Source organism: Taibaiella sp. KBW10 (assembly GCF_003852495.1).
GTDB lineage: Bacteria > Bacteroidota > Bacteroidia > Chitinophagales > Chitinophagaceae > Edaphocola.
Map to the genome: position 1 here is coordinate 385671 of NZ_QAJI01000003.1, position 57671 is coordinate 443341.

46 protein-coding genes and 1 tRNA gene (1 of these 47 only partly in view) are annotated in these 57671 nt (G+C 42.0%); 17 read left to right on the top strand and 30 right to left on the bottom strand.

Features of this window, described 5'->3' with window-relative positions; translation table 11 throughout:
- Positions 1-44 precede the first annotated feature (44 nt).
- From DBR32_RS06010 to DBR32_RS06030, 5 genes are all read right to left on the bottom strand, one after another.
- A complete protein-coding gene (locus DBR32_RS06010) occupies positions 45-1358 on the bottom strand; it encodes a phenylacetate--CoA ligase family protein (protein WP_124635394.1) in 1314 nt (437 codons plus the stop codon).
- Positions 1359-1466: 108 nt separating this feature from the next.
- Positions 1467-2381, bottom strand: coding sequence for a beta-ketoacyl synthase chain length factor (locus DBR32_RS06015; RefSeq protein ID WP_158605922.1), 915 nt, complete (start codon positions 2379-2381; stop codon positions 1467-1469).
- A gap of 100 nt (positions 2382-2481) precedes the next feature.
- On the bottom strand, positions 2482-3141 hold the full coding sequence (gene rnc / locus DBR32_RS06020; protein WP_233559675.1) for a ribonuclease III: 660 nt from the start codon (positions 3139-3141) through the stop codon (positions 2482-2484).
- A 69-nt stretch (positions 3142-3210) separates the two neighbouring features.
- Positions 3211-4470 (bottom strand): beta-ketoacyl-ACP synthase II, encoded by a 1260-nt coding sequence (gene fabF, locus DBR32_RS06025; RefSeq protein ID WP_124635396.1) that lies wholly within the window; start codon positions 4468-4470, stop codon positions 3211-3213.
- 55 nt (positions 4471-4525) lie between these two features.
- On the bottom strand, positions 4526-4762 hold the full coding sequence (locus tag DBR32_RS06030; protein WP_124635397.1) for an acyl carrier protein: 237 nt from the start codon (positions 4760-4762) through the stop codon (positions 4526-4528).
- Between the two features lie 391 nt (positions 4763-5153).
- Between DBR32_RS06030 and DBR32_RS06035 the strand changes: the two genes are divergently transcribed.
- Positions 5154-5666: a hypothetical protein gene (locus DBR32_RS06035; RefSeq protein ID WP_124635398.1), complete on the top strand. Its 513-nt coding sequence runs from the start codon at positions 5154-5156 to the stop codon at positions 5664-5666.
- Positions 5667-5720: 54 nt separating this feature from the next.
- Here the strand turns inward: DBR32_RS06035 and fumC are convergent, their stop codons facing one another.
- The 9 genes from fumC to DBR32_RS06080 all read right to left on the bottom strand — a co-directional run bounded on the left by fumC (position 5721) and on the right by DBR32_RS06080 (position 13538).
- Positions 5721-7142 (bottom strand): class II fumarate hydratase, encoded by a 1422-nt coding sequence (gene fumC, locus DBR32_RS06040; protein WP_124635399.1) that lies wholly within the window; start codon positions 7140-7142, stop codon positions 5721-5723.
- 39 nt (positions 7143-7181) lie between these two features.
- Positions 7182-7256: transfer RNA gene (locus DBR32_RS06045), tRNA-Arg, on the bottom strand.
- Positions 7257-7303: 47 nt separating this feature from the next.
- Positions 7304-7903, bottom strand: a complete 600-nt coding sequence (locus DBR32_RS06050; protein WP_124635400.1) for a hypothetical protein — start codon at positions 7901-7903, stop codon at positions 7304-7306.
- Entirely contained in the window at positions 7904-8557 is a 654-nt protein-coding gene (locus DBR32_RS06055) for a DUF4296 domain-containing protein (RefSeq protein WP_124635401.1), read from the bottom strand. It abuts the gene before it with no gap.
- Complete coding sequence (locus DBR32_RS06060) at positions 8529-9446, bottom strand: DUF4835 family protein (protein WP_124635402.1); 918 nt, start codon at positions 9444-9446, stop codon at positions 8529-8531. The genes DBR32_RS06055 and DBR32_RS06060 overlap by 29 nt, the downstream gene beginning before the upstream one ends.
- Positions 9443-10645: a bifunctional phosphopantothenoylcysteine decarboxylase/phosphopantothenate--cysteine ligase CoaBC gene (coaBC, locus tag DBR32_RS06065; protein ID WP_124635403.1), complete on the bottom strand. Its 1203-nt coding sequence runs from the start codon at positions 10643-10645 to the stop codon at positions 9443-9445. Before coaBC ends, DBR32_RS06060 begins: the two co-directional genes overlap by 4 nt.
- Before the next feature lie 9 nt (positions 10646-10654).
- Positions 10655-11977 (bottom strand): DUF58 domain-containing protein, encoded by a 1323-nt coding sequence (locus DBR32_RS06070; protein WP_124635404.1) that lies wholly within the window; start codon positions 11975-11977, stop codon positions 10655-10657.
- A gap of 171 nt (positions 11978-12148) precedes the next feature.
- Entirely contained in the window at positions 12149-12691 is a 543-nt protein-coding gene (locus tag DBR32_RS06075; RefSeq protein WP_124635405.1) for a calcium-binding EGF-like domain-containing protein, read from the bottom strand.
- Positions 12692-12788: 97 nt separating this feature from the next.
- On the bottom strand, positions 12789-13538 hold the full coding sequence (locus DBR32_RS06080) for a DUF4290 domain-containing protein (protein ID WP_124635406.1): 750 nt from the start codon (positions 13536-13538) through the stop codon (positions 12789-12791).
- Between the two features lie 214 nt (positions 13539-13752).
- Between DBR32_RS06080 and DBR32_RS06085 the strand changes: the two genes are divergently transcribed.
- The 4 genes from DBR32_RS06085 (at position 13753) to DBR32_RS06100 (ending at position 19495) form a co-directional block, all read left to right on the top strand.
- Positions 13753-14592, top strand: a complete 840-nt coding sequence (locus DBR32_RS06085) for an alpha/beta fold hydrolase (RefSeq protein ID WP_124635407.1) — start codon at positions 13753-13755, stop codon at positions 14590-14592.
- Positions 14593-14599: 7 nt separating this feature from the next.
- Positions 14600-17056 (top strand): BamA/TamA family outer membrane protein, encoded by a 2457-nt coding sequence (locus tag DBR32_RS06090; RefSeq protein WP_124635408.1) that lies wholly within the window; start codon positions 14600-14602, stop codon positions 17054-17056.
- 120 nt (positions 17057-17176) lie between these two features.
- Positions 17177-18802, top strand: a complete 1626-nt coding sequence (locus tag DBR32_RS06095) for a sensor histidine kinase KdpD (RefSeq protein ID WP_124635409.1) — start codon at positions 17177-17179, stop codon at positions 18800-18802.
- 3 nt (positions 18803-18805) lie between these two features.
- Positions 18806-19495 carry a response regulator transcription factor gene (locus DBR32_RS06100; RefSeq protein ID WP_124635410.1) on the top strand — a complete coding sequence of 230 codons (690 nt, stop codon included), beginning with the start codon at positions 18806-18808 and terminating at the stop codon, positions 19493-19495.
- 74 nt (positions 19496-19569) lie between these two features.
- Here the strand turns inward: DBR32_RS06100 and rpsH are convergent, their stop codons facing one another.
- The 16 genes from rpsH to rpsJ all read right to left on the bottom strand — a co-directional run bounded on the left by rpsH (position 19570) and on the right by rpsJ (position 27627).
- Positions 19570-19968 carry a 30S ribosomal protein S8 gene (gene rpsH / locus DBR32_RS06105; RefSeq protein ID WP_124635411.1) on the bottom strand — a complete coding sequence of 133 codons (399 nt, stop codon included), beginning with the start codon at positions 19966-19968 and terminating at the stop codon, positions 19570-19572.
- 120 nt (positions 19969-20088) lie between these two features.
- Entirely contained in the window at positions 20089-20358 is a 270-nt protein-coding gene (gene rpsN, locus DBR32_RS06110; RefSeq protein ID WP_124635412.1) for a 30S ribosomal protein S14, read from the bottom strand.
- A gap of 2 nt (positions 20359-20360) precedes the next feature.
- Positions 20361-20933 (bottom strand): 50S ribosomal protein L5, encoded by a 573-nt coding sequence (gene rplE / locus DBR32_RS06115; protein WP_124635413.1) that lies wholly within the window; start codon positions 20931-20933, stop codon positions 20361-20363.
- Between the two features lie 2 nt (positions 20934-20935).
- On the bottom strand, positions 20936-21271 hold the full coding sequence (gene rplX / locus DBR32_RS06120) for a 50S ribosomal protein L24 (protein ID WP_124635414.1): 336 nt from the start codon (positions 21269-21271) through the stop codon (positions 20936-20938).
- A gap of 59 nt (positions 21272-21330) precedes the next feature.
- Positions 21331-21699: a 50S ribosomal protein L14 gene (rplN, locus tag DBR32_RS06125; RefSeq protein ID WP_124635415.1), complete on the bottom strand. Its 369-nt coding sequence runs from the start codon at positions 21697-21699 to the stop codon at positions 21331-21333.
- A gap of 136 nt (positions 21700-21835) precedes the next feature.
- The gene (gene rpsQ / locus DBR32_RS06130) at positions 21836-22096 is read right to left on the bottom strand and encodes a 30S ribosomal protein S17 (protein ID WP_124635416.1); all 261 of its coding nucleotides are present in this window, start codon (positions 22094-22096) and stop codon (positions 21836-21838) included.
- A gap of 15 nt (positions 22097-22111) precedes the next feature.
- Positions 22112-22318, bottom strand: coding sequence for a 50S ribosomal protein L29 (rpmC, locus tag DBR32_RS06135; RefSeq protein WP_124635417.1), 207 nt, complete (start codon positions 22316-22318; stop codon positions 22112-22114).
- A gap of 58 nt (positions 22319-22376) precedes the next feature.
- Entirely contained in the window at positions 22377-22799 is a 423-nt protein-coding gene (gene rplP / locus DBR32_RS06140; RefSeq protein WP_124635418.1) for a 50S ribosomal protein L16, read from the bottom strand.
- A gap of 122 nt (positions 22800-22921) precedes the next feature.
- Entirely contained in the window at positions 22922-23734 is an 813-nt protein-coding gene (gene rpsC / locus DBR32_RS06145) for a 30S ribosomal protein S3 (protein ID WP_124635419.1), read from the bottom strand.
- 33 nt (positions 23735-23767) lie between these two features.
- The gene (gene rplV / locus DBR32_RS06150; protein WP_124635420.1) at positions 23768-24115 is read right to left on the bottom strand and encodes a 50S ribosomal protein L22; all 348 of its coding nucleotides are present in this window, start codon (positions 24113-24115) and stop codon (positions 23768-23770) included.
- Positions 24116-24188: 73 nt separating this feature from the next.
- The gene (gene rpsS, locus DBR32_RS06155) at positions 24189-24461 is read right to left on the bottom strand and encodes a 30S ribosomal protein S19 (protein WP_124635421.1); all 273 of its coding nucleotides are present in this window, start codon (positions 24459-24461) and stop codon (positions 24189-24191) included.
- 79 nt (positions 24462-24540) lie between these two features.
- Positions 24541-25368, bottom strand: a complete 828-nt coding sequence (gene rplB, locus DBR32_RS06160; protein WP_124635422.1) for a 50S ribosomal protein L2 — start codon at positions 25366-25368, stop codon at positions 24541-24543.
- A gap of 83 nt (positions 25369-25451) precedes the next feature.
- Positions 25452-25748 (bottom strand): 50S ribosomal protein L23, encoded by a 297-nt coding sequence (rplW, locus tag DBR32_RS06165; RefSeq protein WP_124635423.1) that lies wholly within the window; start codon positions 25746-25748, stop codon positions 25452-25454.
- 68 nt (positions 25749-25816) lie between these two features.
- Positions 25817-26455, bottom strand: coding sequence for a 50S ribosomal protein L4 (gene rplD / locus DBR32_RS06170; RefSeq protein ID WP_124635424.1), 639 nt, complete (start codon positions 26453-26455; stop codon positions 25817-25819).
- Positions 26456-26457: 2 nt separating this feature from the next.
- Positions 26458-27075, bottom strand: a complete 618-nt coding sequence (gene rplC, locus DBR32_RS06175) for a 50S ribosomal protein L3 (protein ID WP_124635425.1) — start codon at positions 27073-27075, stop codon at positions 26458-26460.
- A gap of 246 nt (positions 27076-27321) precedes the next feature.
- Positions 27322-27627 (bottom strand): 30S ribosomal protein S10, encoded by a 306-nt coding sequence (rpsJ, locus tag DBR32_RS06180; RefSeq protein WP_124635426.1) that lies wholly within the window; start codon positions 27625-27627, stop codon positions 27322-27324.
- Positions 27628-27917: 290 nt separating this feature from the next.
- Between rpsJ and DBR32_RS06185 the strand changes: the two genes are divergently transcribed.
- The 12 genes from DBR32_RS06185 to DBR32_RS06240 form a co-directional block, all read left to right on the top strand.
- Positions 27918-32501 carry a T9SS type A sorting domain-containing protein gene (locus DBR32_RS06185; RefSeq protein WP_124635427.1) on the top strand — a complete coding sequence of 1528 codons (4584 nt, stop codon included), beginning with the start codon at positions 27918-27920 and terminating at the stop codon, positions 32499-32501.
- A gap of 299 nt (positions 32502-32800) precedes the next feature.
- Positions 32801-38698, top strand: coding sequence for a T9SS type A sorting domain-containing protein (locus tag DBR32_RS06190; RefSeq protein WP_124635428.1), 5898 nt, complete (start codon positions 32801-32803; stop codon positions 38696-38698).
- Between the two features lie 182 nt (positions 38699-38880).
- Positions 38881-42396, top strand: a complete 3516-nt coding sequence (locus tag DBR32_RS06195; RefSeq protein WP_124635429.1) for a PKD domain-containing protein — start codon at positions 38881-38883, stop codon at positions 42394-42396.
- A 274-nt stretch (positions 42397-42670) separates the two neighbouring features.
- Entirely contained in the window at positions 42671-45325 is a 2655-nt protein-coding gene (locus DBR32_RS06200; RefSeq protein ID WP_124635430.1) for a hypothetical protein, read from the top strand.
- A 37-nt stretch (positions 45326-45362) separates the two neighbouring features.
- Positions 45363-46394, top strand: a complete 1032-nt coding sequence (locus DBR32_RS06205; protein ID WP_124635431.1) for a hypothetical protein — start codon at positions 45363-45365, stop codon at positions 46392-46394.
- Positions 46395-51872: a hypothetical protein gene (locus DBR32_RS06210; RefSeq protein WP_124635432.1), complete on the top strand. Its 5478-nt coding sequence runs from the start codon at positions 46395-46397 to the stop codon at positions 51870-51872.
- 6 nt (positions 51873-51878) lie between these two features.
- Positions 51879-52328, top strand: coding sequence for a hypothetical protein (locus DBR32_RS06215; RefSeq protein ID WP_124635433.1), 450 nt, complete (start codon positions 51879-51881; stop codon positions 52326-52328).
- A 10-nt stretch (positions 52329-52338) separates the two neighbouring features.
- Complete coding sequence (locus DBR32_RS06220; RefSeq protein ID WP_124635434.1) at positions 52339-53481, top strand: hypothetical protein; 1143 nt, start codon at positions 52339-52341, stop codon at positions 53479-53481.
- Between the two features lie 15 nt (positions 53482-53496).
- Positions 53497-54378 carry a hypothetical protein gene (locus DBR32_RS06225; RefSeq protein ID WP_124635435.1) on the top strand — a complete coding sequence of 294 codons (882 nt, stop codon included), beginning with the start codon at positions 53497-53499 and terminating at the stop codon, positions 54376-54378.
- A gap of 104 nt (positions 54379-54482) precedes the next feature.
- On the top strand, positions 54483-56762 hold the full coding sequence (locus DBR32_RS06230; protein ID WP_124635436.1) for an NADP-dependent malic enzyme: 2280 nt from the start codon (positions 54483-54485) through the stop codon (positions 56760-56762).
- Positions 56763-56768: 6 nt separating this feature from the next.
- Entirely contained in the window at positions 56769-57563 is a 795-nt protein-coding gene (locus DBR32_RS06235; RefSeq protein ID WP_124635437.1) for an RDD family protein, read from the top strand.
- A gap of 3 nt (positions 57564-57566) precedes the next feature.
- On the top strand, positions 57567-57671 hold the 5' end (the start) of the coding sequence (locus tag DBR32_RS06240) for an ACP phosphodiesterase (RefSeq protein ID WP_124635438.1). It continues 495 nt past the right edge of the window; the window shows 105 of its 600 coding nt (coding positions 1-105); it begins with the start codon at positions 57567-57569; the stop codon falls past the right edge of the window.

Sequence of the window (57671 nt, forward strand, 5' to 3'; positions counted from 1 at the left end):
GCAGCGCGCCTTCTCTTTTAAACCTATTACAATAGCGCTTAGACTTATTTTATAATCCGGTTAATTTTTCCGGCTTCACACTTTGGCAGGCTGTCCTGCTCATGAATCACGACACTGGTTGTGATCCCTACCCTTTTCTTCACTTCTGCAGCTACCTGCTGCATATACTGCTCCTTTAAAGCCGTATGCGCAGCACTTCCTTTAGCAATCTGCTGTTGCACCAGTACCTCATCAGCAAGCTCCACATCAATCCCCAAAGCAACAACCATTTGCTCTTTGATCAGTGGCTTTAGATAGTAATTGGGCAGTAAGCCGGGAATAGCACTAAATACTTCCTCAATCTGGCTGGGATATACATTTACGCCCCTCACGATTAGCATATCATCAGTACGGCCCACAATAGGTGCCATCTTGATCATATTCCGTTTCCCTTTTTCGTCATAATATAAGCGCGTAATATCATTGGTCCAATACCTTAATAAAGGCATCCCTTTTTTAGTAAGGGTTGTCAATACCAATACACCTTCCGACCCCAGCGGTAAAGGTTCTTTCGTAAGCGGATCTAGTATCTCGGGATAAAAGTGATCTTCCCAAATATAGCTACCACCTTGCTCTTCAAAATCTTCTATTGCCACACCCGGTCCGATGATTTCACTTAAGCCATAAATATTTGTCGCCACCACACCCAGGCGGTCTTCAATATGTTTCCGCACGATTTCCGTCCAGGGCTCAGAGCCCAGCACCGCATATTTTAAACTGATGTCCTCGGGTGTAATCCCTCTCTTTGCAAATTCATCGGCAATGGTCAGGGCATAGGAAGGAGAACAGCAAATGACTTCGGGTTTAAAATCCATGATCAGGTCTACCTGCCTTGTGGTCATACCGCCCGAAATGGGCAATACGGTCATGCCCAAGCCTTCTGCGCCATAATGCAATCCAAGTCCCCCGGTAAAGATTCCGTAGCCATATGCATTATGCAGGAGCATTCCTTTTTCGGCACCGGCAGCCTTTAAGGAGCGGGCAACAACCTCTGTGAAAAGGTCGATATCTTCCTGAGTATAGCCAACCACAGTCGGCCTGCCCGTGGTACCACTGGAGCAGTGTATCCTGGCGAGTGCTGACCGAGGCACGGTTAATAATCCAAAAGGATAATGATCCCGCAGATCTTGTTTATAAGTAATGGGAAGTTTGTGAATGTCTTCGATGCCTTTAATATCTTCAAAACGAATGCCAGATTCCTGCATGCGCTTTTGATAAAAAGGAGATTTTTCTTTTAGTAAATCAAGTAAGGTGATTAATCGCTCAGACTGTATTTTGCGGAGTGCTGATAAAGGCAGGGTCTCTATCTCGGTATTCATTATTTTGTGTTGATGATTATTGTACCTAAAACTACAACTCATTCCTTGCAAAAAATAATAAAAGCACTGCCTTTAATGTTAAAAATTTGCAGTAACCGACCTTCTTATTCAGACTGCAGCCAATTCGAATATAGACCAGTAAGCTCTGCAGGAGTTGATCACAATCACCGGCTTGCGGTGCTCCTGAATCAATTTTATACCATAAACCATAGCCATAGCCGATCCGGTAGGATTATAGCCGATTACAGGGCTCATATCAACAATGGTATAAGATTCCAGTACCGGAAGCGATGAGGTATAATTTTTCACCAAAATCACTTCTGTACCTGCATAACGATCAAGTATGGCAGCACATTTCGCACTGATTGCTTTCGGATCGTTGGACTTGAAGTAGGAATATTCCGTTAACTGCGCAATGGCTTGTTCTTTCGTATTCCCCATAACCATAAAAGAAGCACCTTCTCCTATTTCAATTCCCTGACGCAATCCTTTTAGAAGCCATTCTAAGGTGTCATTTTTCTCGTCTACTGCACCTAAGACTACTTTCTTAGCCGGATGCTCTTTCAGCTTCATATCTGCATCTAAAAGCGCGCTTTCGAAGGATTGTGCTTTATGTACAAACGTCATGTTGTGTACATTGCATTGTATCGATAAGGCAATGGCGCCCGCAATGGTGTTATGGGTACTTTGGATAAAGGCTGTAGGGTTCAGCATGGTTTCATTTTGCCGCACCATATTGCCCAAGAAGGTTTCGGAATCCCGAAGCATGCCGTATGCAGTACCTACAGTGATGGCAGATAGGTCTTCAGCAGCCACACCGGCATCGTTAATAGCCGATTTAGCTGCGGTCAGGCCCATACGTAACCCTTTGCTCATTCTTCTCAGCTGCATGGGTGGAATCCATGGTGCATAACTGGGTTCCACGGCATCAAGGTGCTCGGAAACAAGGGTCAACTCGGGCAAGGGCGTATGCGTATTAATCGTTCCTAAAGTATTAATACTGCATATACTGTGTATATACATAGTGTAAAGGCAAAAATAAAATTTTATAACATCGCACTCCGTCATCCTGTATAAGGGATGATCAGGAAGGTGAACAGCAAATATAATTAAAGATTTTAGCTTAGTCTACAAATGCGTCTAATTGTTCGAGGGCTTTCTGAGCCGCCGTTTGTCCGGCCTGTTTCTTGTTGTATCCGGTAGCCTGAATAAAGATGTCTCCATCTATTTCAATACCGACCGTAAACACACGCCTTCCCGCTTCATTAGATTCTCCTAAGGTGACAAAGTCCACGACCTTATTATTGATCTGTGCCCAGTTGTACAACTTATTTTTGAAGTTAAAGTCGGTCGATTCGAGATCATCGATATCGACATAATTATAGAGTAAATTCTTAAGGATGAATTTTTCTGTTTTGTCAAACCCTTTATCTAAATAAATGGCCCCGACTAAAGCCTCCAGGGAGTTTCCGAAGATATTGCTTCGTCTCAGCATTTTATCATGCTTATTAAAACGGATGAGCTTCTGAATACCCATCTTTAAGGCGATCTCATTAAGGGACTGCCGGCTCACAATTTTGGAGCGCATTTCGGTCAGGAATCCTTCGTCTCTGTTGGGGTATTTCTTAAACAGGTAAGCACCAATAATACTGCCGATAAAAGCATCGCCCAGAAATTCCAGTCGCTCGTTATTGGCATCAAGATGATCGTTACAGGAACGATGCGTAAAAGCAGTGACGTAAAAAGGCAAATACTTAGGCGAAAAGCCCAGAATATTTTTCAATGCTTTTTTTAACTGTTTATCTTCCGATGACGTGTTACTGAAAATATGAGTGCCTATGGACAATAAGATCTAGTCTTTGTACTTGGTGAATACTACAGAAGCATTATGACCGCCAAATCCAAACGTATTGCTTACCGCTGTTCTGATCTCTCTTTTCTGAGATTTGTTGAGGGTAAGGTTAATTTTCGGATCAATAGCAGGATCTGCTGTAGAGTGATTGATTGTTGGGGGAACTTCTCCGTTCACCATAGCCAGTATGGTTGCTACGGCTTCTACGGCTCCGGCAGCACCTAATAAGTGACCGGTCATAGATTTGGTAGAACTGATATTTAAATTGTAAGTATGCTCTCCGAATACTTTTTTGATGGCAGTAAGTTCAGCGATATCACCTAAAGGTGTAGACGTACCGTGTACGTTGATATAATCAACATCTTCTGCCTTGATATTCGCATCATTTAAGACTTCATTCATCACATTGATGACCCCTAATCCTTCCGGATGTGGTGCTGTCAGGTGATAAGCATCTGCAGACATACCGCCTCCGATCATTTCGCAAATGATGTTGGCGCCTCTTGCTTTAGCATGCTCCAGTTCTTCTAAAATGATACCGGCTCCGCCTTCGCCCAATACAAAACCATCACGGTTAAGATCAAAGGGACGGCTCGCTGTTTTCGGATCATCATTTCTTTCGGAAAGGGCTTTCATGGCATTAAAACCGCCGATACCCGATTGCGTTACGACTGCTTCGGAACCACCTACCACAAAGGCATTTGCTTTGCCTAAGCGAATATAGTTAAACCCGTCGATCAAGGCATTTGTAGAGGAGGCGCAAGCACTTACCGTAGCATAGTTAGGGCCACGGAAGCCATATTTCATAGAAATATGTCCGGCTGCAATATCCAGGATCAGTTTGGGAATAAAGAAAGGATTGAAACGAGGTGTACCATCGCCAGAGTTAAAGTTGGTCATCTCTTCGATAAAGGTAATCATACCACCAATACCGGAAGTCCAGATTACACCTACTCTATCTTTGTTAATGGTATCTGCATTTAAACCGGCGTGTTTTACCGCCTGGTCAGCTGCTACCATCGCAATTTGAGAGAAGCGATCCAGTTTACGGGCTTCTTTACGATCCATAAAGTCTTCGGGATTGAAGCCTTTAAGTTCGCATGCAAATTTAGTTTTAAATTTTTCAGCATTAAACTGCTTAATGAAATCAGCGCCCGATACACCATTAACTAATGCATTCCAATATTCGGTTACATTATTGCCAATTGGGGTTAGGGCGCCGAGCCCCGTTACTACTACGCGTTTTAACGGATAATTCATTAAATGTGTTTTTGTCTAAAAAATAATTAAACTCTGATTAGATCTTTGTTGAAGATTATTTAGCGTGCTCTTCTAAGTAAGAAATCGCTTGACCTACTGAAGTGATGTTCTCAGCTTGATCATCAGGAATAGAGATATTAAATTCCTTTTCGAATTCCATCATTAACTCTACTGTATCTAAAGAATCGGCACCTAAGTCGTTAGTAAAACTAGCTTCTGGGGTTACTTCTGATTCGTCAACGCCTAATTTGTCGACAATAATTTTTTTAACGCGGTTTGCAACTTCTGACATGTTAGTTGAAATTTAAGATTTTGTGCAAAAATACTTTTTTATTTAAAATTACCAATTTAATACTTGTTTTTTTTATCCTTGGCTTGTTTGCAAAATTAGGCTTTAAAAAACAATATCCTGTTGAATAGGGCAATTTAATTCAGGGGCAATGCTTGCCGCAATAATGCGCGTTTCAAGGGCCAAAGGATATGCCCCACATAAAATCGCCTTAAATATGCTCCCAGATAGCAAAAAACGGGAAAGAGCATTATAACGCAACTATTGCGCATCCAATACAAAGAAAAAGCTCCGATAATAACCTAGATAATAAATTGTTTATAAATGCTATATTTATTAATTATGATACAATTAAGCCCTACATTTGTTATAGAAATCCTAAAAACAATTATTTATGAAACTTAAAATTTTACTTTTTGTCTTTGTCTTATCGTGGGCACCCGGATTGCTTCATGCCCAGAAAGGCACAACAGCTATAGCACTCAATGACTATTACGTCTCTATTACAGACAGTATGTATAATTATGGCGTCAAATGGGGTGAAAAATTTAATGTAATATACCAGGGCTCTAAAGATTTTACGGCGCTGGGTGCGGAGCGTAAAGTCCTCCATCAATTTATAGTGCGCAAGCAAAAAGAACTCTTATTACATAAGGATGCTTACGGATCAGAGGACCTTCGTCTTGCAGTACTTAATTTTCTATTTTATGAAAAGAAGATGCTGGAAGAGGGATTTATACCTGTAGAAAAACTCACTAAATCCTCTACGGAAGCAGAGATAAATAAAGTTATCGGTAACCTGACGGTACTTGCAGAAGAAGAATCTGTGGAAATAAAAAAGGTCAATGAAGCACAAGAAGCCTTTGCCAAAAAGAATGGCTTTGCGATTGAAGCCGCAGCAGAATAAAAAACAGGGATCATAAATTATGATCCCTGTTTTTTTAAAATATTGTTCTACTGATTATCCTATAGTACCACACATACTGGCAGGCACTACCCATTCGTCGAATTGTGCTTCGGTCATGTGTTCAAAATCCAGGTCTTTCAGTTTATATTCCAAAGCAGCCTGCTTTAAGGTAATGCCGCGCTTATGCGCATCTTGTGCAATACCGGCAGCGTTATAGTAGCCGATTTTTGTGTTTAAAGCGGTAACCAGCATCAAAGAATTATTTACGTGTGCATCAATGTTTTTCTGAATCGGCTCAATACCCTGAGCACATTTCACATCGAAACTCACACATCCTTCTCCGATCAGTCTTGCAGAATGCAGGAAGTTATAGATCATCATTGGTTTGAATACATTCAACTCAAAGTGGCCACTTGCGCCTCCGATATTGATGGCCACATCATTGCCCAATACCTGTGCAGCGATCATGGTCAGGGCTTCACATTGCGTCGGGTTTACTTTACCCGGCATGATGGAAGAACCCGGTTCATTATCAGGAATATGCAGCTCCCCAATCCCGGCACGTGGACCGGAACTCAATAAACGTACATCATTGGCAATTTTCATCAGGCTTACTGCAACCGTTTTCAAGGCACCATGGGCTTCTACAATCGCATCATGTGCCGCCAAGCTTTCAAATTTATTCGGTGCCGTTACAAAAGGCAAACCCGTTAATTCGGCAATCTTTTTAGCCACGGCTACATCATAACCTTTAGGGGTATTGATACCGGTACCTACAGCCGTACCACCCAAAGCCAGTTCGGTAAGGTGTGCCAGGGAATTATTAATGGTTTTCATCCCGTAATCAAGCTGTGCCACATAACCGCTGATCTCCTGACCCAGGGTCAGAGGTGTCGCATCCATCAAATGGGTACGACCGATTTTAACCACATGCATAAATGCTTTGGATTTTGCCGCCAGCGTATCTCTTAATTGTTTGATGCCCGGCAGGGTTGTTTCCGCCAGCATTTTATAAGCCGCAATATGCATCGCGGTAGGGAATGTATCGTTAGAAGATTGTGATTTATTCACATCATCATTTGGATGCAGGAATTTTTCTTTGTCTGTCAGTTGACCGCCAGACAATACGTGTCCGCGATAAGCAACTACCTCATTCACGTTCATGTTAGACTGTGTACCCGATCCTGTCTGCCATACCACCAAAGGAAACTCATCATCTAACTTTCCTTCTACTATTTCATCACAAACAGTTGCGATCATGGCCGATTTTTCAGCGGCTAATACGCCAAGATCCGTATTGGTTAATGCTGCAGCTTTTTTCAAATATGCAAATGCCTTAATAATTTCTTTTGGCATTTTATTGATGTCCTGAGCAATTTTAAAGTTATCTACAGAGCGTTGGGTTTGCGCTCCGTAATATGCACTAATGGGGACTTGTACCTCACCCATAGTGTCCTTCTCAATACGAAATTCCATTGTTTGAAAATTTATATTTTAATGAATACCATTTTTAAATGGTGGTCTTACCAAGAATCGAACTTGGATCTAAAGTTTAGGAAACTTCTATTCTATCCGTTGAACTATAAGACCGGTCAAATCAGTTTTGCCTGATTTTTGGTTTGCAAAACTAAAACTTTTTACCTGAATTTTAACGTCTCTATCAAATGTTCTATATCTTTTCTGAGAAAAGCAGCCGCCGGAGCGATAGAATCCGCATTGGGCGTGCTGTTGAAGTATAATGATCCCCGAATAAAATGTTTGCTTTTATCGGTCACATAAAACTGATAAACCGAAGCGGCATTACCGCCCACAGTATAAAATACGCCTTCCAGTCCGCTCTTGGTCGTGAATGGCGGGGCTTCTATAAAATCTGCTTTTTTATTATGGGCATTGGTCAGTTTATAACTTTCTATCACCAGATTATTCAAATCGGCTCCCGGCGCGATCACCTTATAGCTTAGATAGACCATGGCATTGACACTAGGAAAACTCACATTAATCCAATAAGGTTCTTTTTCTTCTTTTATCAGGTTCAGGTCCTGTACTACATTACCATATACCGGGTACTCAAAGGTAAAGGGAAAACCGGTGCTATCGAAGGTTCTGTAGGTATGTTGTTCGGGTAAGTCTATTTTGAAATATCCTCTTGGCTTGGGCATAATCGTTTCCGGCTTGCAGGCTACCATTGCAGAGATAAATAATAAAGCTAGTCCAAAAATGTATCTGTTTTTCTTCATCTATTGTCCTTGTTTTTTGACTTTATCTAAAGTCTCTTTAATATCTTTATTTTTCTTTTTAATATCTTTCAATTCCTGATCCTCTGAACGCTCCATAGGAGCTATGGTAGCGCGTTCGGGTCGTTTGAAATCGGGTTTAGGTGTAGCAGCCGGTGCCGATAGTTTGTTACTGTCCTGAAGCCCGGCAGTAGCGGCATTCAAAACAGAATCCTGGATAACTAAAGAGGTCGTATCCTTTATGGCCAGCGTTTTGTATTTATTCGCCTTATCAATTACCCGCTTATACACACTATCCATCACTACAGGATGTTCATAATACCAATTCAACGCATCTTCCAAAGCCTCTGCTGAAACGGCATGATGCTTTAACGTAAGGGCATAATAATAGGCTAAGGTATCGTTATTTTTCTCTATGCTATTCTGCTTTATAGAATCTTTAAAATTGCCGATGCTGTAATCTTCTGCCGTTTGCAGATCAAACAGGATATTGCTCATCTTGGCGATGGGTATGGGTGGCTGCTCTTCATTTTTACAGGAAAAAACAGTTAACATCAAACCACACAGGAGCAATTGTATACAGGTATAAAGATAAGGATGAATACGGCGTTGTGGCGCGGAGTGACTACTAACGGGCATCATTATACTTTGAGGCATTGGTAATATCTAGTGCGGCCAATTTAGGGGCATATTTTTTACGCTCCGATTCGGGCATAGATTTAAGCAGATTGATATATTCCGCACTTTTCGCGTTAAAGAAAAATTGTAATAATACGGAAGAAGGATTTTGCTGGTTAATGGTACTCAGCCCATCCAATCCATCCATAATGGTCTTTTTACCTTCATCCGGTTTTTCCCACATCACATCCAGCCCATAACGATGATACGCATATAAGTAAGGCCTGAAGCTTTCAAATCTGGGGTTCAATATCTGGTCGACCAACCAATAGCGGTTTTTATTATTCCCCTCGCTGGACTTCCAACCGCTCAGGGTCTTGCCTTCTTCCGGAGCATTCAGCACAATATACTGTGCCTTTTTGTAATAATCAGTACCCCCACCCTGTTGAAAGGAATCATAATCTAAACCCAAAATAATATTGACATAATAAGCAAATATTGCGGTAAGATTGGCCGCTACGGGATCGCTACCGGACACCCGTTGCTCATCATATATAATAACTTGCCCCTGTTCATATTTGAAGGTCACATCTTTATCTAAAAAGTTGACCAGGGCAGTGCTGTAGGTGGCATTATATACCGGACGGGAGGCCTGTATGGTCAAAGTACCGCTAAAAATATTACCGGTTCGTTTCGTCAGGTTAAGCATAAAACTACAGTCTATCTTTTCGATATTCTTATAGGTGTCATTTGTCCATTTGGTATTGTTCAACAATTGATTCAGCGAATTCTGCAAGCCTTCGAAGATTTTGGCATCTACCCCCTGCAGTCGGTCATAGCGCACGGTTACCTTCCCATTAAACTCCTGGGCCTGTGCTGTTGCAGACAACAGCATCAAAAATATTCCTGCTAAAATGCTTCTTATCATGCGTTGGATATATAATTAATAATCGCCAAAGCGATTGCGGTTTTGGATTGTAAAGGTACTTCATAGGGTTGATTATTATGGCTAATAATCGTCACTTTATTCGTATCGGTTCCGAAACCGGCTCCTTTATCATTCAGGGAATTGAGTACAATAAAATCGGCATTCTTTTTGTCCAGCTTTGCCTGTGCATGTGCTAGTTCATTATTGGTCTCTAAAGCAAATCCAACCAGTACCTGATGTGTTTTCTTTTTCCCCAAAGTTGCCAGGATATCAGGATTTTTTACCAATTCTATTGTAATATGTTCTGCCCCGTCTGTTTTCTTGATTTTCTCTTTAGCTTGTGTCGCCGGCCTGAAATCGGCAACAGCAGCACTCATGATCACTAAGTCAATGTCTTCAAAAACGGCATTGCACTGATCAAACATCTCCTGTGCACTTTCCACCCGAAGAAGGGTAATATTGGGTAAAAGAACTTCTTCTTTTGTTGGCCCTAAAACAAGGGTAACCGCGACACCCTGTTCGGCTAGGGTTTTGGCCAAAGCAATGCCCATTTTTCCGGAGGAATAATTACCGATAAAACGCACGGGATCCAGCTTTTCGTATGTTGGCCCTGCAGTGATGAGTGCCTTCTTAAACTTTGAAGGTGCCGGAGGAGTATCTTTTTTCTTAAAAAAATCAGCAATAAATTGTACGATATGTTCGGGATCGGCCATGCGCCCGGCGCCAATAATACCACTCGCTAATTCGCCATGTTCGGGAGCAATAATCTGGTTACCATATGCCGCCACTTTCTTCACATTGGCTTCCGTTGCCGGATGCAGCCACATATCTTCATCCATTGCCGGAGCTATCAATACCGGACAGGTAGCGGATAAGTAAACTGCCTGTACCATATTATCACATAAACCATTGGCCATCTTTGCTAAGGTGTTGGCACTACAAGGGGCAATCAATAATACATCTGCCCAACGGCCCAGGTGTACGTGGTTATGCCACTGATCATTATTGCTTACACTATTGAACACCGGCTTTTTAGATACGGTCGACAAAGCCAGCGGACTTACAAAGTCTGCCGCCGCCGGGGTCATTAGGACCTGTACTTCAGCTCCTTGTTTCACCAGTTGTCTCACCAGTTCAGGTGTTTTATAGGCAGCAATACTTCCGGTTACTGCCAGTATGATTTTTTTATTAGTAAGCATAACTACTTCCTATATGGATTGTCTTGATTTTAATTCTAAATAATTATTTACCACATCTACGGTCAGTTTATCGGGTGTAGTCAGGATGGAAATAATTCCATACCGGCGCAACTCTTTTACCATTTGCTTTTTCTCGTAATCAAAACGGTCTGCAATGGTCTTCACATAAATACCTTCAGTCGTATCGGGCTGCGTTTCCTTAAAGTGTTTAATGGCCGTGTTTTCAAAAAAGACGACACAAAGCATATGTCTTTTAGCCAGGCCGCGCAGATAAGGCATTTGCCGCTCTAAGGCCGTAAGCGATTCAAAATTGGTAAACAACATCAGAAAGGACCGTTGTGACAATTTATACCGGGTCACGGTCAACAGCTTTTCATAATCTGCATCCAGAAAATCAGTTTGCTGATGATACAGTGTTTCCAGAATCTTACTCATTTGTGAGGAGTTATGCTCTGCGGGAATAATATCGTTCACACCAGAGGAAAAGGTAATGAGCCCAACTTTATCATGCCGGTGCAGGGCTATATTCAGAAAAGTAAGGGAAGATTTGATGGCGTAATCCATCAATGTCATGCCTTCGAAAGGCATTTTCATATTCCGGCCTTTATCAATAAGACAATAGATCAGCTGAGAGCGAATATCGGTGAACGTATTGACCATCATATGATTTCGCCTTGCCGTAGCATTCCAGTTAATCGTACGGATATCATCTCCGTTGACATAGTCTTTGATTTGCTCAAATTCTAAGCTATGCCCCAGCCTGCGGATCTTTTTGGTACCGATCAGGTTGTTTTTATCGCTGATGGCCAGCAATTGGTAATTCTTTATATATTTTGTGGTGGGATACACTTTTACGCTAGCCGTATCTGTATTCACCATTTTTCTTTTAAAAAACTGTATCGGTGTTGCCACATAGGCGATCAGATGACCAAAGGTAAAAATACCCCTGCTCAAGGGTTTTAGCTCATACTGTATTTTCACTTTTTCATCTGTCGCTAAAGAACGGTTAATGATAAAATTACGTGCCTGAAACTGTACCGGTACTTCATCAATCAGCTCCAGAAAAACTTTATACCCAAAGTGATTCTCAAATTGTACATATACGGTATTCTCTTCTCCTAAATGCCAGCGATCCGTTAGCTTTCGCTCTATGGTCACCTTACGGTTACGGCCAAAAAGCAAGAGCAGATCCAAAAGGCTCAATACCATAAAAAGGCAGAAGACCCCCATAGCTACATACCACAGAAAGGGTATAAAAAATGCCGTAAAAAACAGCATTGCCGTGACGGCCAGCGTTATAAACCAACGGTAATGGATAAATAAGTTCTTCATTTATAAATGATACACTGATCTAAAAGTTATCATAATATCCTGCTATTACTACAGGAGGGACCGCTTTAAAAATACGGATTATTTAACAGAAACGTAAAGCTCAAAAGTAATAAATAAAAGCGAGGCTACCCATATAAAGATAGCCTCGCTTTTATTTATTGAAAAGGTAAATTATTTAGTCCATAAAGACGCTACACCATTTCCTTGATATCCGTAATTATCTACGATACCATCAGAAGAAGTTACACGGTAGTATAATTTCATCTCACCATGACCTTCGTAAAACTTCTCGGGTGTGATCACGCCATAACCTACTACGGTTTTGGTTAAAGTACCCACGGTATATGTTTGTGTAGGAATAAAGATTGAATCTTTCACAATATTAGCGACTAAAACGGCATTGTTCTGGTTATTGAAGTTCCGGATCTGAACACTTGTCATATTGGAATTATTCTCTACAGAAACTACATAACGGGCTACACTACTTACTGTACCATCTTCCGTTACCGTCCAGGCACCTTTATAACGATCGCGTGTAATTGTTTCACAACGCTCTCCTTCATAACCCGCAGGGCAGGTACATGAACCATCTGTCTCACAAGTGCCTCCATTTGCACATACGATAGATTTGCATTTATCTACTTTACAAGAGGAAACCGTAAATGTAGTGATTGCTGCTATTGCGCTAAGAGATGCCAATAAAAAACGCTTCATAATTATAATGTCTTACAGAATGATTGAAAGGGATTATTTATTTTAATGTCTAAAAGTAAAAAAAGAAATTGGAAAAGCAAACTTTTGTTAAAAAAAACTAGAGATTCTTTGCCGGCGGATGAGGTCTGTTACCATTATTCGGTTTCTGATTCTTATTATAATGGCTGTTATTTCCGCTTCTGTTTTTATTATTATTACTGCTGTTGCCCTGGCCACTACCCGCATTTGCACTTTGAGCATTATTCTTAGGCCTGTTGGGATTATTGTTTTGCGCGTGTTTTTTGAAATTATTGTTATTATTATTGCTGTTAAAGCGCATTTTCATGTCTCCCGGCACAAAATCAAGCGCACCGCCACTCAAAACCCTTAGCTCTTCTTTAATCATATCGTCCTGCACCTGTTCTTTATGCCAGTTTGCATAAGACAGCTTCATGTAGTAAGCCACCGATTGGGTAAAGCCTTTACGCTTATCTTCATCATCGGTTTGAATGGCACGGTCTATAATCTGGGAAATGTTATGGCCAATGTGTTTGTTCTTCCTGTTCTTTTTAGGATATGGTAAAGGTTCCGGTTTTTGGAACATCTTTTCCCTTGTAGGAATAGGATAAGGGGAATCTATTTCAATTTTAAAATCAGAAATCCTATAGATATGATCCCATAGTTTATGCCTGAAATCTTCTACATTCTTCAAATGCGGATTAAGAATCCCCATAAGCTCAATAATGGCCTGTGCATTCTGCTGACGCTTTTCAGTATCTTCAATGGTGATAATGTAATCGACCATTTTCTGTATATTTCTGCCGTATTCGGGCATCAATAATTTATTGCGAGAGGTATTGTAGTGCATTAAATTTTAATAAAATAAATAAGCTGGAGTGTTGAAAAAGGGGGCTGTATTCGTAGTAGTCATGATTTCATAGACAGCGCCCTACTGTATTTGCAAATATATAATGTTTTAATTTAAAATAGCGTTTTTTAATTTAAATTTGCAGCCCTCTGAACATCCCGGCATAGTGCAATGGTTGCAAAACAAGTGTAACAATGCCTCAAATCTAAATGTAATGCAAAATCACTTTATAGAAAGCAATGGTATCAAACAACACTATCTGGAATACTATGCAGGAGCAGATAAGCCTGCGGTAATTATGATACATGGTATTACGGCCAATGCCCATGCATTTGACGGGGTCATTCATGCAGGCCTGCTGGGAGAATTCAATATATATTGCCCGGACCTCAGGGGTCGCGGCTTAAGTGCCAAACCGGCATTCGCGTATTCTCTTCAGGATCACGCTTTAGATATATTAGGTCTATTAGACCATCTCAAAATAGAAAAAGCCAACCTGATCGGACACTCTTACGGAGGCCTTCTTTCTGCTTATCTCTGTGCCAACTATCCTGAACGTGTACACCAGATTCTTTTCCTGGATTCTGCGGCAGAACTCAATCCTAATTCCGGGCAAATGCTGGCTCCGGTATTTGAACGCTTATCTAAAGTATACGATTCGTATGACACCTTTATTGAGAGCATGAAAACCTCGCCCCAGATTACCTTTTGGGATGATTATATGGAGAGTTATTATTGTGCTGATATACAGATGAGGCCCGATGGCAGGGTAGATACCATTCCGAATCTGGCCAATATGAGCTCGGTAGCATTAAACGTTATTAACCAGAATTGGAACACCACTTTTCGAAAAATCGAAGTACCTTGTACCATCATTAATGCTACTGATGATTACAACCTTAACGAGCCCTTATTGCCTCGCTATAAAGCAGAGGAAACCGTAGCAATGATGAAAAATTGCACCTTACATTTTGTAAGAGGAAACCATCAAACCATGCTCTATGGCAAGAATGCTGATGACATTGTAACGATTATTAAAGGGTTTTTCAAATAAGTTTATAATGAGCGTTTCATTCATCTTTAAGCGCAGGAAATTGCGAACGGCAAGCCTTTATTTTTATGGCTTGTGTCTGTTGCTGAGCTTATTTTCCTGTAGTCCCACAAAGCATTTTAAAGATGATACTTATTTATTAAGAAAAAATACGGTCACCCTAAATACCGACAAGACTTATTCTGATAAAGGTGCCTTAAAAGACGCGTTAAAAAGTGTCATTGTACAACAAAACAATACCTATCTTTTCGGCTCAATGCCTTTCAAAGTATGGCTGTATAATCTACGCTATAAGAAGTTCCAAAAGGATACGGCAAATTTCCAGATTCGTTCCAGAATTGTAGAAAAACCGGTCGTATTTAATGAAAAGGCTATTCCCCTATCGATTAAGCAAATGCAAAGCCTGTTGCGTAATCAGGGCTATTTCAATGCAGTTGTTCATGCCACGCATACCAAAAAAGGAAAAGAAATAGTAGTCAATTATGAGGTCAATACAAAAGAGGGTTTCTTAATTGACACAATTACCTTCTCTATTGATACTTCTCAACTGGGCGCAACCATGCTGCCTATATGGCGAAGCAAGTCTTTATTAAACAAAGCAATCCCCTACTCTAATGCTTTATTGTCTGCAGAACGCAGCCAAATGGTAAACCTTGCGAAGAATCAGGGCTTTTACAAATTCAATACAGATAATATCGCTTTTGAACTGGATACTTCGGGAACAAAAATGCTGCGGGATAAAAAGAGTATTGTCGAGAGTGCTGCGAATATCCTGGCAGGAAAACTAAAAAATACCCGGCCTACGGTATCGGTGAATGCCATTATCAAAGAAGAAGAAAACTATACTGCGTTCAATACCTATGCGTATAAAAATATTTATGTTTATCCCGAATATAAGGATAATGAAGACCTGCGTAAAGGTTATAAATATGAGCAAGTGATTGATGGCATTACTTTTCGCTATAAAAATAAAAAACCGCTGGTTCGCAACAGGATAATCAAGTCAAAAATATTCTTGCAACCGCAGGCTTTATACCGGCAGCAGGATTACGACAATACCTTGATGCAACTCAATGACCTGGGCATTTACAACTATGCCCGTATCTTTATTCAGGATCATAAAGATAGTATAGCCAACCATAATGAACTGAATGCACATATCGTTTTGAGCCCGGCAAAACCTTATGATTTTAATACAAACTTCGAGTTGTCCGGAGGCGATCTCTACGTAGCAGGTAGTGCCGTAAATGCCTCTGTAACCAACAAAAACCTGTTTAGAGGAGCCAATCAGCTCTCTATATCGGGAATGTATGGCTTTGAGCTGAATCAAAATAAGAATACGGCACAATCCTTTTTTGATCGCTTTTACCTGATGTCTCAGAATGTAGGTGCAAGTGCAAAAATCATTTTCCCTAAATTCCTGCTTCCTTTTGCGATAGACAATAACCGCTCGGCCAGTCCGAAAACGGTAATGTCTATAGGCGTCAATTACCTGGATCGGCCTGCTTACTTCCGCATCAGAAATATCAGCAGTAGCCTGGGTTATGTATGGCGGCGCAATACATGGACTACCTGGCAGGTGAATCCTATATTTATCAATACCTTACATCTGGGTAATATTTCAGACTCCTTTCGGGTGCGTATGGAACAGGTACAGGCGATTCGCAATAGTTACCAGGAAAATTTTATTGAAGGTGAAAATGTTGAATTTATTTATAATACCGAAGGGCGCCTCCCCTACCGTCATACCTATTTGCGCTTAGGGCTTGAAGAAGCCGGTATGCTTATGGGTGGAGTGGATAGACTAACGAAGGCGATCCGCGGAAAAGGTTTATCCTTTAATTATGCCAGCTATGTTCGTTTTGATTTTGACGCGAGGCAATATTTTAAAAGGAATAATTCCACACTTGTCTTCCGTATGTATGGTGGTATCGGTATCCCTTACGGAGATTCTAAAACGCTTCCTTACATAAAACAATATTTCGTTGGCGGTGCGTACAGCATTCGCGGTTGGGCACCCCGCATCCTCGGCCCGGGCAGTTATTATAATGCGGCGGCACAAAACAGCCAGGATCGCATTTTTATAGACCAAAGCGGCGATATAAAATTAGAATGGAATGCAGAATACCGGTTTAAGATGATCCAGCTTTTTGCTGGGGCTATAGGCCTAAACGGGGCTATTTTTGCCGATGCGGGCAATATATGGCTGGCCAACAAAGATCCTAACCTTCCGGGGGCTTCTTTTGCATTCAATCGATTATGGCAGGATATCGCCATGAGCACGGGCGCCGGCCTTCGGGCAGATATCGGCGGATTCCTCGTCTTGAGGGCAGACTGGGCCTTCCCTATTAAAAAACCCTATGTTTCCCAAAATAGCGGCTGGGTGCTGCATGAGGTGGATTTTGGCAGCAGGCAATGGCGCAATAAAAATATCAACCTTAATGTGGGCATAGGTTTACCCTTCTAATGACGGCGCGTCAATGCTCTTTAGCATCCTTTCCTATGCTCTTTTTATTTCAAGTTAATTAATGTTAATATATACCGGATAAAAATATTTAGGACTTAACTTGCTGCATACTCTGATAATATGCAGAACAACAACAGGTTAACATTCATTTCGGTACTCATGGTGCTCACGCTCCTTGTCGTGACTTTATTTCTGGGCATTTGGCTGAAAAGTAGTTACCGACAAGAGAAGGAATACCTGGGTAAAGACCTGAAAACGCAATACAATGATCTGGTACAGCAGTATGCCACCGAACACCTCAAAAAACAGATCAAAGCATATATAGAACAAAACAGCCAGAATAAGGCTGCGGTGGCAAAAGAAAAGAGTCGTCCTTTAATACCGGAAATCACCAAAATACAGCAGGCACTACAGCAATTAAATGAGCAACATCTCCCAAAACTCATTGATCATGCCGATTCAATCACCATAAAGCAGGAATATACTGTACTACAACAAGATTCCGGACAGATACAATACTATAGTTCTATCGAAGAAGCCCCTGATAGTATCCAAAAAATACTACGGGATCAGGTGAGCGCCCTTTCTTCCCCTAACCGTAATTATACCCTCATCAGCGATCAGCATGCCGGGAAACAAAAGACGGGAAATCCAAAACCCGTTACGGTTAGACAGACAATCCATACGAACTCTGCCCTGGCGCAAAAGGATACGACAGGTCTTCACCAGGCTTTAAGCGAAATGGGGAATATTATGGAAGATCTCAATCTGCTGAATGGTATTGACTCTGTAAATCTCTATAAGGATCTGGTCAAAAATATTGCCCTCCGGTTTAAGGGATTACGTGTGTTCAAGACGCCTAAAGACAGTAATGATCTCATTATTAAAGACGACAATGCCAATGTACTCTTTCCGGGAATAGTGTATTACGTGAGTCATTATGAACCGTATCTGCGTACTAGACTGCATACGCAATTTGCATTCTCGATATTTTTACTCCTCTTATGTGCGGCAACCCTATTTGTTTCTTATAGGACGCTCGTCACGCAACAAAGACTGACCATTCAAAAAAATGATTTCATCAGTAATACCACTCATGAGCTCAAGACGCCGATTACAACGGCACAATTGGCATTGGAGGCCTTCAACCACTTTGACATTAAAGAAAACATTGCACAAACCAAAGAGTACATTACGATTGCCAGTGATGAGTTAAAACGTCTGGAATCTTTTGTATTAGATGTGCTGAACCAGTTACACCTGGATCAAGGGATTATCCGCTTTCACAAAACAAGTATCCGGCTCGGGCATCTGATCGATCAGGTGATCGGCAGATACCAGTCAAGCATCTCTTTACAAAATAAGCAATTGATCATCGATCAGCCGATTCCAGAGCTGGAATTGTCCGGAGATCGTATACATTTGGAAAATGCTATTGGGAATATTGTCGATAATGCTATAAAATACGGAGATCAATATATACACCTTAGGGCCTATGTAGCCGGAAATATGCTTACTATCATTATCGACGATGACGGCATGGGGATTGCTGCTAAAGAACGGAAAAAGGTATTTGAAAAATTCTATAGGATACAGACCGACAAAGGCCATCTTGTGAAAGGCCATGGCCTAGGCCTATCCTACGCCCAAAAAGTGATCACTGCACATAAGGGCCATATCAGCATTGCAGATGCTCCGGATGGCGGTGCCTCCTTTATCATTACATTACCCTTAAATAAGACATAACACGTGGAAGGAAAAAGAATACTGTATATTGAGGACGAGCGTTCTATGGCTAAGATTATTGTAGATATGCTTCATCTCAAAGGTTTTGAGGTCTTGCACCTGGAAAACGGTAAGGATATTTTAGAAATATTAAAAAAATTCAAACCGGATTTATGCATATTTGATGTTATGCTCCCCCATATCGATGGATTCAGTGTTGCCCATCGTGTCCGTAGCGTTAATACGACTATTCCTATTATTTTCCTTACGGCAAAAGGGCTTACTCAGGACGTGATCGATGGATTTAATGCCGGCGCCAATGATTATATCAAGAAGCCTTTTAGTATAGACGAGCTATTGATCAGAATAGCGCACCAGTTGAAACAATCGGAACAAGCGGCCTCAGCAGCTCCTGCAGCTGACCGTATATTAGGGGACTGTATCTTTTCCTCGCAGCAATATACCCTTCAGGTGGGAGACAGCATATTCTCACTTTCCCAGCGGGAAGTAGAGGTGATGTCTTTGCTCTTTCAACGTCCGGAAGAAATCATAAACAGGAAGCAGCTTTTGCTTTCTGTGTGGGGCGATGATTCGTTCTATAACTCTCGGAACTTGGATGTGTATATTCGCAAAATAAGGACCTATTTTCAAGCGTCAGCCCGCATTTCGCTGATCACCCTTAAGAGTGTGGGATTTAAGGTGATTTTGAAGTAATATACTCCCAAGTGACTTAACGCAAAACGACCCGACAAATAATTGTCGGGTCGTTTAATATATTAGAAAAAGTATTACCAGATATGGCACAATACTTCACCACCTACGTTGTTGTTACGCGCTTCTTTATCAGTCATTACACCTTTAGAAGTAGATACGATTGCAATACCTAAACCGTTTTTAACTCTTTTAATTTCAGTTGGTTTAGCATATTGACGTAAACCCGGACGGCTAATTCTTTCCAGAGAACGGATAACAGGCTCTTTTGATTGACCATCATATTTCAATGCGATCTTAATTAAACCTTGTTTGTTATCGTCTTCGAATTTGTATTTTAAGATATAACCTTTATCATACAAAATCTCTGTCATTCTTTTTTTCAAGTTAGAGGCAGGGATTTCTACGATACGGTGTTTCGCCATTTGAGCATTACGAATGCGCGTTAAAAAATCTGCTATAGGATCTGTTACCATTTTTAAACTATAATTTTTAAGTTGAGTAATTGACGCTAGTTACCATTTTATAAGATGGACTTAGGTCTAATGTAATTCAATAAACTATCAAAATAACTGCATTTGATAGTGCCTAAATGCTTACCAAGAAGCTTTAGTAACGCCTGGTATCAAACCATTCAATGCCATTTCGCGGAAGATAACACGACCAATACCGAATTGACGCATGTAACCTTTAGGACGACCTGTTAATTGACAACGATTTTTAAGACGAACAGGAGAAGCGTTTTTTGGTAATTTATCCAATCCTTCATAATCACCTGCAGCTTTTAAAGCGGCACGTTTTTCTGCAAATTGAGCTACCATTTTCTCACGCTTGCGCTGACGCGCTTTTACTGATTCTCTAGCCATGATTAGTTGTTATCTTTTTTAATATTTTTGAAAGGTAAACCTAACTCTTTTAATAATTCGTAAGCTTCTTCATTAGTCTTAGCAGTAGTTACGAAAGTGATATCCATACCAGAGATACGATTTACTTTATCGATATCGATCTCAGGGTAGATGATTTGTTCTGTAACACCGAAAGTATAGTTACCACGACCATCAAAAGATTTATCGTTGATCCCTTTAAAATCACGTACACGAGGTAAAGAGATAGCGATCAAACGATCCATAAATTCAAACATATTAGCACCACGTAAGGTTACGCGAGCACCGATAGGCATGTTTTTACGTAATTTAAAGTTGGAGATATCCTTTTTAGATAATGTAGGAACCGCTTTTTGACCAGCGATCATTGTCATTTCTTTTACGGCATCATCCACTAATTTCTTATCAGATGTAGAACCTTTTACACCTTGGTTAAGACAGATCTTAACCAATTTAGGTACTTGCATCACGGTTTTGTAACCGAATTTCTTCATCAAAGCTGATTTAACTTCATCAGCATATTTTTTCTGAAGACGAGGAGTGTATGTAGTACTCATTATTAAATTGCTTGACTAGTTTTTTTAGAAATACGAACCGTTTTACCATCTTTACGTTCGCGCGTTACACGTACAGGTGCTTTTGCTTTTGCATCCCACAACTGAACGTTTGAAATATTAATAGGCGCCTCTTCTTTTACGATACCACCTTGTGGATTTTTGGCGCTAGGTTTAATGTGTTTGGTGATGATGTTAACACCTTCTACCAATACACGCCCTTTAAGCGGATATACTGCCAATACCTGACGGGGAGTAGTGCGGCTTTTGTCATCACCTGCGATTACTGCAACCTGGTCGCCTTTCTTGATATTGAATTTTGGTTTGAATCTAGTTTTCATTTTAAACGAATTCTATAGTGCCGCTTTGTTCAACGGGCGGCAAAGGTACGAAATATTTTTTACAAAACCTCAGGAGCTAAGGAAACAATTTTCATGTATCCTTTATCACGCAATTCTCTGGCTACGGGCCCGAAGATACGTGTACCACGAGGGTCACCAGCATTGTTTAATAATACTACTGCGTTTTCATCGAAGCTGATGTAAGAACCATCTTTACGACGTAATTTATTTTTTGTTCTTACGATTACGGCTTTAGACACAGTACCTTTTTTGACACCACCTGCCGGTATAGCATCTTTAATAGTAACTACAATCTGATCGCCTACATAAGCATATTGCTGGCCGGAGTTGCCTAATACACGGATACAAAGTACTTCTTTTGCACCACTATTGTCTGCTACTTTTAGCCTTGATTCTTGCTGTATCATTTTATAAAAATGTTTAGCTGTTCGCTTTAATTGTTAATGTGATAATCCAGATAAACATTGTTTAAGAGGATTGTTTAAAATCTTTTCAGCGCTGCAACACTCAGGAATGCAGATGAATAAAGATCGCGCTGTAAAACTATTTTGCTTTTTCGATTACTTCTACTAATCTCCAACATTTCGTTTTGCTCAATGGACGGGTCTCCATGATGCGTACCGTATCACCGATACCACATTGGTTTGTATCGTCGTGAGCGTGGAATTTAGTAGTTTTTTTCAAAAACTTACCGTAGATAGGGTGTTTTACCTTACGCTCTACTGCAACAGTGATTGTTTTATCCATTTTGTTGCTAGTAACTAAGCCTATACGGCTTTTTCTCGTTTTTCTTTCTGCTGTCATGATGACGAAATATTTTTAGTTTCCTAATTGTCTTTTGCGTTGCTCTGTTCTCATTTGCGCAATCCCACGACGTACCGCACGGATGATCATTGGATTTTCAACAGGGTTAACAGAGTGGCTGAATTTTAATTTATTAAGACGATCAGTCTCAGCACCAATCTTATCTAACAACGCCTCATCGCTTAATGAACGATAGTCTTCTACTGTTTTAGACTTTGCCATTTTTAATATTTTTTAAAAGTTAGAACTATGCTTTACAGCAAGATTCATTATGTTTTAATTATGCTTCTGCATAATCGTGACGAACAACGAATTTAGTTTTGATAGGCAATTTTTGAGCGGCCAATTCCATAGCGGATTTAGCTAATTCCATAGCAACACCTTCAACTTCAAACATGATAGTTCCTGGTTTTACTACAGCTGCCCAATATTCCAGACTACCTTTACCTTTACCCATACGTACCTCAGCTGGTTTTGCTGTAATAGGTTTGTCAGGGAAAATACGAATCCAAACAGTTCCTTCACGCTTCATATGACGTGTCATGGCTTGACGTGCAGCTTCGATCTGGCGATTGGTAATCCATTTTGGTTCTAAGGCTTTTAATCCGAATGAACCAAATGCTACAGTAGCACCACGTTGTGCGTTACCTCTGATACGGCCTTTATGCTGTTTACGACGCTTAACTCTTTTTGGTTGTAACATTTTATTATATTTTATTCAGACAGTGCAGGGTTGGCATCCATTCAAATACTATAGCCTAAACCACCTGAGCATACTAAAATTATATTGTTAATAATAGCGTGTTTGACCACGCTATGTAATCTTTAGTCTTTGTTTGGACGAGGAGTTCTTTCTCCGCCACGGCCACCACCACGGTTGTTGTTGTTACCACCACCACGGTTATTACCACCTGGTCTGCGGTCACCACCACGGCCACCTTCACTACGCTCTCCACCACCACGACGGTCAGTAGATCCTGAAGTGATATTTGGATTTAATTCTCTCTTACCTAAAACTTCACCTTTACAGATCCAAACCTTCAAGCCAATTTTACCATAAACGGTCATCGCATATACGGTAGCATAATCGATATCCATACGTAGGGTATGCAATGGCGTACGGCCTTGTTTCATTTCTTCAGAACGTGCGATCTCTGCACCACCTAAACGGCCGCTAGCTTTCACCTTGATACCTTCGGCACCCATGCGCATTGCTGTAGCGATAGCCATTTTGATAGCTCTTTTGAAGCTTACACGACCTTCAATTTGACGAGCGATAGTTTCCCCAACGATTTGTGCATCCAATTCAGGGCGACGAATCTCCATAATGTTGATTTGAACATCAGCATTAGCGGTTAATTTTTTCAGCTCTTCTTTAATTCTATCCACTTCCTGGCCACCTTTACCAATAATGATACCTGGTTTAGAAGTATGAATAGTAATAATTAATTTACCAAGTGTACGTTCGATAACGATTCGAGAAACACCACCTTTGTTGATACGGGCATTCAAATATGTACGGATCTTATGATCTTGTACTAAGTTTTTACCGTATTGTTTCTGATCGCTATACCACATAGAATCCCATCCTCGGATGATTCCTAAACGATTACCTATTGGATTTGCTTTTTGACCCATTATTCAGTTATTATGGATTTGAAATATTTTAAATTAGTTTGCTTTGCTATCAACAATGAGTGTTACATGGTTGCTGCGCTTGCGTACACGATATGCACGACCTTGAGGAGCGGGTAACATACGTTTTACCATACGACCACCATCTACAAATATTGTTTTTACAATTAAGTTAGCATCTGCTACATCCTGGCCTTGGTTCTTTTGTTTCCAGTTATCAATAGCGCTTAATAATAATTTCTCTAATGCTACTGAAGGATGCTTAGTGCTGAACTTTAAAATGCTTAAAGCTTTTTCTACTGCCATACCACGAACCAGGTCTGCTAACAAACGCATTTTGCGTGGCGAAGTAGGATAGTTTCTTAAACGAGCTGTTGCTTCCATATACCTTAAATCCTTAGAGGACTTGATTTAAAAGGTTACTAAAAAAATTTAATTACTGTTGTAAGTGTTTTACTTACTTTTTCTTGTCACCACCGTGACCTTTAAAGTTACGTGTCGGTGCAAATTCGCCTAATTTATGACCTACCATATATTCGGTAACATAAACAGGGATAAATTTGTTACCATTGTGTACTGCGAAGGTGTGGCCTACGAAATCCGGAGAGATAGTAGAGCGACGGCTCCAAGTTTTAATAACAGTTCTTTTAGCACCTGCCTCGTTTTGAGCCAAAACTTTTTGTTCCAAGTTATGGTCAATATAAGGACCTTTTTTAATTGAACGACCCATTGTTGCGTTTTTTTGATGATTTGACCCGAGCAGCTTTACAGCTTACCGATCCATTTTATCTATGATTAATAATGATGAATTACTTTTTCTTTCTGCGTTGGATAATCAAACGGTTAGAATCTTTTGTCAAGCTACGTGTTTTCTCTCCTTTCGCATATTTACCTGTACGGCTACGTGGATGACCACCGGAAGATTTACCTTCACCACCACCCATCGGGTGATCTACAGGGTTCATCGCAACACCTCTTACACGTGGACGTAAACCTCTCCAACGATTACGACCTGCTTTACCCATTGATTCCAATTGGTGATCGCTGTTAGATACTACACCTACTGTTGCATAACAAGAGCTTAATACTTTACGCAATTCGCCGGATGGCATTTTTAAGATTGCATATTTATCTTCTTTAGCGCTTAATTGAGCATAAGTACCTGCAGAACGAGCGATAGAACCACCTTTACCAGGTTGCATTTCGATGTTGTGAATTACAGTACCTAATGGCATGTTTTTCATCAGCAAAGCGTTACCTACCTCTGGCGCTACATTGTCACCACTGATGATTGTGGTACCAACCTGAAGTCCTTGAGGAGCAATGATATAACGTTTTTCACCATCAGCATAAGCCAATAAAGCGATAAACGCAGTACGATTTGGATCGTATTCAATTGTTTTTACAACAGCTGGAATATCTTTTTTGTTGCGTTTGAAGTCAACAATACGATAGTGTTGTTTGTGACCACCACCAATGTTACGAACGGTCATGCGACCTTTAGAGTTACGGCCAGAAGAACTGTTTTTTCTGTCCAATAAGCTCTTTTCCGGTTTGTCAGTTGTAATTTCTGCAAACGCATTCCCTACTCTGAAACGAGTACCGGGCGTGGTTGGTTTGTATTTACGTAAAGCCATTTTTCTACTGAAAATTTAGTAATTTGATTATCTGGCGGCTAAAGCCAATAGCGTCAAATTATATAGTTAATTATTGTTTATACTTAGAATGAAAACAAATCGATTGTCTCACCATCTAAAAGTGTAACTACCGCTTTCTTGTAAGCAGACTTACGTCCTTGTACATATCCGGCTTTTGTGAAACGACTTTTGTTTTTAGCAGGAACAACTATAGTGTTTACTTCTCCAACTTTTACATTGTAGAAATTTTGTACAGCTTCCTTAATTTCCAACTTGTTAGAACGCTTATCCACTACGAAAGTGTAACGGTTTTGTTTTTCCATTTGGCTATTAACCTTTTCGGTAATCACCGGGCGAACCAATACTTCTGAAAGTCTCATTGTTATTGAATTTATTTTTTAGCTGTTGCTAATCAAAAATTAATTTTAATTAATGCGTGACCTGAGTCTTACGCTTCTACCTCTACTGCTACGTCTGTAAATACTTTTGCAGCGCTTTCGGTTAATACTAATGTTTTAGCATTTAAGATGTCATAAGTATTGATATCACTTAAAACACTTGCTTTAACTTTAGGTATGTTACGAACACTTAAGTAGAAGTTTGCATCATAGTCAGCATTTACTAATAACAATTTTTGATCTGCTATTTTCAGGCTGTTCAATAGTGCTAACATTTGTTTTGTGCTTGGCGCATCAATTTTAATGTCTTCTACTACAACGATGCTGTTTTCTTTAGCTTTATATGTCAATGCAGACATTTTAGCCAAATCTTTCACTTTACGGTTCAATTTGAAATCGTATGAGTGAGGTAAAGGACCGTTGATAGTACCACCACCTTTATATAATGGGTTACGGATGTTACCTTTACGAGATCCACCAGTACCTTTTTGACGATGTAACTTACGGCTGGAACCTTTTACTTCCGCACGTGTTTTTGTTTTGTGTGTACCTAAACGACGAGCAGCTAAGTATTGCTTTACAGCTAAATATACTACGTGGTCATTAGGTTCGATATTGAAAATATCTTCTGGTAATTCCACCGAGCGACCGGTTTTTTCACCTTTGCTATTTAATACTTCGATTTGCATGATTATTTCTGAATTAAAACGATGGAACCATTGTGACCCGGAACTGAACCCGCAACTACGATATAGTTTTGTTCAGGAAACACTTTCATTACTTTTAGAGCTTTAACCTTAACACGGTCACCACCCATTTGACCCGCCATTCTCATATTTTTGAATACGCGGCTTGGATAAGAAGATCCACCAATAGAACCCGGTGCACGTTGACGATCATGTTGACCATGTGACGCACCACCTACCCCAGCAAAGCCATGACGTTTTACAACACCTTGGAAACCTTTACCTTTGGTCGTTCCTACAACGCTAACTTTTTCGCCTTCAGCGAAGATGTCGCATGTAATAGTTTCACCTACTTGTTTATCGATAGAGCAATTGCGAATTTCTTTCACTACAGATTTAGGATCTGTGTTTGCTTTTGCGAAGTGATTTAGAAGAGCTTTCGGCGTATTTTTTTCTTTACGTGTACCGTAAGCTATTTGAAGCGACTCGTAACCATCAGTTTCAACGGTTTTCTTTTGTGTAACAACACAAGGGCCGGCTTCGATAATGGTGCAAGCAACTTGCTTTCCATTAGCTTCGAACACACTTGTCATGCCGATTTTTTTGCCAATAATACCTTTCATTTGTTGGAGATAATTATTATTTCGTTATTACAAGAGATCTCTCAATCTCATTTTGTTTTATGTTTTTAATAGCTCAATGGAAAACCAGAACGTTGTCTAGCACCCTTAGTCAAGCGCCCGTTTCAGTTGTTAGTAGCTTCAGCATTTTAAATCTGATGCCCTGATAGGGATTAACCGTTTATTCAGTTATGTATAAAGAACAAAGCTTTCGCTATTAATGTTATTTTTTTTGAAAAAATCAGCAGGTTATGCTTTGATTTCAACTTCTACTCCACTAGGCAGATCTAATTTAGACAATGCATCTACAGTCTTACTGCTTGATGTATAGATATCCAAAAGACGCTTGTGAGTACATAATTGAAACTGCTCTCTTGCCTTTTTATTTACGTGCGGTGAACGCAAAACGGTAAATATTTTCTTGTCAGTTGGCAAAGGAATGGGACCAGTAACTACAGCTCCTGTACCTCTTACCGTCTTAACGATTTTTTCTGCTGACTTATCAACCAAATTATGGTCGTAAGATTTCAATTTAATGCGAATGCGTTGTGACATAATTCAAAAAACTTCCTTTAATATTTGGGAGTGCAAAGGTATAACTATATTTTAAATATCCAAATTTTTTTTAAATAATATTTTATTCTTTTATAAATAAAGCAATATCTCTAACACTCGATAGAAACGGCAAAAGTACATAAAAAACAATCAACCAATTGACATTGTTAATATTATGTAATATATTTATCTCCCAATCTACGAATCCCTACCGCTGCTGTTACAATTGTACTCCTATGAAAAGGAATCTAATTTATTAATCATTTAATAACCCAATTCAAATTCACAGCATGAATGCAAACTTTACCCAAAAAGTACTTGTTTTCCTCTTCCTCCTTTTCGGAATAGGCCGTTCAAGTGCGCAAAGCGTTACCATCAGTACCGCAGCATCCTTTATCAATAATAACGGAACTGGTACGGTAACCTTCAATTTCCAGAATACCAATCCCTATCCGGTTATCATTACAGATGTAGCCGGCGTGACCGGGAGCAGCGGCCTCTTAAACGCCTCTATTTGGTATAAACCGACCCCTATTACTGCCGCTCCGGGACTGATTTCGGTCGCCAACGGATGGACACAGGCCGCCAGCGGTACTTTCACCGGTATAGCCAATTCCTCCACCAGCATTTTACAGCCTATTTTATCAAATATTTCCTTTACCATACCGGCCAATACCACTTATGGAATTGCTGTATTTGCCGATGGGCAACGTTACTTTACGATGTCTGCGGCACAAAACTTTTCCGGTGGCGGTTGCAATTTCCTCATGGGGCCCAGCAGCAGCTATGGCGGAGGAGCGCCTAATACCACAACAGCCCCCACCAATAATCCTAGGGGATGGATTGGCAGCCTGACCTTTAAACCGGCCATATTTGCCAATAACAATGCCGCACTGGCGCAGTTAACATCTCCCCTCAATTTTTGCCAGGGCCTGAAACAGATTAAGGTGAAAGTGCAGAATTCGGGACATAATGTGATCAATACCGTAGCCGTAAACTGGCTCTTAAACGGTGTGGCACAAACGCCGTTTACCGTAACGACTCCGCTTGATACCCTCGGTGGTACGGGCATCAATGAAATAGAAGTCTTATTGGGTACATATACTTTTACCAATGCCTCTGTGCCCTTTAAAGCCTGGACAACCTTACCCAACGGGGTTCCTGATACTGCAAATGGCAATGATACGATTACAAGAGTACTGAAAGCATCGCTCGCCGGAACGTACACCATTAATAATGCGTCGCCAACAGCAGGCACTAACTATAATAATTTTACAGATTTCACAAATGATCTTAGTAACTACGGCATGTGTGGTCCGATTGTAGCCAATGTGGTAGCAGGATCGGGTCCGTATAATGAAATCGTTTCTTTGGGTAACATTTCGGGATCCAGTGCCGCCAACACCCTGCGTATCAATGGTAACGGAGCTACGGTTCAGTTTGCGAATAACATAAACCAAAGACAATTACTGACCTTGACCGGCACCAAATACACTAGGATAGATAGCTTGAAATTTGTAGCCTTAGCCGCCGACTATGGTTGGGGCGCACTGATCACGAACGGTGCTGTATACGATTCAATAACCAGGTGTGTCTTCGACCTCTCTGCTGTAACCACCACCAGCAGTACAAACGCTGCAGGGATTACCTTTACCGCATCAAACAGCTCTCCTACAACTGTGGGAACCTGCGGATCAAACTGTTTTATTGCAAACAACCAGATAAAAGGCACAACCGGTGCCGGGGGAGCCTATTACTGTGTGACCCTTTATGGCGACAATAATAACAACATTATCAGAGGCAATAAAATCGAAAACTTTTATTTCTATGGGATGTATATCTATGAGGGTGCGAACAATATTATCGAGAATAATGACATCAACAGGGCAACGAAAACAAATACCTCTACGTTTTACGGAATATACAGTAGTTGTGCCACTCCTAATGCATTAACAATCAGGAATAATAGAATTCACTCTCCTTATCTGGGTACCGCCGCAAATACAAATAGTTTTTACGGGATTTACAATTTCTTTGACGGAACAGCCACTGCTCCCGTAAAAATCTATAATAATGCGATTTACAACATCACTCAGGGCGGTGTTGTTTATGGGATTTATGGCTCTGCAACCCTGTATAACTTATACTACCACAATACGATAGACATCAGTAAACCGCTTACCGGAACTTCCAGTATGTATGGTATTTATCTAACGGGAGCCAATACAGGAACAGAAGTTAAAAACAACCTGGTTTCGATTACTTCCGGCACCCTTGGTTCTAAATATGGCTTTTATTACAGTGCGCTAAACAGTGTTGTGGCAGCCGCTAAGAATAATTTCTATCTCAATTCAACACAAGCCGGTACTCAGTATTATGGTTTCTATACCACAAACTATACTACGCAAGCAGCCTTCCAAACAGCCTATCCTACATTTGAAGTAGGTTCGCCTGCGGCAAATCCGCAATACCTGCCGCCCGCAACATCAGACTTCATTCCAAATAGCGCCAGCCTGATCGCGGCAGGAACAAATGTACTGACAACCGTGGGCACCGACATTCTGGGCATGCCGAGGACGCCGGTACCGACTATAGGTGCTTTTGAAGTAACACCTTCCGGAAATGATAATATTGGCCCGACAATGGTCACCATCCCAACCGGTAATTACTGCTCCGGTATCCAACCTGTAGCGGTTACGATCAATAATTTCGGGGTGAATAATGTAAATACATTCCAGATAAACTGGCGGATAAACGGTGTATTGCAAACTCCCGTGACCTATATTGGTACCATACTGGTACCGGCAACTGCCCCCAGCGGTTCCAGCTTCGCTACTATTGGCATGGGTACTGTCAACTTAAACGCCGGGGCAAACAGCCTTGTCATATGGACTTCCCAACCAAACGGCACTACCGACGGCCATCCGTCTAATGACACCTTGTATACAACCCTGACGCCATCTGTATTTACGGCGAGTGCAGTTTTAGACACGATATGTAGCAATGGGATGACGCAAGTGAACTTATCTCCGGCTACCGGTTATGCAACGGGTGCCTTAGAATGGCAATATTCTACCAATGGTACTACCTGGACGCCTATTCCGGGTAGTGATGCCCCTAACTATGACGTAACGGGGATCGGTACCGCAACACAATACAGAGCCAGAATCATTACCGGTGGCTCAAACTGCTACTCTACAAGCAAAAATATTCATGTAGCCTATGTAACCCAGCCAACGGTGACTGCTGCAGAAAGATGTGGTCCGGGTGCCCTTACTTTAAATGCTGGTGTAGCCGGTGGCCTGAACCTGAAATGGTATACGAATACAACCAATCCGGTAGCAGTAGGCAATGGCACCAGCTTTACCACCCCATCGCTATCTGCGACCACTACTTATTATGTATCTGCGGCTGCCGGTTCGGGCAACCAGGCAACGGGGAAAGCAACACCGCTATCCACCAGTGGCAATACCGGGTTTAGTGATGTAGGGTTAATGTTTAATGCGATTAGTCCTTTTGTTTTATCGAGTGTCGATGTTTATCCAACAGGTACTGCAGGTACCGGTTCGGTGACAATTGCCCTAAAGAATGCGGCAGGAACGACGCTGCAAACAGCGACGGCCCCTGTTACTGTAACGAGTGCCGGCACATTAAATACCATTCCCTTAAACTTCACCGTTCCCGTTGGTACCGGCCATCGCCTTGTTGTAATGGCAGCCACGGGCGTCAGTTCCTTGATCAGGGAGCTCACAACAGGCTTTACGTATCCTTATACCCTGCCTGGTGTTTCTTCTATCACATCGGCCTACAGCGGTGGTGCCACAGCAAGCTATTATTACTATCTATATAACTGGCAGGTGGTGGTCGGTTGCGAAAGTCCACGCGTGCCCGTTACCGCTACCATACGCGACTTACCTTCCGTTGCTTTAGGCAACGATCTGGATACCTGTATTACGATCGGAAGCACGATTACACTTGATCCGGGCACACAGCCCTCAGGTAGTACTTTCTTATGGGATGACAATACGACCGGTGCTACCCGTAGCATAGGGCAAACCGGAACATATGCGGTCAAGGTAACCAATCAATACAGCTGTTTTGCGCATGATACGATAAACATTATCACCAGAAACAGACCGACGGTTAACCTTGAGGCAAACGGTACTAATTTCTGTATCGGTGGCAGCAAAGTATTAGATGCCGGTCCGGGTGGCGAAAACGGTGGTGATTATTACTGGACAACCGGTGCCACGACCAGAACCATTACCGTGGTAGATCCGGGTACCTATATCGTTTACGTAACCAGCAATCAGGGTTGTCTTACAGTTGATACCGTAGAGATCGTAGAAAGCGGTTATTCTCCTACAACCAATGGTATCCTCGCCTTGGCTACGGGACCAATGGGCTTCAACTTCAATGCAGTGAACGCACAAAATGTGGTAAATTATGAGTGGAATTTTGGTGATAATACACCCGTCAGCAATGCCATAAGCCCAAATCACACGTACGCCGCAGGTGGTGTCTATACCATCAAGCTAAAAACCTTTAGTATATGTGATGACAAACTCGATAGCTCTACCGTATATATTGTGGGTACCGGCCTTAAAGAGCTGACCCAAAATGAAAAATTACTACACATCTATCCTAACCCGAATAATGGTAAAGTCTTATTTATTGAGGCTTTAGCAGGGGTCAAAACAGGAGACATTGTGCTGTACAATACTTTAGGACAATCCGTTTATAAAGCAAGCACTACCCTATCCGGAACTACATACAAATTGGAACTACCCGATTATTTAGCATCCGGTATATACAACCTGTATATACAGACCAATAAAGGTCCCGTGAGCAGGAAACTCGAAATCATAAAATAGTTTCTGGTATTCATTTTATAAAAAAGCATCTGCTACCCTGGCCAGGGTAGCAGATGCTTTTTTATGCGGCTTATTTCCGCTCCTGTTCAATGCCTATGATACATTAGCAATAAGTATCTATCTGAATCTGACCAACTAATGTAAACCTTTAGCTGTCTTTATGAAAACTAGCCCCCAACCCCCTTAAAAAACTACCGCTCATTTGTATTTTTCCAATACAAAGTATATTTGTAAACAACAATGTAAGAGGGTATCGCCGAAAACCTTTATATAAGAGTAGGCAATTTTAAATATTAAATATGGCAAAAGACCTATTCAGACTGCGCAGGCATTTCTGTATTTTACTGCTGCTTTTATCGGTTAGTTTTCAGGTAAAAGTAAGTGCACAGACCCCCATGTACTTTAAAGGTACGGGTACCGGAAGCAATACTATTCCCATGAATAATACGGGTTCTCATTGTCAACAGATATATGAACCTTCTGATTTCAGTGCCCTGCCTATTTCCGGGCTGATCACAAAAATTTATCTGAGAAATGCGGCGGCCGGGGGAACCGGAACATATACCAATTTTTCAGTATCTTTTTTACAAAATACATTAACGACATTTCCTAACACCAATTTTCTGACGGGCTTTACACCGGCACTGTTGGTACCAAGCTTTACGGTAAATGGTAATGCCACTGCCGGCGGCTGGTATGAGGTTCCGCTTACCATCCCTTTTCTGTATGACAATACAAAGACCCTTATTGTAGAGATTAAATACACGGCAAAAACAGGCGGAATGAGCGGACCGACCTCAACGGCCACCGGCAATAAAAGATTGTCTATCATTGCCGCACCAGGGCCGCTCGTGGGCAATCTGGCCACCATCTGGGGTGATTTTGGGATGGATGTAATTCCAAGCGTCCCTTGTACCAATCCTCCGGTAGCAGGTACGACTATTTCTAATGCGCCGGGTGTAAACTGTATCGGCAGCACCGTAAACCTGGGGCTGACCGGCCATGTAACCGGTTCCGGACAAACCTATGAATGGGAGAGTTCTGCAAATAATATCACCTATACCAGCCTTGGCGCACCACAACTAACCACACCATTGACCATCAACATAAGCGCGACCAGATGGTATCGTTGTAAAGTGGTTTGCTCTGGAGGTACTCCGGCTTATTCTACGCCTTTACAAATTTCGGTAGCAGCAGGCCTTGCGGGTACCTATACAATTAACTCAGCCGCGGCTACTGCCGGTACCAACTTCAATAATTTTACCGATGCGGCTACCGCCTTGAACTGTGGCATTACCGCTCCGGTTGTTATTAATGTAGTTGCCGGATCCGGACCCTATAATGAAACAGTTTCTATTGGTAACATCTCAGGAGCAAGTGCCGTCAATACCGTCAGAATAAATGGTAATGGTGCTACTTTGCAATTTAACCCTACAGTAGCTGCCGATGCCAATATCTTCACTTTAAACGGCACACAATACTTTACTTTAAATAACCTGAAAATAAAAACCAACAGCAATACTTTTGGCTGGGGTGTACTCGTGACCGGTGCAGCCGCTCGTGATAGCATTATCAATTGTGATATAGACTTGTCGGCCATTACGGGTACCAGCTCTACTGCTGCCAATGGGATTGTGGTATCGGGTTCTGCAACTTCTCCGACAACGGGTTCTACTGTATCTCATCTGTATATCGGTAACAATACCGTGACGGCGGGCAGTAATGCCGCAGGAGGTGCTTATTATGGCATTGCGGTTTCGGGGCAAAGTACTACCGTTCAAAATGACAGCATTTATGTGGTGGGCAATACCGTGACCAATTTCTATTATTATGGCATCAGGTATGCTCAGGTTAATGGTGGAGCACTGTCTAACAACAACATTCACCGTTCCGCGAAAACGGCCATAGGAGGCACAGCGTATGGCATCTATGCCTATTATTGTAAGGGTATAGAAACAATTGGTAACCGCATCCATGATATGGCAGCTCCGGGTGTAAACTCGACCAGTACCTTCTATGCGATGTATAATTACCATTACAACAATACTGCGGCCACGCCGATCCTTATCGCCAATAATGTTATCTACAACATGGGTAACTATAGCGGCACACAATACTTGTTACAAGCCACAGGGCCTAGTCTGAAGGTATACCATAATACGGTAGATGCCAGCGAGATACAAGGAACAAGCAACAGTGCAATGTATGGTTTGTACATGACGACCAATACGGGGTCGGAAGCTAAAAACAATATCATCAATATTACCGGTGGCAATACGGGTATTAAATATGGCATTTACGTATCCTCAGTAAGCACACCGGCCGATTTGCAAAAGAATAATGTTTATGTAAATTCTACACAGACCGGCGCACAAACACCTTATTACTATGGGGCGGCTTATGCCAGCCTAGCCGCATTCCAGACAGCACAACCCACACAAGAAATAGGTTCTCCGAATATTGATCCTCAATTCCAGTCTCCGGCAACCGGCGATTTTTCGCCTGCCGCTTCCGGTGTGATCAATAGTGGTGTCAATGTACTCAGCAGTGTACCGACAGATATTTCTGGCGTTGCCAGAACCATCACACCCACTATCGGAGCCTTTGAATATGTACCTTCCGGCAATAATGATGCCAAAACGGTAGGTATCCTAAACCCTTCCGGTAATTTCTGTGCCAATACCACTGCTCCTGTAAAAGTGATCATTGGTAATGGTGGTGCTAATAATTTGAATACGGTTCAAATCAACTGGACCGTGAACGGTGTGGCACAGACCCCATTTGCCTATACCGGTACACTCGTACCGCCTACAGCACCTGGTCAAAGCTTGGATACGGTTACCCTTGGTACGATTACTTTTGCTACCGGGATCAACAATCTTGTGATCTGGACCTCTTTACCCAATGGTCTTTCCGATCCGAATCATGCAAATGATACCGCTACGTTTTCCGGACAATCATCTTTACCGGGCAATACCTATACCATCAACAATGCGGCCCCTACAGCGGGTACAAACTTCAATAGTTTTAATGATTTTGCAGATGCCCTTAGTTATGGGATATGTGGCCCGGTCATCGCCAACGTAGTTGCCGGATCCGGACCTTATAACGAAACCGTCTCTATTGGTAATATTGGCGGAGTAAGTGCGGTCAATACCATCAGAATAAACGGTAATGGCGCTACATTGCAATTTAACCCAACCGGAACTTCCGATGCCAATATCTTCACTTTAAACGGCACACAATACTTTACCTTAAATAACCTGAAAATAAAAACCAACAGCAATACTTATGGCTGGGGTATACTCGTGACCGGTGCAGCCGCTCGTGATAGCATCATCAATTGTGATATTGACTTGTCGGCCATTACCGGTACCAGCTCTGCTAATGCCAATGGGATTGTGGTATCGGGTTCTACGACTGCTCCGACAACGGGTTCTAATGTATCTCATCTGTATATTGGTAACAATACCGTTACTGCAGGCAGCAATGCCGCAGGTGGTGGTTATTATGGTATTGCCGTTTCAGGATTAGGTACCTCAACTCAGAATGACAGTATTTATGTGGTGGGCAATACTGTAACCAATTTCTATTATTATGGCATCCGGTATGCTCAGGTTAACGGCGGAAAACTATCCAACAACAACATTCACCGCTCTGCGAAAACAGCCATTGGTGGTACCGCGTACGGGATCTACGCCTATTATTGTAAGGGTATAGAAGCGGTCGGTAACCGCATCCATGATATGGCGGCTCCGGGCGTAAGTTCGACCAGCAGCTTCTATGCGATGTACAATTACCATTTCAACAATACTGCGGCCACGCCGATCCTTATTGCCAACAATATTATCTATAATATGGGTAATTACAGCGGTATACAATACTTGCTACAAGCTACAGGGCCTAGTCTGAAAGTATACCATAATACGGTAGATGCCAGCGCACTGCAAGGAACAAGTACCAGTGCGATGTATGGTCTGTACATGACGACCAATACCGGATCGGAAGCTAAAAATAATATTATCAACATAACCGGTGGTAACAAGGGCATAAAATATGGCATTTATGTATCCTCTGCAACGACACCGGCCGATTTGCAAAAGAATAATGTTTATGTGAATTCTACACAGACCGGTACACAAACACCTTATTATTACGGAGCGGCTTATGCCAGCTTAGCAGCATTCCAGGCGGCACAACCCACACAAGAAATAGGTTCTCCAAATGTAAATCCACAACTCCTGTCTTCCACAACAGGCGATCTGTTGCCTTTAAATCCGGTTTTAATGACTGCCGGTAATAACCTGACGGCAACAGTACCCACAGATATTATAGGGACGGCCAGATCGGCAACACCCACCATCGGTGCTTTCGAATTCGCCCAACAAGGCATCAATAATGCCAGAGCATTTTCTTTCCTGAGTCCTATGGGTAATTTCTGTGCAGGCACGATTCCTGTAGAAGTGATGTTCGGAAATGTAGGAACTAATAATATAAGCTCTTTACAAATAAACTGGCGCGTAAATGGTGTGCTGCAAACACCTTATACTTATAACAGTACCTTAGTTCCTTTAAACAGCCCGACAGGCCAAAGTTTGGACACTATAGTATTGGGTAATGCGACCTTAAATCCGGGTGCGAATAACATCATCGTCTGGACTTCTTTACCAAATGGTGTTGCGGATGCACAACCGGCTAATGATACCATCTCTAAAATAGCCACCACCGCTAATTTCCTGGTGAGCAAAACTAAAGATTCCATCTGTGCCAATGAGTTCTCCATCCTTTCTTTAAGTCCGGGTACGGGCTATAGTGACGGTGCTTTAGCATGGGAATATTCTACTGATGGGACCACCTGGATCACCATACCCAATACGGATACGGTAAATTACGCTGTTACCAATCTTGGGGTGGCCACACAGTATCGGGTCAAGATATTAACCGGAGGGGCAAACTGTATTTCCAATACTGCTACCGTGTTCGTAAAATATGTAAGCCCGCCTGCTGTAACGGCAGCGGAAAGTTGCAGCCCGGCAGCCTTAACCCTCCAGGCGGTACCTAGTACCGGCAATACACTTAAATGGTATGACAATTTAACGACGACCACCGTATTAGCAACAAGCAGCAGTATTACCACACCAATACTTTATGCGACCAAAACCTATTATGTTGTTTCGGTATCTTCCGGCGGATGTGAAAGTGTAAGAACACCTGTAAAGGCCACTATTCATATTTTACCCCCGGTAAATCTGGGCAATGATCTGGATACCTGTATCGCTGTGGCGGGAAGTTTCAACCTGAATCCAGGTACACAACATCCGGGAGCTACTTATTTATGGGATGATAATACGACCGGTGCAGCCAGAACGGTTACCCAATCCGGGATGTATTATGTAACCGTAACCGATACCAATACCTGTTCCAGTGCCGATAGTATTATAGTAAATGTAAGCCTGAGACCAATCGTAGACCTTGAAGCTAACGGTACTAACTTCTGTATCGGTGGCAGCAAAGTATTAGATGCTGGTCCGGGTGGTGAAAACGGTGGTGATTATTACTGGACAACCGGTGCCACGACAAGAACTATTACCGTGGTGGATCCGGGTACCTATATTGTTTACGTAACGACCAATCAGGGTTGTCTTACGGTTGATACCGTAGAGATCGTAGAAACCGGTTACTCTCCTACAACCAATGGTATTCTTGCTTTGGCTACGGGCCCCATGGGCTTCAACTTCAATGCAGTGAACGCACAAAATGTGGTGAATTATGAGTGGGATTTTGGCGACAATACACCGGTCAGCAATGCCGTAAGTCCAAATCACACGTATGCAGCAGGTGGGGTTTACAGCATCAAACTAAGAACCTTTAGTGTATGTGATGACAAACTCGATAGTTCAACCGTATATATTGTGGGTACCGGCCTTAAAGAGCTGACCAAAAATGAAAAATTACTACACATCTATCCTAACCCGAATAATGGTAAAGTCTTATTTATTGAGGCATTAGCAGGGGTCAAAACAGGAGAGATTGTGTTGTACAATACCTTAGGACAAACCGTTTATAAAACAAGCGCTACCCTATCTGGCACTACCTACAAATTGGAGCTACCCGATCATTTAGCATCCGGTATGTATAACTTGTATATACAGACCAACAAAGGTCCGGTGAGCAGGAAACTCGAAATCATTAAATAGTCTCTGGTTCGCTCATTAGTCTTGAAAAGTTCATACAGCACTAATAATAAGTAAGAGAATCAAATCCAACAACGGAGAGCCCATATGGCTCTTCGTTGTTGTTACTACGCTATTGTTAAGCCCTCTTAACAAAGCTTTTATGTTAGAAAAGAACTTTACTTTTGTCCAAATATCCCATAAACATGAAGAAAGAATTTTACCTCTTTTTATGCTGCTTGTTATGCCTGTTCTCTTATAGCACAAGCCATGCGCAAACACCGCTTTCCGGCAGCTATACGATCGACAATAGCCAGGCGACCGGAGGCACAAATTACAATAGCTTTACTGCATTTACCGGCGCGCTCACCACCAATGGCATCTCAGCAACCGTTGTCGCAAATGTGGTACCCGGTACGGCATACAATGACCGTATTGTACTGGGAAATATTACGGGTAGCAGCAGTACCAACAGGATTCGCATTAACGGAAATGGCGCTACGCTACAATATACCAATACGGCTACAGCCAAAGAACTGGTTGTACTGAACGGAAGCAAATATATTACCCTCGACAGCCTGAATTTTGTTGCCCTGTCCGATACCTTCGGATGGGCCGCGCTGATCAACAATAATGCCCAAAGCGATTCCATCACCCGTTGTACCTTTGATATGACACGGGTAAAAGTATATCATCCTCAAAAGACACAGGGTATTAATTTCAGATCGGCTACCCCTAATATCACCACCTGTACAGGATGTTACATTGCAGATAATATCGTAAAAGGCGCTACAGATTCGGGCGGTATTGAGCATGGCGTGTATATTGAATATGGTCAGAACATCACCATCAAGAATAATATCCTGCAGGATTTTTACTTATTCGGCATCTTCTTCAACGGAAATAATAATGTGATTGACCATAATGATATTAATATGGCTCATAAACCAAAGACCCAGGGTTTTTACGGCATATATCTTTCCGGAGGCACTAATAGCATTATCCGAAATAATAAGATACATGATGCTTATGTGGGTACCGGAATCAATAACCAATCTTTCTATGGCATCAGCAATTTTGCTTCTGACACCACAACCTATACGCAGATATACAATAACCTCATCTATAATATTACCGGTGGGGGCAGCGGATTTGGGGAAGTATATGGTATAAAGGTTTTGGAAAACAAGAACATGATCTACCATAACACGATCGACATGCGCCATATGCTTAACGGACTAACCCCTTATGCAGAAGTATTTGGCATAAAGGTGATGGCAAACAATGTGAAAAGTTATGTCAAAAACAATTTGGTGCGTATTGTCCCTCCCGTATCTAGTCCGGGGAGCCGGTCAGGATTCTTTTACCGGTACAAATCCAGTATTGCAGAAGCCCGCAAGAACAATTATTATGTCAACAACGGCTATTTTGGCCAATGTGCACTTACCAATCCGGGAGCGCCTTCCGGCTATAACAGGGTTAATTTTCAATTAAACTTTCCCGGCCTGGAAACGGGAAGTACGGATCTGGACCCTCAATTCAACAATGCCAATAACAACGATTTCAGACCAACCAATCCACTATTGGCCAATACAGGTGAAAACCTGAGCAGCGCAGTGGCAACTGATATGAACGGTAACCCCAGAACGGCAACTCCTACCCTCGGGGCACTGGAATGGACCTCTGCTTCTTTACCCAATAATGGTGCGATAAAAGCGATAACAACGCGCTCTACGCTACGCTGCCCGGGCAATTATGGTATTCGTGTGGCTTTACAAAACGAAGGAACTAATACCATTGATTCTTTACAATTCAACTGGCAGCTTAATGGTGTGACACAAACACCGGTTTCTTTCCAAACCCATATGGTCACCGCTTCCAGCTCATTAGTACAAAGCAGAGACACTTTAGTACTCCCTTCCGTAGCCCTCAATGGTGCTACGACCATCAAAATCTGGATCAACACCACTAATGGCGTGGCCGATATTGACCATACCAATGATACCTTACAAGCAACCTTTAGCACGACCACCTTTACAAACACCAGCCTTAACGATACCATTTGCAGTGCACAGTCCGCCATACTCACGCTGGCACCGGCTACCGGATACAAAGTAAGTGATACCCTGCAATGGCAACAGTCAACAGACAATATCAGTTGGACGGATATTTCCGGCGCACAGCAAGTCAATTACCTCTCCCCTTCTTTAAGCAGCAATACCTGGTACAGAACTAAAATAAAAACAGAAAATGTAACCTGCTATACAAATGTAGCGGCGATTCATATTAATAATCCTGGCATCCTGTCAGTAGCGAATGATTCAATTTGCGGGCCCGGAACCTTAACCTTACAGGCTATACCAAATCCCGGTGCGTACGTGCACTGGTATAGCAATCCTACAACCAACACTTTGTTGCATACGGGCAATAGCTTTACAACGCCTTATCTGAATAATACCACAAGCTATTATGTAAGTGGTGCTTCACAAAGTGGCGCCAGTTTCGACTCTGCGGGCTTACATAATTTTACCTCGATTCAAAACTATGCTAATATCCCGGATTGGGGCCTGACCTTTGATGCAACCAGTCCGTTCACTTTAGAAAGTGTAGACGTCTTTGGATACCATGCTTTTGCAGATACCAGTTTGGGACAAATAACCATTGCCCTGAAGGATGCAAATGGTATTGTATTACAATCGGTCAATAGTGCTGTAATCGGAAATAACCTTACCCTTAGGAATACAATACCCCTTAATTTTAATATCCCTGCAGGACAAAACTATCGTTTAGTAGTCCAGAATATTGTACCGAATGCCTTTAAGCTTATGGGGGACCCCAACTATAATAATTTCCCGCTCCCCATTCCTAATGTCGGGTTGATTAAAAGTGGCTATGCCGCCAGTACTACCCCTTCGAATAATTATAATTATTTATATAAATGGAAAATCAAAAGCGGTTGTGAAGGCGCAAGGCAATTGGTTTCTGCAATAATACTTCCTGTACCGGTGCTCAACCTTGGCAATGACACCATCATTTGTGCCAGCGAAGCGCTGACATTAGATGCCGCCAATGCAGGCAGTACTTACAACTGGAATACCGCTGCCAATACCCAAACCATTAATACAACGGATTCGGGCACCTATAGTGTCTTGGTCACCAATACCAGCAATTGTACGGTCAGCGATAGTATCCATATCGGTTTTGTGGCTCCGCCTTCTATTAATGCGATCACTTACCAAAATGGGGCACCAGCGGGCACGATCAATTTCGGCACTGCCAACCCACAAGGCATCAATACTTATCACTGGGATTTCGGAGACGGCAATACCTCTTCGGATCCGGCGCCAACACATATGTACACGGCCAATGGTAACTATTTGGTAAACCTCAGGATGATTAATAATTGTGATACGGCAGACAGCTCAGTGACCATAACGGTTACCCTGCCCAGCAGCATTAATCATGTAGGAACAGATAAAGCAACCATTATTGTGTATCCTAACCCTGCGGCAAAAAACCTGATCATCGAAAACAAGACCTCTGGAGTTAACATGGAATATGTGGTGGTCTACAATAGCATCGGACAAAAAGTATATGCTTCTGAGCCAATCAAGGGCAATACACATCACCTCTCCGTTGAAGCCCTTGCATCCGGAACTTATTTTATGCAAGTACACACATCCGCGGGTATCAGCTATAGAAAGTTTAGCGTGCTCCGGTAATTTTATTTAATCTTCTTCTTATCGCAAAGGCAGTTCTTTATGAACTGCCTTTTGTCATACAAGTATATATTGATATTAATCAATCTTCTAGCAGTATATTTTACCATTCTTATTTAGATAAACTGGGTTACTTTTTGCCCGTTCTATGCATAAATAGTACACTGTTCTAAAATTGCCGGCGCTTACCGAAGGATGAGGCATTTTGCCGAATTTATAATAACTTTTGTAAGTAAATCACTATTTTGCAGTACGCTAGACCAAGTAAAATAATATTATGAATTACTATATTCTACCAATTATCATAAATGATAGAAGAGAAGTTACCTTACAATTGCAAGGACAGGACAGAACTACCGAAAACAGGTACATTGTAGAGGTTCCGGAAAATGTTCATTTCAACCTGTTCAGCATGCTGAAAGATGCTGATATCCGCACGTTTATTCCCGGTACAAGCGATATTACGATCGGAAGCCTGAGTCCCAGTTATATTTTAGAGGGACAAACCTTAACCATCAGTCTAAAAGTAAAGCCTGCCCCAGTAGCAGCAGCGCCTCAGGAACCGGAAAACAAAGAGGCAGCCCCGGCAGCCCTTACCTATGATGACCTGGACACTTATAAACCGGAAGTAAAAAAGGCAGCCCCGCAATTTTTTGATGCGCCGGTACAATCCGAAACCAGTAATATCGGTTATTATGGCGACTGTATCGCCATCACGGCCAACAACTATAGCAACGGTGCATTTAATGTATTGGGCAATATCGGCAACAGATTAGAGACGATACATAACAGTACCTTTCCCGATCTGAAGATCATCGTTACACTGGAAGTAGGAGATCAGATCTACACCAGTAGTTTTATCCTCTCCTTTGCCCATCCCGATCAATTTTTGGGTATGGCACTGGACTTTGGTTCCGAATCCAGCCAATTGGCGGTTAAGCGCTACCAAAGCGGCTTTGGCTATCAGGAAAAGAAACCAGAACATGAAAACCTGTTCCGGAATATTTATGCATTTCACAAAGCGAAAGGGTGGATTAGTAAGGAAGATAACTCCTCTTACTATCAGGAAGAAGAAAATACAAATTTCTATAAATCCATTTTCTTCCTGAAAGAAGACCTTACAGGAGACTATGAGGATATAGAAAAAGAACTCTTTATCCAAAACATGCCGGAAAACCTGAAGATGATGGTGAATAGTTCGAGCAGAGACAGCGGTTTTGTAACCTTGACGGAGAACCGTTTTCACCAATTACCCAATCTTAAGATTACCCATAAATATGTAGATGTATTCAGCCGGCTTAATTTCAACATCAACAAAGAAGGTTATGACATTAATGTGAACCTGGGCGAGGTAAAAAACAAAACCTATAACAGCATTCTAAATGTCATTATCGAGTCTTTCTTAAAGAAGGAGTTTATTAAATATAGTACGGCACAAAGGAAGATCCGCTTTATCCTGTTGGTACCGAATATCTACGATTATGCAGATATACGGCACACTCAACAATTGCTGCATAAGATCTTTAACGATTTTGCCCAGCATGAATATAAAGATAAGATCCTGGCATGGGAAATCCTGACTATTTCGGAAAGTGATGCCTCATTCCTCGGATATATCAATAAAAATGATGTGCACGTGCAGAAAGACAGTGATTACATCATTGTAGATGCGGGTAAAGGCACTACCGATTTTTCGGTCATCAGAACAGGGAAGGACAACCTGTTTAACATCAAACCGACCTACAGAAATGGTTTTGCAGGTGCAGGGAACATGATCACCTTCGCTATTTTTGAGACAGTCTTACACTACATCCGGGCAAATGCCGACAACCAGCACACGGCTTTTAAATTCATTAAGGAGCAGGTATTGCGCAACCTTACGGACAGCAACCTGGAGATTAAAAACAGGTTGTACAAAGAGCTGGAACGCTTAAAGTATAATTATAATGACAACAACGGCTATGCACTGAACCAATGGACCAATGCCCGTTCCGGAGATTTCAATTTCCGTAATATCACTGAAGCGGGTTCTGACATCAATACCCTTATTGACCTGCTGGCACAAATAGAAAACATCAGCGATTTCTACGGCTATGTAGAAGAAACCTGCAAATTGATTGCGCAGCGCGTCGTGAGTAACCTTAAGATGATTAAAGACAATAAAGAAGACTTTAACTGCGGCGGCATTGTGCTTACCGGCCGCGGGTTTTTATTCAAACCCCTGGAGCGGGAACTCAGAGCCTGTATCCAGACACAATTACAGCTTTCTGAAAACTGGGTGCATACTTTAAGTGGTACGGAGTTAAAAGATGTCTGCATTAAAGGGGTCTTTAATAATACGGTTCGCCTGAATACAGAGCGCATCGGCTACCCCATACAGATTATCGTAATGGATAGGCCCAAATCTACTCCAGAAGCCAAAGCAGAGGCGACAGAAGACAAGAAAAAGACCAGCTTTGGAAACCGTCTGATCAACATCTTCTTTAATGAGCTTAATGATATAGAAAATGCGAAAGCTGTATTGACTACGGAAAAAGCAATTACCTATAATTCCTTATACAAAAGCCAGATCCTGATCGGTGCCAAGCGCTTTAAAGTATCCAGCAGCAGCATCTACGACAATCAGCACGAAGCGGTAGATGCCGATATCATTTTCACACCGCAGGGATACCTGGTGCGTCAATTGGAACATAATGTGGTGAAACATATTCTTACTTTATCAGAGATCTTTGATCATGATAAAGTAGAGATGAATATGGTGGTACCCTCTTTATTCCCGAATTATATCGACGAACAATATATATACAGTATCCGCAGGGATGATATCAGAAAGGCCCCGATTATGCCGCCACCGCCTTTTTCAGGGCAAGGGCCAAACCCAAGTACTTATACGGTCACTCCGAATAAGCCAAAAGGCCCTCAGTATTTTTAATCTTATCGCCAACATTCATTCTTATTATTCTGTTTATATGAAAAAAATAATTTTCGTCTTATCCATACTGAGCTTAAGCCTGACAGGGATTGCCCAAAGTGCTATTGATGCCCAAAAAGGGCTGATGAGCATCCCGGGTTACAGTGGCAATGCCGCCGTAATCGTAAAAAGGGATACGGTAAAAATCCAGAAGGATGAGCATGCTAAAGAATTCAAATTAGTCCATCATGGCAATACCATAAGCCTGGCCAATCCGGAAGACAGTAGCCAGGTTTATAATATCCTGGACATTAGTCCCGCCCAGCTTGCCGAGGCCCTCAAAGACAATGCCGGCAAAACGACCGTAGATAAATTGTTGGATATAGCCGGCAAAATGCGCGATGGAAAGCTGGTGATTAAAAAAGAGGGTACGCTTAATACCACGGACACTACTGTGGAAGAAGGCGCGCAACCGGCCATAGCGGTTACGGAAACCCAAAGCAATAACTGGCTGATTCCGGCTATTTGCGGACTTGCCGCACTCATCATCGGCTTTGTGATTGGCAAGAGCATGAGTGGCAAAAAAGAATTGATCGCACCAGTGATTGATCCGATACCCGCTGCCCTGCCCGATACACCGGCACCGGCAAGTGAGAGTGTACAAAAACTAAAAGCTGATAATAAAGAGCTGAAAGAAAAAAATAAGCTGATCACAGAGAAAACACAGGCTCTTATTTCGGGAGACGAATTGTATTATAACCAGGTCTTTAATAAAATTATCCTGCCTTTACAGGAAGCCATTGATTCGGGCAATGAAGCGGCCATCGTCAAACAGCTCAACCTTGCGGCGGCACACTTTTCCAGCATTACCAGAACCAAGATCCGGAAAAAATTAAAGTATGATGATGCCAATATCCAACTGGTGACGGGCAATCCATCTTTTACCAATGAATTTACTGCAATAGATGGCAACACACCCATCGATAAAATACCAAGCAATGTACGTACCCTTATCCAAATCTTAAAAAAGAACGGGGTTACAGAACTGGATGACACGATCATTCAAGGTTATAAATTAAAGCATATCTAGATGAAAAAAATATTGTTCTTTGGTATACCGGCGGCGACAATCATCGGTCTTAACATTGCTTATGGCAGTGTGCTCAGCTGGTTTTTGAGCATTACGATCATTGCCTGTCTCTTATTTTATGTAACGAAACTGGGCCTGGAAAATATCATTAACACCAAACTGCAACAATATCAGCAAGGGGATCCGAGGATCGGCAAAATGGTATCGTTCAATAATAAATGGAAAAGCATCCTCAATTTCGGATTGCTTACCGTGGTCTTCCTCTCCGGGGTGTTTGCTGTTTATTTTACTATGAATCCGCAAAGCGACCGTGCATGGTTTTCCAATAATGAGTACCATGGTTTGAGTAATACGGGTATCGCCTTTAATAAGAGTTTAAACGTTTACCCGATTCTACAGGACAGTGCCAGTCAAAATGCCAAAATCACTTTTGCGGCCAGCGGAAATAACCAGGCAAACATCACCTTTTCTCAGTTTTATCAACCCGTTATTCAGGTAAACGAAGAGGGAGAAGGCCGCCTGCTGAATAATATCTTTGCGCAAAATATCACGGATCATTTCACCATCAAGAATGCACAAAACAGCATTCAGGTTCAGGTAAAAGAAACTCAATATAATTTCTTCCAGAAATTGTTCGGCGCACCCGATGGCGAAACGGAGTATATCATTACCCTGCAGAGTAATGATAGAGAGCTATTGGATCAATATAACCTTGTGGCGCCCTATACCGACAAGATAACCATCAAGGACAATCCGCTGCAAAAAGGAATGGCCTTGTTTGACCTTTTCTTAGATGCCAAAAATATACAATCGGGCAAAGCGGAAAGCTACCAGGTACTGGAGTCAATCTTACTGGAGCTGGGCAATACGTATTTGTTGGCCGATTATGACAACAAACAAAAAGCCCTGAAAATATTTCCCGATAACAGCTTTTTTGATAATGGTTACCAATTGTGGGTCAATGGACAGGCGGTTGTTGCCAAAACGACGAATACCACTTCCATTCCCCTGAACGAACAGTTCTATATAGGCTTTAATAATAGCAAGAAGCGCTTACATATCGGATCGATCAACAACACCGATTATGCCATAGATGCGCAGCATAACATGGCGCTGCTTTTCGATTATCCCAATACCTATATGCTTAAAAGTCCTGGGGTGCAGTCCCGGGGTGATAAAAATATCCGTTTTATCACCAATGACTTTGATCGCATTATTGCCGATAATTTGAAAGAAGGTTTTTATTTCACAACCTACAATTTAAAAGTAACACAAAGCATCGATGGTAATGTAGACTACATTACCGGCGGTGCCAATACCCCGCTGGCTATTGCCGTAACGGACAATAACAATAAGGGTAAGCATCATAAGATCGAGAACCAGAAGTTCAGCCTTCGTAGCGAGGATAACTCGGTACAATACCTGTTTGACCTCAGAGATTTCTCTAAAAATGGTTTTAGCCCCGACAATACGGTATTATACTTAGGCATTATCTACATCGCCTTTGTCGTGCTGAGTGTATTTTTTTCCGGAAAAAAGATAGACCGTTTAGAGCCTATCATATTATCGGTTATTTTTGTGCTGACCGCCCTGCGCTTTATCTTATACTGGCGTGTTGCCACCTTCCCGCCACTGGATAATATTACCAAGTATGAGCTGGAAAATACCCTGATCAATTTTGACTTCAATATGGGCACGATGCTGCCTGTACCGCTTACCCTCGTATGGGTATTGCTCTTTGTACTGGTCATTATTATATACCGGAGTATCCTGAATAAAAAAGGAGACTTCAGCATTGCCCAATACCTGAAATTGAATACCGGAAATGTAGCCAAAATCAATAAAAGCTATATCCTGTTTATTGCCGCATGCCTGGTCTTATTTTACATCAATAAAAAGATCATTCATATCGAGATTTTCACCCGGATCATTTCCATTTTGGTACCGCTGTTGGGTTACTGGTATTTCTCAAAGATCAGCAATCAGTATTTCGAATACAAACCACTGGATATACAAGGCGAAAAGTCGAAATTAAAAATACAGTTCAAAGCCTATTTCTATTATTTATTCAATAATCCCACCTTCCTGATTACGGCATCGACGATCTTATTCTTTGCCATTTGCGACCGGGGTTTTGCAATCTTATTTACACTTTTCATCTTACTGAAAAACATCTTTGTCAACTTCCTCAAAAAACCGCTGGATCGTAGTAACAACAGTGTAAAACGGATGTTGTACAAACCCAATAATTACTGGATATACGGATTCACAGCTTTAGTCGTGTACCTCACGACCTTATCCTTTAAATCACTATTTTATTACCTGCTGACGTATAAACTACTGGTGATCCTGGTCGTCCTGATCCTGGCGGTATTGATCGTGTATGTCTTATACCCCAGAAATAGTAAGCTGCTCAAGATCAGCACCGGCGTATTGGCCTTATGGGCCATCCTGATTGCCATTCCGTTTACCCGCACACGGGTAGACCATCAGTTAAATGATGTGGTCAAACATGTGCAGTACCGGGCATCTATCATTCATCAGCCGATTAGCGAATTACTACAGGAAAACGAATACACTTCTTTTAAGACCCGTAAGATTATCGAGACGGCCGAGAACCAGTGGTTCATCAATTCCTACATCAGTAAACCATACGACAAAAGCCATACCATCAACCTAAGGCCACACTCCCGCGTGGGTGTTGACTATCCTACACAGACAAGAGATGTGGTGATTGCCCGTTATGTGATCAGCGAGTTGGGCGACTTCATGATGTACCTGATCCTGATCTTGATCCTGCTGCCGATGATCCTGTACCTGATTTCCTATAAAGTACATATGGTGCCCACGAGCCAGTCGACACAAAAGGACCTGGCTAGTTATGCCGGATTGATTCCGCTTATTTTATTGTTTACCATTGCCTTGTTTGTATGGTTAACCGCAACCAACAGATTTGTGTTTTTCGGACAGGATTTTCCATTCCTGAGCCTGACCAGCAGGGTTTCGGTAATCCTTCCCCTGCTCTTACTGGGGCTTACCTTGGTGCAAACCCCAACCTTGCAGCATTCGTTTAATATTAAGTTGCAAAACAATGCAATCAAGTATTTATTCTTTGTGGGCTTAATTGCGGCTTTTGCGCTGACTACGGTAAAGAAAAATGAGTTGAACAATAAAAACTTCTCGATTACGCTGGACAAAACGCAAAAGCATATTGATGTAGACCTGAATGGATTATTGTCTACGATACAAGATAGCCTGGACAATAAACGCATTAAAACAAATTATGCACAACTGATCAGCATACTGGGTAAAGATGAGCGGTTTACCCATCTGAAAAATGATGTGGTTACTGATCCTTACACCAGGAGTATCCTGAACAACCTGATTGACAAACCCTCTACTGCATTTGAACTCAATAACCCGCTATTTATCATTTTTGATAATGAACGGTATAATGCAGTGTACAATAAAAACATGTACCTAGAATTGCCTCCGATAGAAAGCAGGAAAATATGGAACGGAAATGTAAGTGAATCCCTATTCTTCAACGATGTATCTACTGCTTTGGTGACGTATAACAATCAGGCTAAAAATGTAAACCTGCCTTATTTCATAAATGACCCCAGCAGCAGTATACAGTTTGCACTGATGCCGGGCAATTGGTTTGCACATACCAATCAGGAAAATGTGGGGATTATCAATGTGAATAACAGCAGCAAAGGGCAGTCGCATATTTTTGTTTATAAAAACGTAGAAAAAAACATTGAACAAAATGCTACTTCATTTGTGAGCACCCTGAACAATGAAGACCTGGCTACTGTTTTTAATAAAGACCAGTCCTTTACCTTAGGCTTCCGGAATGCCGGCAACCGTTATGCACTGAATAAATGGATCAACGGAGAATACAAAATCGTATATCCGCTTAAAGAAAATAATTTCTGGATTTATAACTTTGCCAACGCCCTGAAAACAGCCTACAGCAACGAATTAGAGCTAAATAAAGATGTACGCATTACGATGGATTATGAGTTGTCCAAAAATGTACAGCAAACCATCAACAGTGCCGGCAAAGGCATCGCCGATAAAAACAAGAAATATAACTTTAGTGTTATTGCGGCAGACGGCGACGGTAATGTACGCCTGATGGCAGACTATGTAACCAACCGTAAGGTACTGGATCCGAATAATGATGCGGCTATATATGCCTTACAACGCCAGCAGTTCTTTTACAGCAATGCAAAGAACGAAAGAGACCAATGGGGTAACCGCAACCTGTTGAACCTGTTCCTCGGGCCTGGCTCTTCGATAAAACCTTTAACCACCAGCCTGATTGCCTCGCAGGTGAATGCCGGATGGGAACGCCTGATCATGCATCCTGCAGGGGTACCGGAACTGGACAACTATGCCGGGCTAAAACTGGTAAAACCCTGGAAAAACGATGATCACTATTACGGAGATGTGGGCTTAGCCAAATTCCTGGAATTTTCCAGTAACTATTACCAATCCGTGATGATGTTCCTCGGCTCATATAGCAGAGACTATTACCTTAAAGAAGGCAAGTATAGCCTCGCCAACGTGTTAAGCACCAATGCCGGTGCTAATAACAGTTTTCCGAAATTATCTTTTAACGGCGTGAATTATAACCTGCCCAATTTCAATGCCCGCAAAGGCAACTGGCCGGCAACAGATAAAGGTAAGACCAATAAAACCTATTTCGGAAATGAAAACTCCCTGATTGCGATCGGTATGGAACAAAATGCCAATTTGAGAACCAAGGATAAAGAGAAAAACGACCAGCAGCTCACCAGTATAGACCGGGTCAATTATGTAGATTCGGGCTTATATAATGTATTGGATAAAAACCGCAGCGGAGGTTATTTATGGAGCTTCCCCGAACAGTCTTATTATTTGCAGTCGGAGCGTGCTTTTGAAGAGATCCAGCAGAACTTTAATCTAGGTTTAAAAACAGCAACGCTGGGTGGCTATCCTTATCGCTTAACACCGTTCATGATGTTACAGATGTACTTGTCGATGTTTTCACAGAATCGGAATTTCCATCTGGGCATTACCAAACAGCAATTACCCAAATGGGACTGGCAGGTCGATTCTACCTGGAAAGGCGATGGCAATTTCAGGACCTTTATGGCTTATAATATCTTCCAGGGCATGAGCGATGTGATCGGCGGTGCTAATGGTACCGGTAAAAGGCTTGCAGCTATAAAAGCACAATACAGCAATTATCATTTCTATGCCAAAACGGGTACCATCAATGAGCAGACCTCCAAGGGGAAGAGTTCCAGAAGATTGGTCGTAGTCGTTTCAGACAAAGACATTACCGCTGCAGCCAATATCGGAAACGCAAAACTGTATGCCTGGTATTTTGCCGTGGACAATACCGGTGACTTTGACTGGAATGTCGTAAACGGCATCATCACGCAATGTATGGAATCCCAATCATTCAAATATTATTTCAAATAGAGCATCATGAAAGCAATGCCCATCAAAATAGTTTTAGTAGCCCTGGCAGCGGCACTTACCATAGGCCTGGTGTCCTGGCTTAAGGTGAGTAAACGCAATGCCGTTGCGGATACCGAAAAAATCACGGTTAAGGAAGCCGCTTTCAGCAAAGAGCACCTCAACTGGGTAAAGACGGATACATTTATACGACTACTCAATTCAGCCTATCATCCCAATGTCAAAACAGCCATTGCGGACTCCCAATTGGTTGTGAGTATAGAGGGTGCCAATGAGATTACCAAAGACTTTTATAATGGCAACGAAGCCTTATTAAAATATGAGCTTAACCAGTTTGGGTTCAAGATATCTTACGACAAGAATAACAATAGTGTGTATGCAAAATTTAAGATTCAGAATAATGCCGTACCGGTACCCAATGACATCTTAATTAAGATTGCAGACAAAACAACCAACTAAAATACAAAGCATGGACATCAACAGTAGCAATATTATCGACTTCATCAAATATCTGTATCAGAAAAGACTATCACAAGAAGCCTCAGAAGACGTGCTTAGCAGCTGGTCGGGGCTTAACGATGTGGAAGTACAGCAATACCTGGACGAACTCTTTAAGACCTGGAATTATACGGAGGCTGATGCCCAACAGGAAATAAAACAATATTTTGAAAGCAAGGCCGGGAGTATACCGGTTGCGGTACCCAGTCCGCCTACAACGACACCGAATCCGGCTCCGGCCGGGAATACAAACAGGGCCTATGTGCCGACAAATGCTCCGGCAAAAAAAAGCAGCAAAACATGGTTGCTGTTGCTTTTTATCCCGGTACTTGCCATAGGCGCCTACCTTTTGTACCAATACAAGCAATTTAAAGGATTGGGCTATTTGTATGTCACGACCGACAATGTAACAATCAGGGATATAGAAGGTAATGCGCTGGGCCGGATGGACATCTACCCCACTGCCAATTCAGTATCTTATTTACGCACAACCGATAAGCAGTCTTACAACATCAAGGTAAACGACAAAATGTATGCCTGTCGTAAGGTCGTTTTCGACAGTACTCGTTTTAATGATTACCTGTTCAACAATCCCAAAGCTTTTGGCTATGTGAATGAAAATTATGTGATCGACGACAAAGATAATTTCCTGGTATACCGCAATGTGTTTCGGGAGATCAACAATGCCAAAAATGAAAGTGCAGGGCTGACGTCTCCGTTCCGAAAAGTAGTGGTAGGAAGCATCAAGCAAGCACCTGCATTACAGAAGTTGTACATTGTCAATACCTGTAGCAATAGCAACAAAACCTATTCGGCGCTGATCAAACAAACCCTTAAAGATAATGTTTATGGTATTGTGGCACAATTGTCCGACGGGGGCTATTATATGTTTTACGGCAACCCGGAAACAAATACATACGAAGCACCTCGTCCTCTAAGGTATAAAACTGCTTATACTGATGCCTACACAGACCTTAAAAATGACAATACCCTGTTTAAATTTGCCAACGACACCTATTTTCTTTTTAATTGTGACGGTTCTGCAAAAGAATATTATACTAAATTTGACAACTCAGGGAAGATCGAATACGTCAAATATGCCCTGGAACCATAAAACTGTATACGAAACATGATCAATAAAAATAATATCGTCGCTTATATTAATTTCCTGTATAAAAGGAAATTCGGACAAGAAGCCCCCCAAGAATTATTAGAGTCCTGGAAGGACCTTAATGATAGTGAAGTCACCATTCACATGAACGGTCTGTACCGGCACTGGAACCTCGATGCGATTAGTTCTAAGAATTACGAACAGGAATTTATAAGCCAGTCCCGCACCGGTCACGCTCCTATTATCCCGAATCCACCACCAGTCAGTAAAATTGAATACCCGACCCATAGCTCGCCACAGGCCGAGCAGAATTACAGCAATGTACCTCCTGCCCCTTTCAATGCCGCGACCAAAACGAAAAGCAGCGGTGGTGCCTGGATATTTGCTATTGTGGGCTTATTGCTTATCGGTGCCCTGGCCTACTATTTTGTGGTCATAGACAAACAAAATACAGATGTATCGAAAGATGTAAAAACAACTGATACCGCAAACGCGACAAAGACTCCGGAGAAAGCGCCAGAGCCCATACAGGCAGCAGCGCCCGCACAAACAGAAGATGACCGCGTAAATGCCCGGGAAATCCAGGATCTGTTGACCGCAGAGCAAGCCCGGAATTTCGAAAGCATTTATCAGCATTTTTCCCCAAATATGGAGCGCTACTGGGATATCAATTATCCTACCTATGACGAATTAAGTGCCCGCTATCAACGTACCTGGGACATTACTCAGAATAATGAGCACTCCAATATTAAAGTAGATAAGATAAGCGACAACACCTATGATGTGTCTACGACCTATTCTTACTACTCCATAAAAGACCAAAAGCAAAAACGCGTTGCCTCCAAAGTGCGCTTCGTTTTTGATGGCGATCATAAAATTATAAAGACCTATGGCTTGTAATGCTTTAGTAATATTTATATTTTTAGCTAAATAAATTTTATAAACGGCCTCAAATCATTAAATTTGAGGCTGTTTTAATATACAGCATTTCCAAAACGAGCAGAATGAGCACACATAGAAACATCAAGCAAGAAGCACTAGATTATCATTCCAACGGAAGGCCGGGTAAAATAAAAGTAGTTCCTACAAAAAATACGAAAACGCAAAGAGACCTTTCTCTTGCTTATTCCCCGGGCGTAGCAGAGCCTTGTTTGAAGATCAAAGAAAATCCTGAAGATATATATAAATATACCGCCAAAGGCAATCTGGTAGCGGTGATCAGTAACGGTACTGCGGTTTTGGGACTGGGCGATATTGGCCCGGGTGCCAGCAAACCGGTCATGGAAGGAAAAGGCGTACTCTTCAAAATATTTGCAGATATTGATGTATTCGATTTAGAAGTAGATACCAAAAATATTGATGAATTTGTAACCGTAGTTAAAGCATTAGAACCGACTTTTGGCGGCATTAACCTGGAAGATATTAAGGCGCCGGAGTGTTTCGAGATCGAAAGACGCTTAAAAGAAGCCATGAATATCCCGGTCATGCACGACGACCAGCATGGTACAGCCATGATATCGGGTGCTGCCCTCTTAAATGCGCTGGAGATTGTAGATAAAGAGCCTGGAAAAATTAAAATGGTCGTGAGCGGCGCCGGTGCAGCTGCTGTCGCTTGTGTGAAAATGTACCTGAACCTGGGCGTTAAAAAAGAAAATATCCTGATGTTCGACATCGACGGGATCATCAACATCCATCGTACAAACCTGGATGAAAGCCGGATGGTCTTTGCACGCGACACACCCATCAGCACCCTTGCCGAAGCCTTAAGCGGAGCAGATGTGTTTATTGGTTTGAGTGCCGGGAATATATTGAGCCAGGATATGATCCGTGCGATGGCGCCAAATCCAATCGTATTTGCGATGGCCAATCCGAATCCGGAAATCACCTATGATGATGCCGTGGCAGCACGCCCCGATATCATTATGGCCACTGGGAGAAGTGATTATCCTAACCAGGTGAATAATGTATTAGGTTTCCCTTTTATTTTCAGAGGAGCTTTGGATGTAAGGGCTACAGCCATTAACGAAGAAATGAAAATTGCTGCGGTGTATGCTTTGGCCTCACTGACCAAACAACCCGTACCTGAAATTGTGAATATTGCCTACGGAGAGAAAAACATCACCTTTGGCCCGCAATATATTATCCCGAAACCCTTAGATCCACGCTTGCTGGCCACCGTTGCCCCGGCTGTAGCACAGGCCGCAATGAACAGCGGTGTGGCGCGCAAACCCATTATGGATATGGAAGCCTACAAACAGGAGCTAAACGACCGTTTGGGGATCAACAATTCCATAGTCAGGGTAATTAATGAGAAAGCAAGAAAAAATCCGCAACGCATCGTATTTGCAGAAGCCGACAATATCAAAGTTTTAAAAGCAGCTCAGATTGTAGAGGAAGAAGGCTTTGCCTTCCCGATCTTACTGGGTAATGAGAAGAAAATAAAACAACTGATAGCGGAGAATAAAATAGAAATAAAAAATCCGGTGATCATCGATCCGCGTAGTGAAGAAGCCTTACAGAAAAGGGTGGAATACGGGGAAATGTTCTTTGAAAAACGCAAGAGAAGAGGGCTGAACTTATACGAAGCCAAGAAGATCATGCGGGAACGGAACTACTTCGGTTGTATGATGGTAGCCAATGGAGAAGCAGACGGATTAATCAGTGGTTTAACCCGGAATTACCCGGATACCATTCGCCCGGCATTACAAACCATCGGAGTAGAACAAGGTGTAAAGAAGGTTGCGGGTATGTACATCATCCTGACACCAAAAGGCCCCCTATTCCTGGCCGATACTACGGTAAACCTGAATCCGAATGCCGAAGAACTGGCCGATATCGCTTTGCTTACTGCTAAAGAGGTAGAACGCTTTAATATTACGCCTCGTGTGGCCATGCTTTCTTATTCCAACTTTGGGAGTAGCGATACCCCCGAGGCAAGAATGATGGGCGAAGCTGCACGCATCGCAAAAGCCAAGCAACCGGATCTGATCATTGATGGGGAAATCCAGGCGGCACTCGCTTTTGATACTGAAGTGCTGAAAGAAAACTATCCCTTTTCCGACCTGGTTTCGGGCGGGGTGAATACCCTGATCTTCCCGAACCTGTCTTCCGGAAATATTGCTTATAATTTATTAAAAGAAGTGGCTGAATTTGAACTGATAGGGCCTGTATTGCTTGGTCTGGAAAAACCGGTGCATATCCTGCAATTGGGCAGTTCGGTACAGCAGATTGTGAATATGGTTGTGATGACGGCATTTGATGCCCAAAAAGCAAAAGGACAATAAGGTTTTATGGCTAAACTAACGGTACATACTCCTTTCAATATCGATCTTGATTTCGTAGTGGCTCCGCTCTTAAAAAGAGCGGCTGCCTATGGAATCGACATCATTATTACGGCCATATTTGCCTTTATCATGTTCAGTACGGTGGTCGATAAAGCGGCCAACTACGAACAGTTTCTGGAATTTACCAATTTGTTTCTGGTAGCCTTACCCATTTATTTTTATCACCTCATTTGTGAGATCATGATGAACGGACAAAGTATCGGAAAAAAAATCATGGGCATAAGGGTAGTGAATGAAAATGGTAATGCCGCCAGTACCAGCCAGTATTTGTTACGCTGGATCTTATCGATACCCAACCTGATCTCCGTAGTCATTGCGTATTACCTGTTCTTTTATCCGGCAATTATTATTTCTGTAATACTGCTGGCAGTACCCGATATTATTTCCATCGCTATTTCTGATACCGGAAAGCGCATCGGAGACCGCGCAGCCAATACCGTCGTGGTCGAGATCAAAAACAAGGTCAACATAGAAAATACTATCTTTAAAGAGGTCGATACCCATAAAGAATATATTCCTAAATTTCCGGAGGTTATGCTGCTGACCGATAAGGATATCAACAGTATCCGGAACCTGATGACCCAAAAAAGGACGAAGGAACTGGACCTGTATGTAGACCGTGTATCCCGGCGGATTGAAGAAGTGCTGAAAGTACGCAATACGAGCATGGATGCTTATTATTTCTTTGAGGAACTCCTGATCGATTATAATTATATTACCCAACAAAAATTAAACCGATAGTCTTTGAATTATTTAGGTCACGCATATTTATCCTTTAAAAACCCGGAGATTCTCGTCGGCAACATGATCGGCGATTATGTAAAAGGATTAAACGCTTTGGAAACCTTA

Bases quoted from the DNA above. Each gene is read 5' to 3' on its own strand.
- DBR32_RS06010 (WP_124635394.1), bottom strand. From the start codon at position 1,358: ATGAATACCGAGATAGAGACCCTGCCTTTATCAGCACTCCGCAAAATA.
- DBR32_RS06015 (WP_158605922.1), bottom strand. From the start codon at position 2,381: ATGTATATACACAGTATATGCAGTATTAATACTTTAGGAACGATTAAT.
- fabF (WP_124635396.1), bottom strand. From the start codon at position 4,470: ATGAATTATCCGTTAAAACGCGTAGTAGTAACGGGGCTCGGCGCCCTA.
- DBR32_RS06030 (WP_124635397.1), bottom strand. From the start codon at position 4,762: ATGTCAGAAGTTGCAAACCGCGTTAAAAAAATTATTGTCGACAAATTA.
- DBR32_RS06035 (WP_124635398.1), top strand. From the start codon at position 5,154: ATGAAACTTAAAATTTTACTTTTTGTCTTTGTCTTATCGTGGGCACCC.
- fumC (WP_124635399.1), bottom strand. From the start codon at position 7,142: ATGGAATTTCGTATTGAGAAGGACACTATGGGTGAGGTACAAGTCCCC.
- DBR32_RS06050 (WP_124635400.1), bottom strand. From the start codon at position 7,903: ATGAAGAAAAACAGATACATTTTTGGACTAGCTTTATTATTTATCTCT.
- DBR32_RS06055 (WP_124635401.1), bottom strand. From the start codon at position 8,557: ATGCCTCAAAGTATAATGATGCCCGTTAGTAGTCACTCCGCGCCACAA.
- DBR32_RS06060 (WP_124635402.1), bottom strand. From the start codon at position 9,446: ATGATAAGAAGCATTTTAGCAGGAATATTTTTGATGCTGTTGTCTGCA.
- coaBC (WP_124635403.1), bottom strand. From the start codon at position 10,645: ATGCTTACTAATAAAAAAATCATACTGGCAGTAACCGGAAGTATTGCT.
- DBR32_RS06070 (WP_124635404.1), bottom strand. From the start codon at position 11,977: ATGAAGAACTTATTTATCCATTACCGTTGGTTTATAACGCTGGCCGTC.
- DBR32_RS06075 (WP_124635405.1), bottom strand. From the start codon at position 12,691: ATGAAGCGTTTTTTATTGGCATCTCTTAGCGCAATAGCAGCAATCACT.
- DBR32_RS06080 (WP_124635406.1), bottom strand. From the start codon at position 13,538: ATGCACTACAATACCTCTCGCAATAAATTATTGATGCCCGAATACGGC.
- DBR32_RS06085 (WP_124635407.1), top strand. From the start codon at position 13,753: ATGCAAAATCACTTTATAGAAAGCAATGGTATCAAACAACACTATCTG.
- DBR32_RS06090 (WP_124635408.1), top strand. From the start codon at position 14,600: ATGAGCGTTTCATTCATCTTTAAGCGCAGGAAATTGCGAACGGCAAGC.
- DBR32_RS06095 (WP_124635409.1), top strand. From the start codon at position 17,177: ATGCAGAACAACAACAGGTTAACATTCATTTCGGTACTCATGGTGCTC.
- rpsH (WP_124635411.1), bottom strand. From the start codon at position 19,968: ATGGTAACAGATCCTATAGCAGATTTTTTAACGCGCATTCGTAATGCT.
- rpsN (WP_124635412.1), bottom strand. From the start codon at position 20,358: ATGGCTAGAGAATCAGTAAAAGCGCGTCAGCGCAAGCGTGAGAAAATG.
- rplE (WP_124635413.1), bottom strand. From the start codon at position 20,933: ATGAGTACTACATACACTCCTCGTCTTCAGAAAAAATATGCTGATGAA.
- rplX (WP_124635414.1), bottom strand. From the start codon at position 21,271: ATGAAAACTAGATTCAAACCAAAATTCAATATCAAGAAAGGCGACCAG.
- rplN (WP_124635415.1), bottom strand. From the start codon at position 21,699: ATGATACAGCAAGAATCAAGGCTAAAAGTAGCAGACAATAGTGGTGCA.
- rpsQ (WP_124635416.1), bottom strand. From the start codon at position 22,096: ATGACAGCAGAAAGAAAAACGAGAAAAAGCCGTATAGGCTTAGTTACT.
- rpmC (WP_124635417.1), bottom strand. From the start codon at position 22,318: ATGGCAAAGTCTAAAACAGTAGAAGACTATCGTTCATTAAGCGATGAG.
- rplP (WP_124635418.1), bottom strand. From the start codon at position 22,799: ATGTTACAACCAAAAAGAGTTAAGCGTCGTAAACAGCATAAAGGCCGT.
- rpsC (WP_124635419.1), bottom strand. From the start codon at position 23,734: ATGGGTCAAAAAGCAAATCCAATAGGTAATCGTTTAGGAATCATCCGA.
- rplV (WP_124635420.1), bottom strand. From the start codon at position 24,115: ATGGAAGCAACAGCTCGTTTAAGAAACTATCCTACTTCGCCACGCAAA.
- rpsS (WP_124635421.1), bottom strand. From the start codon at position 24,461: ATGGGTCGTTCAATTAAAAAAGGTCCTTATATTGACCATAACTTGGAA.
- rplB (WP_124635422.1), bottom strand. From the start codon at position 25,368: ATGGCTTTACGTAAATACAAACCAACCACGCCCGGTACTCGTTTCAGA.
- rplW (WP_124635423.1), bottom strand. From the start codon at position 25,748: ATGAGACTTTCAGAAGTATTGGTTCGCCCGGTGATTACCGAAAAGGTT.
- rplD (WP_124635424.1), bottom strand. From the start codon at position 26,455: ATGCAAATCGAAGTATTAAATAGCAAAGGTGAAAAAACCGGTCGCTCG.
- rplC (WP_124635425.1), bottom strand. From the start codon at position 27,075: ATGAAAGGTATTATTGGCAAAAAAATCGGCATGACAAGTGTGTTCGAA.
- rpsJ (WP_124635426.1), bottom strand. From the start codon at position 27,627: ATGTCACAACGCATTCGCATTAAATTGAAATCTTACGACCATAATTTG.
- DBR32_RS06185 (WP_124635427.1), top strand. From the start codon at position 27,918: ATGAATGCAAACTTTACCCAAAAAGTACTTGTTTTCCTCTTCCTCCTT.
- DBR32_RS06190 (WP_124635428.1), top strand. From the start codon at position 32,801: ATGGCAAAAGACCTATTCAGACTGCGCAGGCATTTCTGTATTTTACTG.
- DBR32_RS06195 (WP_124635429.1), top strand. From the start codon at position 38,881: ATGAAGAAAGAATTTTACCTCTTTTTATGCTGCTTGTTATGCCTGTTC.
- DBR32_RS06200 (WP_124635430.1), top strand. From the start codon at position 42,671: ATGAATTACTATATTCTACCAATTATCATAAATGATAGAAGAGAAGTT.
- DBR32_RS06205 (WP_124635431.1), top strand. From the start codon at position 45,363: ATGAAAAAAATAATTTTCGTCTTATCCATACTGAGCTTAAGCCTGACA.
- DBR32_RS06210 (WP_124635432.1), top strand. From the start codon at position 46,395: ATGAAAAAAATATTGTTCTTTGGTATACCGGCGGCGACAATCATCGGT.
- DBR32_RS06215 (WP_124635433.1), top strand. From the start codon at position 51,879: ATGAAAGCAATGCCCATCAAAATAGTTTTAGTAGCCCTGGCAGCGGCA.
- DBR32_RS06220 (WP_124635434.1), top strand. From the start codon at position 52,339: ATGGACATCAACAGTAGCAATATTATCGACTTCATCAAATATCTGTAT.
- DBR32_RS06225 (WP_124635435.1), top strand. From the start codon at position 53,497: ATGATCAATAAAAATAATATCGTCGCTTATATTAATTTCCTGTATAAA.
- DBR32_RS06230 (WP_124635436.1), top strand. From the start codon at position 54,483: ATGAGCACACATAGAAACATCAAGCAAGAAGCACTAGATTATCATTCC.
- DBR32_RS06235 (WP_124635437.1), top strand. From the start codon at position 56,769: ATGGCTAAACTAACGGTACATACTCCTTTCAATATCGATCTTGATTTC.